Source organism: Promicromonospora kroppenstedtii (assembly GCF_044389675.1).
GTDB lineage: Bacteria > Actinomycetota > Actinomycetes > Actinomycetales > Cellulomonadaceae > Promicromonospora > Promicromonospora kroppenstedtii.
In genome coordinates this window covers 1-52768 of record NZ_JBIRYI010000023.1, presented here as the reverse complement: position 1 = coordinate 52768, position 52768 = coordinate 1, and the positions used below count along the sequence as shown (strand labels likewise).

60 protein-coding genes, 1 tRNA gene, 1 other RNA gene, 1 pseudogene and 1 riboswitch (1 of these 64 cut by a window edge) are annotated in these 52768 nt (G+C 71.1%); of the genes and pseudogenes, 27 read left to right on the top strand and 36 right to left on the bottom strand.

Features of this window, described 5'->3' with window-relative positions; genetic code table 11:
- On the bottom strand, positions 1-378 hold the 5' portion of the coding sequence (locus tag ACH47X_RS25650; protein WP_397408093.1) for a MarR family transcriptional regulator. 78 nt of this gene lie to the left of the window's left edge; 378 of the gene's 456 nt are visible here — the first part of the coding sequence; it begins with the start codon at positions 376-378; its stop codon lies beyond the left edge, outside the window.
- Between the two features lie 69 nt (positions 379-447).
- Between ACH47X_RS25650 and ACH47X_RS25645 the strand changes: the two genes are divergently transcribed.
- Complete coding sequence (locus ACH47X_RS25645) at positions 448-954, top strand: hypothetical protein (RefSeq protein WP_397408091.1); 507 nt, start codon at positions 448-450, stop codon at positions 952-954.
- Here the strand turns inward: ACH47X_RS25645 and ACH47X_RS25640 are convergent.
- Both ACH47X_RS25640 and ACH47X_RS25635 read right to left on the bottom strand, forming a co-directional pair.
- Entirely contained in the window at positions 947-1339 is a 393-nt protein-coding gene (locus ACH47X_RS25640) for a VOC family protein (protein ID WP_397408089.1), read from the bottom strand. The genes ACH47X_RS25645 and ACH47X_RS25640 overlap by 8 nt on opposite strands.
- Entirely contained in the window at positions 1336-1800 is a 465-nt protein-coding gene (locus ACH47X_RS25635) for a MarR family winged helix-turn-helix transcriptional regulator (RefSeq protein WP_397408087.1), read from the bottom strand. Before ACH47X_RS25635 ends, ACH47X_RS25640 begins: the two co-directional genes overlap by 4 nt.
- A 93-nt stretch (positions 1801-1893) precedes the next feature.
- Between ACH47X_RS25635 and ACH47X_RS25630 the strand changes: the two genes are divergently transcribed.
- On the top strand, positions 1894-2070 hold the full coding sequence (locus ACH47X_RS25630; RefSeq protein WP_020017856.1) for a hypothetical protein: 177 nt from the start codon (positions 1894-1896) through the stop codon (positions 2068-2070).
- A 9-nt stretch (positions 2071-2079) separates the two neighbouring features.
- On the opposite strand, the gene ACH47X_RS25625 is transcribed toward ACH47X_RS25630, so the two are convergent.
- The 7 genes from ACH47X_RS25625 to ffs form a co-directional block, all read right to left on the bottom strand.
- Positions 2080-2517: an NUDIX domain-containing protein gene (locus ACH47X_RS25625; RefSeq protein WP_397408085.1), complete on the bottom strand. Its 438-nt coding sequence runs from the start codon at positions 2515-2517 to the stop codon at positions 2080-2082.
- Positions 2514-5183, bottom strand: coding sequence for a DNA polymerase III subunit gamma and tau (locus ACH47X_RS25620; RefSeq protein ID WP_397408083.1), 2670 nt, complete (start codon positions 5181-5183; stop codon positions 2514-2516). Before ACH47X_RS25620 ends, ACH47X_RS25625 begins: the two co-directional genes overlap by 4 nt.
- Before the next feature lie 72 nt (positions 5184-5255).
- Positions 5256-5585, bottom strand: coding sequence for a hypothetical protein (locus ACH47X_RS25615; RefSeq protein WP_397408080.1), 330 nt, complete (start codon positions 5583-5585; stop codon positions 5256-5258).
- A gap of 18 nt (positions 5586-5603) precedes the next feature.
- Positions 5604-6260, bottom strand: coding sequence for a methionine ABC transporter permease (locus ACH47X_RS25610; protein ID WP_397408078.1), 657 nt, complete (start codon positions 6258-6260; stop codon positions 5604-5606).
- Positions 6257-7453 (bottom strand): methionine ABC transporter ATP-binding protein, encoded by a 1197-nt coding sequence (locus ACH47X_RS25605; protein ID WP_397408076.1) that lies wholly within the window; start codon positions 7451-7453, stop codon positions 6257-6259. Before ACH47X_RS25605 ends, ACH47X_RS25610 begins: the two co-directional genes overlap by 4 nt.
- A complete protein-coding gene (locus ACH47X_RS25600; protein WP_397408074.1) occupies positions 7453-8340 on the bottom strand; it encodes a MetQ/NlpA family ABC transporter substrate-binding protein in 888 nt (295 codons plus the stop codon). The genes ACH47X_RS25605 and ACH47X_RS25600 overlap by 1 nt, the downstream gene beginning before the upstream one ends.
- 380 nt (positions 8341-8720) lie before the next feature.
- Positions 8721-8817, bottom strand: an RNA gene (gene ffs / locus ACH47X_RS25595) — signal recognition particle sRNA small type.
- Between the two features lie 175 nt (positions 8818-8992).
- On the opposite strand from ffs, the gene ACH47X_RS25590 reads away from it, so the two are divergent.
- Positions 8993-9077: transfer RNA gene (locus tag ACH47X_RS25590), tRNA-Ser, on the top strand.
- Positions 9078-9135: 58 nt separating this feature from the next.
- Here ACH47X_RS25590 and ACH47X_RS25585 read toward each other — a convergent pair.
- Positions 9136-9648 (bottom strand): MarR family winged helix-turn-helix transcriptional regulator, encoded by a 513-nt coding sequence (locus tag ACH47X_RS25585; RefSeq protein ID WP_397408072.1) that lies wholly within the window; start codon positions 9646-9648, stop codon positions 9136-9138.
- Positions 9649-9794: 146 nt separating this feature from the next.
- On the opposite strand from ACH47X_RS25585, the gene ACH47X_RS25580 reads away from it, so the two are divergent.
- Both ACH47X_RS25580 and ACH47X_RS25575 read left to right on the top strand, forming a co-directional pair.
- Positions 9795-10226: a DoxX family protein gene (locus tag ACH47X_RS25580; protein ID WP_397408071.1), complete on the top strand. Its 432-nt coding sequence runs from the start codon at positions 9795-9797 to the stop codon at positions 10224-10226.
- Between the two features lie 120 nt (positions 10227-10346).
- Complete coding sequence (locus ACH47X_RS25575) at positions 10347-11294, top strand: endonuclease/exonuclease/phosphatase family protein (protein WP_397408069.1); 948 nt, start codon at positions 10347-10349, stop codon at positions 11292-11294.
- A gap of 3 nt (positions 11295-11297) precedes the next feature.
- Here the strand turns inward: ACH47X_RS25575 and ACH47X_RS25570 are convergent, their stop codons facing one another.
- The 13 genes from ACH47X_RS25570 to ACH47X_RS25510 form a co-directional block, all read right to left on the bottom strand.
- Positions 11298-12029, bottom strand: coding sequence for a hypothetical protein (locus ACH47X_RS25570; protein ID WP_397408067.1), 732 nt, complete (start codon positions 12027-12029; stop codon positions 11298-11300).
- A gap of 69 nt (positions 12030-12098) precedes the next feature.
- Positions 12099-12866, bottom strand: coding sequence for a TetR/AcrR family transcriptional regulator (locus tag ACH47X_RS25565; protein WP_397408065.1), 768 nt, complete (start codon positions 12864-12866; stop codon positions 12099-12101).
- 23 nt (positions 12867-12889) lie between these two features.
- Positions 12890-13609 (bottom strand): YcnI family protein, encoded by a 720-nt coding sequence (locus ACH47X_RS25560; RefSeq protein ID WP_397408063.1) that lies wholly within the window; start codon positions 13607-13609, stop codon positions 12890-12892.
- A 66-nt stretch (positions 13610-13675) separates the two neighbouring features.
- Positions 13676-14296 (bottom strand): hypothetical protein, encoded by a 621-nt coding sequence (locus ACH47X_RS25555; protein WP_397408061.1) that lies wholly within the window; start codon positions 14294-14296, stop codon positions 13676-13678.
- Between the two features lie 10 nt (positions 14297-14306).
- Positions 14307-14969 (bottom strand): LytR C-terminal domain-containing protein, encoded by a 663-nt coding sequence (locus ACH47X_RS25550; protein ID WP_397408059.1) that lies wholly within the window; start codon positions 14967-14969, stop codon positions 14307-14309.
- A gap of 19 nt (positions 14970-14988) precedes the next feature.
- A complete protein-coding gene (locus ACH47X_RS25545; RefSeq protein WP_020017838.1) occupies positions 14989-15285 on the bottom strand; it encodes a type II toxin-antitoxin system VapB family antitoxin in 297 nt (98 codons plus the stop codon).
- A gap of 146 nt (positions 15286-15431) precedes the next feature.
- On the bottom strand, positions 15432-17087 hold the full coding sequence (locus tag ACH47X_RS25540; RefSeq protein ID WP_397408057.1) for an ABC transporter permease: 1656 nt from the start codon (positions 17085-17087) through the stop codon (positions 15432-15434).
- Entirely contained in the window at positions 17084-18025 is a 942-nt protein-coding gene (locus ACH47X_RS25535) for an ABC transporter ATP-binding protein (RefSeq protein ID WP_142040763.1), read from the bottom strand. The genes ACH47X_RS25540 and ACH47X_RS25535 overlap by 4 nt, the downstream gene beginning before the upstream one ends.
- A 70-nt stretch (positions 18026-18095) precedes the next feature.
- The gene (locus tag ACH47X_RS25530) at positions 18096-18773 is read right to left on the bottom strand and encodes a TetR/AcrR family transcriptional regulator (protein WP_397408056.1); all 678 of its coding nucleotides are present in this window, start codon (positions 18771-18773) and stop codon (positions 18096-18098) included.
- Positions 18774-18813: 40 nt separating this feature from the next.
- The gene (locus ACH47X_RS25525; protein WP_397408054.1) at positions 18814-20103 is read right to left on the bottom strand and encodes a uracil-xanthine permease family protein; all 1290 of its coding nucleotides are present in this window, start codon (positions 20101-20103) and stop codon (positions 18814-18816) included.
- A gap of 66 nt (positions 20104-20169) precedes the next feature.
- Positions 20170-21027 carry a poly(ethylene terephthalate) hydrolase family protein gene (locus tag ACH47X_RS25520; RefSeq protein ID WP_397408052.1) on the bottom strand — a complete coding sequence of 286 codons (858 nt, stop codon included), beginning with the start codon at positions 21025-21027 and terminating at the stop codon, positions 20170-20172.
- A gap of 129 nt (positions 21028-21156) precedes the next feature.
- Complete coding sequence (locus tag ACH47X_RS25515; protein ID WP_036960968.1) at positions 21157-22086, bottom strand: LLM class F420-dependent oxidoreductase; 930 nt, start codon at positions 22084-22086, stop codon at positions 21157-21159.
- A 21-nt stretch (positions 22087-22107) separates the two neighbouring features.
- Positions 22108-22725, bottom strand: coding sequence for a DsbA family protein (locus ACH47X_RS25510; protein ID WP_397408050.1), 618 nt, complete (start codon positions 22723-22725; stop codon positions 22108-22110).
- Between the two features lie 24 nt (positions 22726-22749).
- On the opposite strand from ACH47X_RS25510, the gene ACH47X_RS25505 reads away from it, so the two are divergent.
- The 8 genes from ACH47X_RS25505 to ACH47X_RS25470 all read left to right on the top strand — a co-directional run bounded on the left by ACH47X_RS25505 (position 22750) and on the right by ACH47X_RS25470 (position 30272).
- The gene (locus tag ACH47X_RS25505) at positions 22750-23007 is read left to right on the top strand and encodes a hypothetical protein (RefSeq protein WP_142040780.1); all 258 of its coding nucleotides are present in this window, start codon (positions 22750-22752) and stop codon (positions 23005-23007) included.
- 10 nt (positions 23008-23017) lie between these two features.
- Complete coding sequence (locus tag ACH47X_RS25500) at positions 23018-23767, top strand: helix-turn-helix domain-containing protein (RefSeq protein WP_397408047.1); 750 nt, start codon at positions 23018-23020, stop codon at positions 23765-23767.
- Positions 23768-23835: 68 nt separating this feature from the next.
- Positions 23836-23973: riboswitch (FMN riboswitch) on the top strand.
- 113 nt (positions 23974-24086) lie between these two features.
- Complete coding sequence (gene pnuC / locus ACH47X_RS25495; protein WP_397408045.1) at positions 24087-24773, top strand: nicotinamide riboside transporter PnuC; 687 nt, start codon at positions 24087-24089, stop codon at positions 24771-24773.
- Positions 24774-24804: 31 nt separating this feature from the next.
- On the top strand, positions 24805-25956 hold the full coding sequence (locus tag ACH47X_RS25490) for a Gfo/Idh/MocA family protein (RefSeq protein ID WP_397408043.1): 1152 nt from the start codon (positions 24805-24807) through the stop codon (positions 25954-25956).
- A gap of 50 nt (positions 25957-26006) precedes the next feature.
- The gene (locus ACH47X_RS25485) at positions 26007-27227 is read left to right on the top strand and encodes an acyl-CoA dehydrogenase family protein (protein ID WP_397408041.1); all 1221 of its coding nucleotides are present in this window, start codon (positions 26007-26009) and stop codon (positions 27225-27227) included.
- Positions 27228-27313: 86 nt separating this feature from the next.
- A complete protein-coding gene (locus ACH47X_RS25480; protein WP_397408039.1) occupies positions 27314-28711 on the top strand; it encodes a sensor histidine kinase in 1398 nt (465 codons plus the stop codon).
- Complete coding sequence (locus ACH47X_RS25475; RefSeq protein ID WP_036960957.1) at positions 28699-29358, top strand: LuxR C-terminal-related transcriptional regulator; 660 nt, start codon at positions 28699-28701, stop codon at positions 29356-29358. The genes ACH47X_RS25480 and ACH47X_RS25475 overlap by 13 nt, the downstream gene beginning before the upstream one ends.
- Positions 29358-30272 (top strand): DUF4097 family beta strand repeat-containing protein, encoded by a 915-nt coding sequence (locus ACH47X_RS25470; RefSeq protein WP_397408036.1) that lies wholly within the window; start codon positions 29358-29360, stop codon positions 30270-30272. The genes ACH47X_RS25475 and ACH47X_RS25470 overlap by 1 nt, the downstream gene beginning before the upstream one ends.
- On the opposite strand, the gene ACH47X_RS25465 is transcribed toward ACH47X_RS25470, so the two are convergent.
- Positions 30262-31491, bottom strand: coding sequence for an Nramp family divalent metal transporter (locus ACH47X_RS25465; protein ID WP_397408034.1), 1230 nt, complete (start codon positions 31489-31491; stop codon positions 30262-30264). The genes ACH47X_RS25470 and ACH47X_RS25465 overlap by 11 nt on opposite strands.
- 101 nt (positions 31492-31592) lie before the next feature.
- Between ACH47X_RS25465 and ACH47X_RS25460 the strand changes: the two genes are divergently transcribed.
- From ACH47X_RS25460 to ACH47X_RS25445, 4 genes are all read left to right on the top strand, one after another.
- The gene (locus ACH47X_RS25460) at positions 31593-32903 is read left to right on the top strand and encodes a hypothetical protein (RefSeq protein ID WP_397408032.1); all 1311 of its coding nucleotides are present in this window, start codon (positions 31593-31595) and stop codon (positions 32901-32903) included.
- A gap of 199 nt (positions 32904-33102) precedes the next feature.
- Positions 33103-34209, top strand: coding sequence for a glycosyltransferase family 4 protein (locus tag ACH47X_RS25455; protein ID WP_397408030.1), 1107 nt, complete (start codon positions 33103-33105; stop codon positions 34207-34209).
- A 1-nt stretch (position 34210) separates the two neighbouring features.
- Entirely contained in the window at positions 34211-35416 is a 1206-nt protein-coding gene (locus ACH47X_RS25450) for a glycosyltransferase (protein ID WP_397408028.1), read from the top strand.
- Position 35417: 1 nt separating this feature from the next.
- On the top strand, positions 35418-36362 hold the full coding sequence (locus tag ACH47X_RS25445; protein WP_397408026.1) for an SGNH/GDSL hydrolase family protein: 945 nt from the start codon (positions 35418-35420) through the stop codon (positions 36360-36362).
- A gap of 26 nt (positions 36363-36388) precedes the next feature.
- On the opposite strand, the gene ACH47X_RS25440 is transcribed toward ACH47X_RS25445, so the two are convergent.
- Positions 36389-37270 (bottom strand): NAD(P)-dependent oxidoreductase, encoded by an 882-nt coding sequence (locus ACH47X_RS25440; RefSeq protein WP_397408024.1) that lies wholly within the window; start codon positions 37268-37270, stop codon positions 36389-36391.
- A complete protein-coding gene (locus tag ACH47X_RS25435; protein WP_397408022.1) occupies positions 37267-38154 on the bottom strand; it encodes an NAD(P)-dependent oxidoreductase in 888 nt (295 codons plus the stop codon). Before ACH47X_RS25435 ends, ACH47X_RS25440 begins: the two co-directional genes overlap by 4 nt.
- A 126-nt stretch (positions 38155-38280) precedes the next feature.
- Here ACH47X_RS25435 and ACH47X_RS25430 point away from each other — a divergent pair, with 126 nt between their 5' ends.
- A complete protein-coding gene (locus tag ACH47X_RS25430) occupies positions 38281-38661 on the top strand; it encodes a winged helix-turn-helix transcriptional regulator (RefSeq protein ID WP_397408021.1) in 381 nt (126 codons plus the stop codon).
- Here ACH47X_RS25430 and ACH47X_RS25425 read toward each other — a convergent pair.
- Positions 38658-39548 carry a helix-turn-helix transcriptional regulator gene (locus tag ACH47X_RS25425; protein WP_397408020.1) on the bottom strand — a complete coding sequence of 297 codons (891 nt, stop codon included), beginning with the start codon at positions 39546-39548 and terminating at the stop codon, positions 38658-38660. The genes ACH47X_RS25430 and ACH47X_RS25425 overlap by 4 nt on opposite strands.
- 103 nt (positions 39549-39651) lie before the next feature.
- On the opposite strand from ACH47X_RS25425, the gene ACH47X_RS25420 reads away from it, so the two are divergent.
- Complete coding sequence (locus tag ACH47X_RS25420) at positions 39652-40572, top strand: oxidoreductase (protein WP_397408019.1); 921 nt, start codon at positions 39652-39654, stop codon at positions 40570-40572.
- Here the strand turns inward: ACH47X_RS25420 and ACH47X_RS25415 are convergent.
- Positions 40569-40994, bottom strand: a complete 426-nt coding sequence (locus ACH47X_RS25415; protein ID WP_036960941.1) for a carboxymuconolactone decarboxylase family protein — start codon at positions 40992-40994, stop codon at positions 40569-40571. The two genes, ACH47X_RS25420 and ACH47X_RS25415, sit on opposite strands and share 4 nt — an antisense overlap.
- Positions 40995-41251: 257 nt before the next feature.
- Here ACH47X_RS25415 and ACH47X_RS25410 point away from each other — a divergent pair, with 257 nt between their 5' ends.
- The 3 genes from ACH47X_RS25410 (at position 41252) to ACH47X_RS25400 (ending at position 42705) form a co-directional block, all read left to right on the top strand.
- A complete protein-coding gene (locus ACH47X_RS25410) occupies positions 41252-41704 on the top strand; it encodes a hypothetical protein (protein WP_036960940.1) in 453 nt (150 codons plus the stop codon).
- 231 nt (positions 41705-41935) lie between these two features.
- The gene (locus ACH47X_RS25405; protein WP_397408018.1) at positions 41936-42487 is read left to right on the top strand and encodes an AAA family ATPase; all 552 of its coding nucleotides are present in this window, start codon (positions 41936-41938) and stop codon (positions 42485-42487) included.
- Positions 42488-42513: 26 nt separating this feature from the next.
- Positions 42514-42705 carry a hypothetical protein gene (locus tag ACH47X_RS25400; RefSeq protein ID WP_397408016.1) on the top strand — a complete coding sequence of 64 codons (192 nt, stop codon included), beginning with the start codon at positions 42514-42516 and terminating at the stop codon, positions 42703-42705.
- Between the two features lie 16 nt (positions 42706-42721).
- Here the strand turns inward: ACH47X_RS25400 and ACH47X_RS25395 are convergent, their stop codons facing one another.
- Both ACH47X_RS25395 and ACH47X_RS25390 read right to left on the bottom strand, forming a co-directional pair.
- Positions 42722-43645, bottom strand: a complete 924-nt coding sequence (locus tag ACH47X_RS25395) for an LD-carboxypeptidase (RefSeq protein ID WP_397408014.1) — start codon at positions 43643-43645, stop codon at positions 42722-42724.
- 31 nt (positions 43646-43676) lie between these two features.
- Positions 43677-44123: a VOC family protein gene (locus ACH47X_RS25390; protein WP_397408012.1), complete on the bottom strand. Its 447-nt coding sequence runs from the start codon at positions 44121-44123 to the stop codon at positions 43677-43679.
- A gap of 604 nt (positions 44124-44727) precedes the next feature.
- Here ACH47X_RS25390 and ACH47X_RS25385 point away from each other — a divergent pair.
- On the top strand, positions 44728-45354 hold the full coding sequence (locus ACH47X_RS25385; RefSeq protein WP_397408010.1) for a hypothetical protein: 627 nt from the start codon (positions 44728-44730) through the stop codon (positions 45352-45354).
- 558 nt (positions 45355-45912) lie between these two features.
- Here ACH47X_RS25385 and ACH47X_RS25380 read toward each other — a convergent pair.
- From ACH47X_RS25380 to ACH47X_RS25365, 4 genes are all read right to left on the bottom strand, one after another.
- Positions 45913-46398 (bottom strand): HIT family protein, encoded by a 486-nt coding sequence (locus ACH47X_RS25380; protein WP_397408008.1) that lies wholly within the window; start codon positions 46396-46398, stop codon positions 45913-45915.
- A complete protein-coding gene (locus tag ACH47X_RS25375; RefSeq protein WP_397408006.1) occupies positions 46395-47135 on the bottom strand; it encodes a macro domain-containing protein in 741 nt (246 codons plus the stop codon). Before ACH47X_RS25375 ends, ACH47X_RS25380 begins: the two co-directional genes overlap by 4 nt.
- A gap of 98 nt (positions 47136-47233) precedes the next feature.
- The gene (locus ACH47X_RS25370; protein ID WP_397408004.1) at positions 47234-47746 is read right to left on the bottom strand and encodes a TIR domain-containing protein; all 513 of its coding nucleotides are present in this window, start codon (positions 47744-47746) and stop codon (positions 47234-47236) included.
- Positions 47747-47973: 227 nt separating this feature from the next.
- Positions 47974-48483 carry a GNAT family N-acetyltransferase gene (locus tag ACH47X_RS25365; protein WP_397408002.1) on the bottom strand — a complete coding sequence of 170 codons (510 nt, stop codon included), beginning with the start codon at positions 48481-48483 and terminating at the stop codon, positions 47974-47976.
- A 119-nt stretch (positions 48484-48602) separates the two neighbouring features.
- On the opposite strand from ACH47X_RS25365, the gene ACH47X_RS25360 reads away from it, so the two are divergent.
- The 4 genes from ACH47X_RS25360 to ACH47X_RS25345 all read left to right on the top strand — a co-directional run bounded on the left by ACH47X_RS25360 (position 48603) and on the right by ACH47X_RS25345 (position 52170).
- Complete coding sequence (locus tag ACH47X_RS25360) at positions 48603-49187, top strand: tyrosine recombinase XerC (protein WP_397408136.1); 585 nt, start codon at positions 48603-48605, stop codon at positions 49185-49187.
- A 70-nt stretch (positions 49188-49257) separates the two neighbouring features.
- The gene (locus tag ACH47X_RS25355) at positions 49258-49737 is read left to right on the top strand and encodes a DUF402 domain-containing protein (RefSeq protein ID WP_397408000.1); all 480 of its coding nucleotides are present in this window, start codon (positions 49258-49260) and stop codon (positions 49735-49737) included.
- A 585-nt stretch (positions 49738-50322) separates the two neighbouring features.
- On the top strand, positions 50323-50769 hold the full coding sequence (locus ACH47X_RS25350; RefSeq protein WP_397407998.1) for an SUKH-3 domain-containing protein: 447 nt from the start codon (positions 50323-50325) through the stop codon (positions 50767-50769).
- 282 nt (positions 50770-51051) lie between these two features.
- Positions 51052-52170, top strand: a complete 1119-nt coding sequence (locus tag ACH47X_RS25345; protein WP_397407996.1) for a DUF4062 domain-containing protein — start codon at positions 51052-51054, stop codon at positions 52168-52170.
- A 61-nt stretch (positions 52171-52231) separates the two neighbouring features.
- On the opposite strand, the pseudogene ACH47X_RS25340 reads toward ACH47X_RS25345, so the two are convergent.
- Positions 52232-52768 (bottom strand): annotated as a pseudogene (locus tag ACH47X_RS25340) (hypothetical protein); the annotation flags it as partial.

Sequence of the window (52768 nt, the reverse complement as noted above, 5' to 3'; positions counted from 1 at the left end):
CAGCAGCTCGTCCGGGGAGAACTGCTCGGTCACCCGGCCCATGGCCTGCGCCATCTCGGCCACAGCCTCGTTGACCTGAGGCGATGCCGGCGCGGTGGCCTCGATCACGAGCCGTCGCCGGTCCGTCTCGTGGCGGGTGCGCCGGGCGTAGCCGGCGTGCTCCAGCCGGTCCACGAGGCCGGTGACCGCCCCCGCGGTGAGCCCGGTCCGGTCGGCGAGCTCGCGCGCGGACATGGGGCCCTCGCGGCGGATGACGCCGAGCGCCTTGTTGTCCGCGGCGGAGAGACCCATCAGGGCGCCGAGCGCCTCGTGGAACATCACGACGGCGTCGCTCAGCTCGGCGCCAAGGCGGGCCCCGGGGTCGGCGGGTGTTGACATGAACCCATTGTGCACTCCACCATATGGTTTAGTTGACTAAATGATTCAGTCCAGCGAATGGAGCCCGTCATGCCCGGAGCACTCGCGATCCTCGCCGAGACCTGGCGGTTCTTCGCCCGCCACTACCCGGTCGTGCTCGCCTTCGGTGCGCTCGCCTCGGCGCAACGCTTCCTCTCGGTGAGCGGCACCGCCGACTGGGCAGGCGGTGCGGGCGGCGAGATCTTCACGGCGGTGGCCCGCATCGCCTTCATCGCGTGGGCGGCGGCCACCCTCCTGCGCGGCACCGCCTGGCAGGGCGCCGGGGCGCGGTGGTCGGCGTGGAACACGCGGAACTGGCCGACGGTCCTGGCGTCCATGGGCCTGCTGGCGCTGTTCCTCGTCATCTTCAAGGTGATCCCCGACGCGCTCGCCGGGCACGTCGGCGACATCGAGCGGGAGACCTGGCTGGCGTGGGAGCTCGCGATCAAGAACATCACGGTGATCCCGTTCACCATGCTGTGGATGATGGCGCTCCTGGCGGTCCACCCGCTCGCCTCCGCCGCCCCGGCCGAGCCGGCCGGCGAGCCGGTCAGCTAGCGACGACCTCGACCTCGTAGCCGTCCTCGTTCTCCAGGTAGGCCGCGTGGTGGTCGGGGCCGCCGGCGTGCGGGTGGCGGTCGGCGAACATGAGCGACCAGCCGTGCGCGGGCGCGGCCTCGGCGAGCCGGTCCACCTCGGCACGCGTGCCCCCGTGGAACGCGAGGTGATTCAGCCCCGGCGCGAGGCGGTCGTGCGCACCGGCCCCCATCGCGGGGCTCTGCTCGACGACCACGTAGGCGCCGTCGAGGATCCAGCTCACGCCGACCGACCAGCGCTGGTGCTCGGCGTAGCCGAGCGTCGTCAGGAGCCAGCCCCAGGACGCCTCGGCTCGCGCGAGGGACGGCACCCACAGCTCGACGTGGTGCAGGCGCCCGCGACTCACGGGGCGGCCGCCGCGATGACGCGGGTGAGGCTGCGGTGGAGCAGGCCGAGCTCCTCGGCGGACATGCCCAGGCGCTCCATGATCGCGGGCGGCACGCCCAGGGCCTGCTCGCGCAGCTCGCGACCCTCCTCGGTGAGCTCGACCGCCAAGGCGCGCTCGTCGCGCGGGTCGCGGCCCCGGGTCACGTAGCCGATCGCCTCGAGACGCTTGAGCAGCGGGGAGAGGGTGCCCGGATCGAGCTGCAGCAGCCCGCTGAGCTGCTTGACCGAGAGCGGCGACTGCTCCCACAGGGCGAGCATGACCAGGTACTGCGGGTGCGTGATGCCCATCGGCTCGAGCAACGGCCGGTAGAGCGCGATGACGCTGCGCGAGGCGACGGCGAGGGCGAAGCACACCTGACGGTCGAGGGCCAGGAGGTCCTCGGGGTCGGGCGCGACGCCGGGGTGGGACGTGGCGGTCATGCGGCTCCTCTCGGCTCGTGACCGGGCTCGTACTTGACCAGAGTAACAGTTGGTGTGCAAACTATTTGTACACCAACCAAATGGAGGCAGGGCATGCGCAACCGCGACGGTCTCACCCTGGGCTACCGCGTGCTGTGGCGGCTCAACTGGCTGCTGCTGCACGTGGCGGGGCCGGCCGAGCAGTCCGAGGACCGTGATCCGCGGCGCAGGCTCGAGCGCGAGCGTGCCGAGAAGGTCGCGCGGTATCGGGCACAGCAGGCCGAGGACTGACGGCAGAACTCAGTGGCCGGCTGCGGCCAGCAGGTCGCGCGACAGCGGCGCGAGCGGGTAGCTCGCGACCGGGTCCGCGGGGTCGATCCAGACGAGCTCCTCGAGCTCCGCCTGGACGGCGATCTGCTCGCCGTCGCGTAGCCGCACCCGGTAGGCGTGCGCGTCGACCACGTGGTCCGGCTCGTTCGCGGCGGGTGCGCCGAACCGCCCGATGCTCTCGATGTCGGCCGGGTCGAGCCGGACCCCGACCTCCTCCTCGAACTCCCGCAGCAGCGCCGCCAGCGGCTCCTCGCCGGGCTCGATCTTGCCACCCACCTGCATGAACGCCTGGGTTCCGCGCTTGCGGACGAGCAGGTGCCGCCCGTCGGCACGCTCCACGACCGCCGCGACGATCCGCAGCGTCGTCCGGCCGCCCGACCCGCCCGTGCTCTTCCCGTTCCCGCTCATGACTGCTCCACGATCTCGTCGATCACCGTGCCGCCCAGCACCTGCACCACGAGCGACACGCCCGCCAGACCACCGGTGACGATGTCCGGGTCGTCCTCGGACGGCTCGTCGTAGTAGTCCTGCCCGTCAGCCGACGCCGGCCCGCGGTCCGCGGGCTGCGCGGTGCGGGGGGCCGACTGCGCACCGCCGGCCGCTGCGGCACGGGCACGGCGCTCGGCCGCCTGCCGGAGCGCCTCCCGGGCGCTGCCGGCGCCGGTCACCGCGGCGGACCGGCCCGGAGGGGCGGACGGCGCCGAAGGTGCGTCGGCCGCGGGCCGGGCGGGGCGGCCGGCCGGGGCGGAGTCCTCGTAGACCGGCTCGGGCTCCGGCATGTCGTAGTCCGCGGGCGGCTCGGTCGCGCTGGCGCCCGCGAGCCAGGCCTGGTCGGCCGCGCTGGCCGCGGACGGCGAGCGGGTCGGCTCGGGACGCCCCGCCTCGGGGCCGGACGGCGCGGGGCGCGAAGGCTCGGGACGGGACGGCTCGGACCGGGACGGCTGGGGCCGCTCGGCGACCGCGACGCTCCCCTGTGCCACGACCGCTCCTGGAGCCGAGGCGTTCGCCGCGGAGACGGTGGCGGTCGTGGGCGCCGAGACCGTGACGGCACCGCCACCCGGCGCGGGTACGTCGGGCCAGTCCGGCTCGGGAGCCGCGGCGGGAGCCGGGGCCGTGACCGGGGCCTCGCCGCGCGGTTGGCCCGAGGACGGCGCGGGGCCCGCGCCACCGCCCGAGGGACCACCGCCGGACGGGCCGCCGCCACCCGACGGGCCCTCGTCGAGCGTCGCCTCGACACGCACCCGGATGCCGAGGGTCTGGTAGACCGCCTCCTCGACGGCGCTCGTGTGCCGTGCGTTGGAGAAGGCTCGGGCCAGGCCGGGCGCCCCGAAGCCGAGCTTGAGCGTGCCGCCCTCCAGGGCCGCGACCTGCGCGTTCGGGCCGACAAGCGACCATGTCACGCGGGCAGCGGCGAGGGCGCCGAGCACCTCCTGCCAGCGCCGGCGGACGGTCTCGGTGGTGACCTCAGGTTCGGTGCCGGACGGCGGCGTGACGGCCGCCGGGGCCGGGACCGTCGCCACGGGGACCGGTTCCGGCTCGGGTGTGGCCGGCTCGGGTGTGGCCGGCTCGGGTGTGGCCGGCTCGGGTGCTGCCGGCTCGGGTGCTGCCGGTTCGGGCGTCGCTGGCTCGGGTGCCGGCGTCGGCTCCTGAGCGGCGGGCTGCTCGGCCGGTGTGGGCGGGGTCGGTGTCGGCTCGGGGTCCGGCGTCGGGACCGGGGCCACCGGCTTCTCCGCAGGGCGGCTCGCACCGGACGGCTGCTCCGTGCGCTTCTTGCGAGCGTCCAGCACAGCCCGTGCGGCGGCAGCGCCGGCAAGACCGCTGGCCGGGGAGTCGTCGCCTCCAGCTGCGGCCGCGCCGCCACCGGGCGCGGCAGCAGCGGCACCGGCCGGCGCACCCGACGCCACGATGCCGCCCCGTTCGAGGCGGTCGATGCGGGCGGCGAGACCCGCGGCGCCGTCGTCGGCACCGGGCAGGAGCAGACGGGCGCACAGGAGCTCGAGGTGCAGGCGCGGCGAGGTGGCGCCCGTCATCTCGGTGAGCGCCGCGTTCACGAGGTCCGCCGCCCGGGAGAGCTCGGCCACGCCGAGCCGGCCGGCCTGGGCCCGCATCCGTTCGAGCTGGTCGCTGGGGATACCGCGCAGCACGGCGTCGGCCGCGTCGCCCGAGACCGCGATGACGATGAGGTCGCGCAGGCGTTCCAGGACGTCCTCGACGAACCGGCGCGGCTCGTGCCCCGTGGCGATGATCTGGTCCACGACCCGGAAGATCGAGCCGCCGTCGCGTGCGGCGAGCGCGTCGACGACGTCGTCCAGCAGGGTGGCGTGGGTGAAGCCGAGCAGGCCGACCGCGAGGTCGTAGTCCACGACTCCGCCCGTGGCGCCCGCGATGAGCTGGTCCATCACGGAGAGCGAGTCGCGCACCGAGCCGCCGCCCGCACGGGTGACGAGCGGGAGCACTCCCCCGCCCACCTCGATGCCCTCGGCGCCGCAGAGGTGCTCCAGGTAGGGCGACAGCACGTCCGGCGGCACCAGCCGGAACGGGTAGTGGTGAGTGCGCGACCGGATGGTGCCGATCACCTTGTCCGGCTCCGTGGTCGCGAAGATGAACTTGATGTGGGCCGGGGGCTCCTCGACGATCTTGAGCAGTGCGTTGAAGCCCTGTGGCGTCACCATGTGCGCCTCGTCGAGGATGAAGATCTTGTAGCGGTCGCGGGCCGGGGCGAACGTGGCGCGCTCGCGCAGGTCGCGTGCGTCGTCGACGCCGTTGTGGGAGGCGGCGTCGATCTCGACCACGTCGAGCGACCCGGGGCCGCCGCGCGCGAGCTCGACGCACGAGGGGCACTCGCCGCACGGGGTGTCGATGGGCGACTCGGGCGTGTTCTTCGCGCAGTTCAGCGTGCGCGCGAGGATCCGGGCCGACGTCGTCTTGCCGCAGCCGCGCGGGCCGCTGAACAGATAGGCGTGGTTCACCCGTCCGCTGCGCAGGGCCTGCATGAGGGGGCCCGTGACGTGGTCCTGGCCGATCACCTCGGCGAACGTCTCGGGCCGGTAGCGGCGGTAGAGGGCGGTGCTCACCCCCGCAACGATAGACGCCACCACCGACACTGACGACGTGGCCGTCCACAGGCGGACAGCCACGTCGTCAGGTCACGGCGCGGTGCCGCCGAGGGCCTGCGGCGTGCGGCGCACGCGCGCCCGCATGACCAGGCCGGGGATCCCGGCGCCAAGGAGGACCGGGAACACGGCGAAGACCGCGAACCAGAGGAAGATCGCGAGGTAGCCGTACGCGCCGGCGTCCGAGCTCGCGTTCGCCAGGCCGAGCAGCACGAAGCTCGCCACGGTCGCGACGACCACGAACGCCAGCAGGATCACCGCGATCCAGAGGAGGGCGGTGGCCCACTTCCGGTAGGCGGGACTGATCGGCCGCGGCGCGGGCGGCTGCTGGGCCGGGTACGGGGCTTGCGGCTGGTCCGACATGGGCCACACTCTCCCACGTCAGCGCCGCAGCGCCCGCCGCGCCAGGCCGTTGCCGAGCCACTGCACCGCCTGCACGATCACCACGATGATCACCACCACGACGGCGGTCACCGCCCAGTCGTACTGGCGGTAGCCCTGCACGATCGCGAAGTCACCGAGGCCGCCCGCACCCAGGTAGCCGCCGATCGCGGACATGTCGAGCACACCGACGAACAGGAAGGTGTAGCCGAGGATCAGTGGCGCGAGCGCCTCCGGGACCAGCACGGTCCGCACGATCCGCAGCGGCGAGGCGCCCATGGCCCGGGCCGCCTCGACCACGCCGGGGTCGATCGACACGAGGTTCTGCTCCACGAGCCGCGCGAAGACGAACGTGGCCATGAAGCACATCGCGAACGTGAACGCCTCGATGCCGATCGTCGAGCCGATGACGGCTCGGGTCAGCGGGCCGAGCGCCACCAGGAAGATGATGAACGGGATGGGCCGCACGATGTTCACCGCGAGGTTCAGCACGGCGAACACGAACCGGTGCTGCAGCAGGTTGCCCGGCCGCGTCAGGTACAGCCCGAGCCCGAGGGCCAGGCCCAGGAACCCGCCGATCAGCAGCGTGATCAGCACCATGTAGGCCGTTTGGCCCGCGGCCTCCCAGAGCAGCGGCGTCAAGTAGTCCCAGTTCACAGGTCAATCCCTCCCGTCAGCCACGTCTGCCCGCCGAACGGCCCGTTCCCGGGCAGACGTTCCCCGGGCGCGCCCGGGTCCGGCGGACCGACCGGGTCGGCGTCCGGGGCGTCCTGCTGCCCGACGCCGCGCACCTCGCGCGGGTCGGCCGCGGTGCCGTGATCGTCCACCCAGGTCACGGCGCGCAGCGCCGCGACGGCGGCCTCCACCGAGCCGCCGTCGCCGACGAGCTCCACCGTCAGCGACCCGTACGGCCGCTCCGCGACCTCCGTGATGCCGCCGAAGACGACCGTGCCGTCCACGCCGTGCTCGCGCAGCGTCCGCGTGAGCACTGCCGACGAGCCGGCCACCTCGTCCACGCCGACCGTGACGATGTGCCCGGTGTGCCGGGTCCGCAGGCGGGCCAGCACCTCGGGCGAGGGCCGGTCGCGCAGCGCCGTCGCGACGAACCGCCGCGTGGTGTCGTGCCGGGGCGAGCTGAAGACCTGGTAGGCCTCGCCCACCTCGACCACGCGGCCCCGCTCCATCACCGCGACGCGGTGACAGATCGAGCGCACCACATCCATCTCGTGCGTGATGACGACCACGGTGATCCCGAGCTCACGGTTGACGCGCTGGAGCAGGTCCAGCACGTCGCGCGTGGTCTCGGGGTCCAGGGCCGACGTCGCCTCGTCGGCCAGCAGGATGCGCGGGTTGGTGGCGAGCGCCCGGGCGATCCCGACGCGCTGCTTCTGCCCGCCGGACAGGGTGGACGGGTAGACCCCCGCCTTGTCCGCCAGGCCCACGAAGTCCAGCAGCTCGGCCACCCGGGCGTCCCGCTTGGCACGCGGCCAGCCGGCGACCTCCAGCGGGTAGGCGATGTTCCCCGAGACGGTCCGGGAGGACAGCAGGTTGAACTGCTGGAACACCATGCCGATCCCCGCCCGCACCGGGCGCAGGCGGGCCTCGCTCAGGGACCCGAGCGCGACGCCGTCGACGACCACGTCACCGCCAGTGGTGCGCTCCAGCGCGTTGATCAGCCGCACCAGCGTGGACTTGCCGGCGCCCGACTGACCGATGACGCCGAAGATCTCGCCCTCACGGATGTCGAGGGTCACCTCGTCGACGGCGCGCACCTCGGCGCCCTTCCCCCGGCCCGGGAACACCTTGGTGGCACCCTGGAACCGGATGATGCCGCTGGTCGCCGCAGGCATCAGGAGGCGTCCTCCTGGATGCCGGCCAGGATCTCCTGCAGCTCGGCCGCGGAGTTGTCCTTGATCACGCCCGTGCCGCCCGAGGCCTCGAGCACGCCCTCCTCGACCTCCGGGGAGTGGTAGATCTCGACGAGCTGCTGGAACACCTCGTTGTCGGCGTCGGCCCCGCGGGCCACCCACACGTTGATGTACGGCTCGGCGGCGGAGGAGTCCGGGTCGTCCGAGAAGATGGCGTCGTCGGAGGTCAGATCGGCGTCGCCCACGAAGTCGTTGTTGATGATCGAGGCGTCGACGTCCTGCAGTGCGAGCGCCGTCTGGGCGGCGTCGACCGGGGTCACGGTCACCTTGGACTCGTCCTCCAGAACGTCGGCAGGCGTGGAGAACGCGCTGCCGCCGTCGCGCAGGGCGACCAGGCCGGCCTCCTGCAGCACGAGCAGCGCGCGGGCCTGGTTCGTGTCGTCGTTCGGGATGGCGATCTCGCCGCCCTCCGGGATGTCCTCCACGCTGTCGTGCTTGAGCGAGTAGAGGCCGAGCGGGTACACGGCGGTGGCCGCGATCGGCGTGAGGTCCGAGCCGGTGGCGGTGTTGTAGTTGGCGAGGAACTGCAGGTGCTGGAACTGGTTCAGGTCCAGGTCCCCGTCGGTCAGCCCCTGGTTGGGGAGCTGGTAGTCGCTGAAGTTCACCAGCTCGACGCTGATTCCCTCCTCCTCGGCCAGGTCGGAGAAGGTGGTCCAGTAGTCGTCGCCGGAGTTGACGACGCCGATGCGGACCGGGTCCTCGGCGGAGCCCGTGGCGGGCGCAGCCTCGTCGGCGCCACCGCAGGCGCTCAGCGCGAGGACGGCGGTGACGGCGAGGCCGGTCGTCAGGACGGAGGTGAAACGAGACATGGGTGGTCCTCTCGGGCGCACGGGCGCGGGTATGCCTGTGCTCAGGATGCGGGGGGCCTGCGCCGGGCGCAGGCCGAGGGTGTGGGGAGACGGCGGGCCACGGCCATCAGCAACGTGGCGAGCTCGGGACGATGCGGGCGGTCCGGAAAGGGACCGCGGGAACGTGCGGCGCTGTCAGCGCTCGCGCATTCGCCCGCCGCGCACGCGGCCGCGACACATCGCGTCGCGACAGGTGCGCGACGTCGTTGCGGAGGTCCGGGTGCGGGTCATGCGGACATCGTGCGTCACCGGACGACGTCGAAGCCAATCCCTGCGGGGTAAATCCCATGATGCGGACCAAAAAGCGTCCACATCGTGGCGGACCCGCCAGATTCCGGGCAAGAAAGGACCCCTCGCACACCCACCAGAGCTCACTTACCCTTGCTGCCTTCCGGCCCTGGGGGAGTTCGGCGAGATGGTGCCGCACGAGGGGTCTGCCGCAAGCCTAACCGATCCGGACGCCCTAACCGAACCGGGCAGAACCCGCTGTTCGCCACCTCACATCGACCTACCCGGATTCCGATTCGTTGTCCGAGCACGGCGTCCGGTATCCTCGTCAGGCCGCGCCAGACTCCGGTCCGTGGTCGTGCGCCCGCCGTTGTGCAGCGCGCGAGGAGGATTCGCCTAGTGGCCTATGGCGCACGCTTGGAAAGCGTGTTGGGTTAACGCCCTCGGGGGTTCGAATCCCCCATCCTCCGCAGTAGTTCGATGACGCGAGACATCACCGATGTCTCGCGTCATCGTCGTTTCCGGGCCTTACTCCCCCGGGACTCCTGGCGCGTCATACCGCCGGTAGCCCGCGGCCATCGGACCAGGCGGGTCGATGCTCGCCAGCACGGCGTCGCTGATCGCGGCGAGCTGGTCCACCTGCTCCGGCGTCAGCACGTCGATGACGTGCCGCCGCACCGTGGCGACGTGGCCCGGCGCGGCCTTGCGCATCATGGCCCAGCCCTCCTCGGTGAGCCGCGCGTTGGTCACCCGCCGGCCCCCCGGTCCGGGGAACCGCTCGACGAGGCCGCGCTCCTCCAGCCGCTGCACCACGTGCGAGAGCCGCGACAGCGTCGCGTTCGTCGCGCCGGCCAGCTCGGCCATCCGCAGGGTGCGGCCGGGCGACTCGGAGAGCACCGCCATGACGAAGTAGTCGAAGTGCGTCACGCCGGAGTCGCGGCGCAGCTGGCTGTCGAAGACGCCAGGGAGCAGCTCCAGCACCGCGACGAAGCGAACCCAGGCCGCCATCTGACGACGGTCGAGCCACGGGGTGTCGGTCACGACGAAAGGCTCTCACGCGATGGTTGTCGCTTCAATTCACCCCGTGCTAGCGTGCCGCGAAAGTTGAAGCTACAACTTGATTCACCCCCTAGCCCCACGCCCACCTGCCAGAACACACCGGCCAGAACAAGCACAGGAGTTCTCTCATGACGTTTCCGTGGACCAGGGACCTCGCGACGCTCGTCGCCCGCATCGCCATCGGCGCGGTGCTCATCGCGCACGGCGCCCAGAAGTTCTTCACCTTCGGCATCTCGGGCACCATCGACTCCTTCGCCGGCATGGGCATCCCCGTGCCGCAGGCCGCCGCCGTCTTCGCGGCCGTGGTCGAGCTCGTCGGCGGCGCGGCGCTGATCCTCGGCGCCGCCACCCCCGTCGTCGGCCTGCTGGTGGTGCTGAACATGCTCGGGGCGCTCGTGCTCGTACACCTCGGCAACGGCGTCTTCGTCGACCAGGGCGGCTTCGAGCTGGTCGCGGCCCTCGGTGCCGGCGCGCTCGTGCTGGCGGCCACAGGCCCTGGCGCGTGGAGCGTCGACCACCTGGTGGGCCGCGCGCGAGCCGCCCGCACCCAGGTGGCCTGACCCGGCGCGCAGGCCACACAAGCCGCGCAATTCGCCCACGCGTCACACGGCGTTCTGGACATGCTCACTTTCACCTGGTCGGGTGGACCGGCACCAACCACCTGACCCGGAGGAGAGCGCATGTCCGTCATCCCTGGCGGCGCAGGAGTCTCGCGCCGCACCATGCTCACGGCCGCCGGCGCGGTCGGCGCCCTCGGCGTCTCGGCCGCGCTGGCGAGCCCGGCCGCGGCCCGGACCGCCCCGGGCGGCAAGCCGGTGATCGGCCCTGCCCGCGGCGACCTGCTGCACGCCATGAGCTTCAACGTCCGCTACGACCGGGTGGGTCAGACGCAGCCGGGCGAGCCCGACTACTGGCCGGAGCGGGCCCCGCTGGCCACCGCGTTCCTCCGGCTGGAACAGCCGACGGTCCTGGGCGTCCAGGAGGTGCTGTTCCACCAGCTCCCCGCCGTCGAGGCCGGGCTGGGCAAGCACTACCGGATGGTGGGCTTCGGGCGGGACGGTGGCGCCGGCGGCGAGTACTCCGGCATCTTCTACGACGCCCGCCGGCTGACCGTGAAATGGTGGGACCAGTTCTGGCTGTCCGACACCCCGGACCTGATCGGCTCCACCACCTGGGGCAACACCGTGACCCGGATCGTCACCTGGGCCGAGTTCCACGACGAGGCGACCGGCCGTGACTTCGTGCACATCAACTCACACTTCGACCACCAGGCCGAGAACGCCCGGGTGCGCAGCGCCCAGGTGGTGCGCGACCAGGTGGCCGAGGCGGGCCTGCCCGTCGTCTTCACCGCGGACTGCAACGCCGCCGCGGAGGCCTCGGCGCCGTACGACGTGCTGGTCACCGAGGGCGGGCTGCAGGACACCTGGCGCGCCGCCGACCGGCAGCTCACGCCGTACATGGGCACGTTCCCCAACTACGGGACGCCGAACCCGGAGGGCACCCGGATCGACTGGATCCTGGCCACCCCCGGTGTCGAGGTGCGCTCGGCCGCCATCAACACCTGGACCCGGGACGGCCGCTACCCGAGCGACCACGCGCCGGTCCAGGCCCTGCTCCGCATCGGCTGAGGCTCAGGCGGCCTCGGGCACCCCGACCAGGCGCACGGCCGGGCTCGGCACCAGGCCTACGAGCTCCAGGAGCGAGCGGTTGAGCTGGGCGATGGACTCGCCGAGCTCGCTCACGGGCGGGGCCTCGGGGTCGAACACGAGCATGCACAGGACGCCGAAGATCTGCCGCCAGCCGACCGTCATCAGGTACACGACCCCCAGCGGAAGGTCGCCGCCCATCCCGGGGTTGGCCCGCAGGAGCAGCCGCCGGTACACGTCGAGCTGCGGCGCCAGGTCGGCCGGGATGTCGCCGTCGGGCGGGCAGGGCGAGCCCGCGTGGCGGACCCGGTCGAACAGGGGCGCCCAGGCTCCGCCGAGCCGGGAGGCGACGCTCTGCCGCACCGACGCCCGGGCGCCGACGGCCTCGCGGAAGCCCGGACCCATCAGAAGGCCGAACTCGGCCCGGTGCGTGCCGCACCACACGATGATCGCGTGCGTGCCCGCCTCGACCTGGGCCGCGAGGTCGTCCGGGTCCTGCTGCGCCACCGCTGCACCGAGGAACTCCAGCAGGCGGCCCATCGTCGACTCGTACAGGGCCTCCAGCAGCCCGGCCCGGTCCCCGACAGCGCGCGCCACGTCGGCCTCGGGCAGCGCGAGGTGCTGGGCGACGGCGGGGACGGTGACCCCCCGGACGCCGTCGGCGGCCAGCAGGCGACGCGCCGCGGCGAGCGTGTCCGTCCGCGGATCGCGCTCCATCGGACCCCCTTCTGTGCCCCTGTACCGGCGCCGAACTCTATCCGGACAGCCGACTCCGGGGCCAGGAACTCAGGCCTCGACGAGCACCACCCGCGGGCTCGGCTCGAGCCCCAGCGACGCCAGGAGGCTCCGCATCATGTCGTCGAACATCGCGTCGAAGTTGCCGAAGGCGTAGTCGAGCTGGTCGTACGCGACCATGCACAGCAGGCCGTAGACCTGGCGCCAGAACACCATGATCGTGTGCACCACGCCCACGGGGACCTCCTCGGCCACACCGGGGCTGTCCTGCGTGAGCACCGTGCGGTACGCGTCGAGCTCCGGGGCGAGCCCCGGCGCGACGTCGGCGTCGCCCGGGAACGGGACCCCGGCGCGCCACAGGGCGGCGAAGGTCGGCACGAACACCGAGCCGAGCCGGTGCACGAAGTGCGGCCGGCCCGGGCCGGACGCCCCCACCGCGTGCTGTGCGTCGGCGCCGAGCAGCAGGTCGAACTCGTTCCGGTGGGAGCGGCACCACACGAACAGCGCGTGCGTCGCGGCGTGCAGCCGCGCGGCCTGGTCGTCGGCCGGCTGCCGCGCGACCGCCTGCTCCAGGTACGCGATCAGCTCGTCCAGCGTGTCGTCGTAGACGGCGGTGAGCAGGCCGGGGCGCCCCTCGAAGTACCGGTACATGCCCGGCCCGGCGATCCCGACCTCCTTGGCGACCGCGACCATCGTGACGCCGTCCGCCCCGTGCTCGGCGAGGAGCCGGCGGGCCGCCGCGCGCGCCTCACGCAGCAGCTCTGCGCGCAGTCGCTGCCTGCGGGTCGGGGTGGCGGCGGGCACGTTCCAGTCTTGCACGCGCGACCGCCACCCCGACGAGGTCAGGCGGCGCGGCGGCGCGTCACCAGGGCCGCGCCGATGCCGACGGCGCCGACCACGATCCCGGCGGCGCCCAGCCAGCGGCCAACGGGGTCGACGGCCGGCTCGTCGGTGGCCGCGGCGGCGCCGTCCGAGCCCGCCTCCGCGTGGGCCGCACCGCCGTGTCCGTCGCCCTCGGCGGCGGTCGTGGTGAACACCGGGGCGGGCGCCTCGGGCTCCTTGCCGTCGTCACCGGCCAGGTCGTCCCAGTCGACGACGCTGCCGTCGGTGTAGGTCTGGTGCGCGGGCAGCACCACGTCGGTGCCTTCGGCGGGCAGCGCGCCGACCCGGACGGCGAACTCCTGGTACTCGTGCGGCGGCACCTCGTTGCCCTTCTGAGCGGTCCAGGTCACGCGCACGGGCGCCTCGTCGACGGTCGCACCCTCGACCTCGAACGGCTCGTCGAGCTCGGCCACCTCGACCTCGACGTCCCAGCCGGGCAGGCTGCGCGGCGTGACGCTGAGGAACGGGGTGTCGGTGGGCAGGTCGACGACGAGCTTCTCGGTGGAGGCGGTGTCCGACTCCGTCGGCACGCGGAACGCGAGGCTCGCGTAGCTCTCGGCGGCGGTCGTGTCGGGGTTCACGGTCACGTGGGCGTAGGCCACGGTGGGCAGCAGCACCAGGACGGCGGTGGCGGGGATCGCCGCGAGGGCGCGGCGGGCGGGCAGGCTGAAGCGAGTCATGTGCTCGGTCCTTCGGTACGGAGTGGTCGGGAGGGCGGGCGGCGACGCGCCGCGCGCCCGACTCCGTCAGACCGCGAGACGCATCACCAGGACCGACGACGGCGGTCCCCGCCCCGGCGCCACGTGCACGTCCACGCGCGCCGGCAGCGCACGGAGCGCCGCCGGCACGAGGGCACGGCGCACGACGGGCAACCGCAGGGGCTCCACGGCGAGCGGCCGCACCAACCACGCCGCGAGCAGCCAGACCCCGCGCTCGACGCCCACGAGCAGCGCGACGGCGGCGACCGTGGCCAGCACGTGCCACGCGACCATCTCCGGGGCGAGCACCGCCGGCTCGGCCGCACCGGCGCACGACCCGTAGACCCCGGCCGCCGGGCCCGCCAGGTGGCCGTGCGCCACGCCGCCGTCGGGCAGCGGGGACGGGCAGGCGCCCGCGAACCAGGAGAAGGCCTGGTGCGCGGCGAGCTGGCCGAGGCCCGCCAGGGCGAGGCCGCCCGGCCAGCGGATCTGCCGCCGGACGGCGCCCGCGGCGACGGCGAGCAGCAGCGCGCCCAGCAGGGCGATCGCCGCCACGGGCGGCACGTGGCCGCCCGCCTCCGAGTGCGCGGTCAGGGCAAGCCCGAGCACGACCGACGCCCACAGGAGCGCGCGGCCGAGGCCCACAGCTCCCGAGGATGGCGTCAGCACGGCACAGACCCTACTTCGCGGGCTGGTCCTCGTCGTCGGTCGCGCTCGGCTCGATGCGCTTCTCGGGCTCGATGTCCCCGGACGGCACGCAGTCCTCGGCGTTGCGCAGCGGCTGGTCGGCGGTCAGCTCGACGTCCTCCACGTCGAGCGGCGCCTCGAACTCCTCGCCGATGAGCAGGTCGATCTTGCGGTCCTTGCGGTCGTCGAGGACCAGGCGGATCTCGGGGAACTGCGCGGCCAGCGTGTAGGCCTGCACGATCCCCTTGCGGCCAAACCGGATCTCCGACTCCTGGAGCTGCACCGGCACGTTGCCCTTGGCAATGATGCTGAACCCGCGGTCGGCGAGCACCGTCTCGTGCGCGCTGGCCAGCCCGATCTCCTCCGAGGCGTTCAGCAGGCGGACCTGAACGTCGGAGTAGCTGGCCGGCAGGGCACCGTCGGGCTGCCCCTTGACCTTGGGCAGGCAGGGCACCGGGTAGGTCTTCTGCTCCGCCGCGCCCACCGTGGTGAACGGGCGGTTGAAGGGCGAGCTGATGGCGCCCGAGTAGACCGCGAGCGCGAAGATACCGCACACGGCGAGGAACGCGATGAGCACGCCGAAGACCACGGCCTGGCGCTCGTGTTCTCGACGTCGGCGCTCGACGCGCGCCTGGTCGTACCCGGGGGATGTCACGCGATGAACCTACCTGAGCTCAGCGGATGGTGAGCACGCGAGCGTGCAGGACTGGACGTTGCTGAAGGGCTGCCCGCACGGCGCGGTGCAGGCCGTCCTCCAGGTAGAGCGTGCCCTCGTACTCCACGACGTGGGCGAACAGGTCGCCGTAGAACGTGGAGTCCTCGGCCAGGAGCTGGTCGAGGTCGAGCGTGCGCTTGGTGGTCACGAGCTCGTCGAGGCGTACCTGCCGTGGGGGCACGTCGACCCAGTCGCGTGTGCGCGACCGCCCGTGCTCGGGGTACGGGCGGCCGTCTCCTACGGCCTTGAAGATCATCGGTCCGTCCTCACTGGACTCGGCGGGGCACGTCCGGGAGCGGCTGTCGAACCTGCCTGCTGACACCGGACGGCGTCCCGAACCCTACCGGAACGCGAGTGTCGACAACAGTTGGACTGACGCCGGCCCAGTAGGGCCGGCGCCGGTCAGACGATCGGGACGTCGCGGCGCCGGAACCCGGCGAACGCGAGCGCGAGCAGCACCACGGCGACACCGGACAGGCCCCAGAGGCGGGCCGCCTCGACGTCCGCCAGCGCGGGGTTGCCGACCCACCAGAACGGCGAGATCTTGCGCGCCCATTCCGGCAGGTCGAACAGGTCGGCGAACATGCCGACGAGGAAGACGTACCCGATCATCACCCACGCCAGGCCGGTCGCCCTGGGCAGCCAGGCGTAGAGCGCCGCCGCGAGGCCCACGAGCACCGCGAGCGCGGGCAGGTAGGCGAGTCCCAGCTCCAGGTACTCCCCGAACGCCAGCTCGTCGTACCCGGTCGACGCAGCACCCAGCCAGAGCGCGAGCGCACCGGTGATCTGCACCACCACGGTGCCCAGGAACGCGACCAGGAGCGGGGCGGCGAGCCATCGCCCGCGAGAGACCGGTGCGGCCAGCACGATCTCGGTGCGCCCGGACTCCTCCTCACCCTTGACCCGGAGCGTCGCCGCGATCCCGTACGCCGCGGCGCCCGCGGCGATGTACAGGCCGAAGATGCCGAGGAAGGTCCGGACCATGTCCTCGCCGCTGCCGAGCAGGGCGGCGTACATCGGGTTGCCCTGCACGGCGTCGAGCATGTTGGGCACCTCCCTGATGATGGTGCCGGACCCGAGCCACATCACGCCCAGGCCGGCCGTGGTCCACAGCAGGGCGCCCCGCTGCTGCACCCAGGCCAGCGCCGCCGGCCCGGCCAGCGTCGGCTCGGCATCCGCACGCCCGCTGCGCACGGCCACCAGGCCCGCCCCGAAGTCGCGGCGTGACCCCAGGAGCGCTGCCAGGACGAGGAGCAGGACGATCGCCGCGACGCACAAACCGAGGGGCCACCACCGCAGGTCGACGAAGACGCGCGTCTGCTGGACCCAGGCGATCGGCGAGAGCCAGGACAGGGCACTGCCGTGCTCGCCCTGCACGTCGCCGAGCGCACGGAGCAGGAACGCGGCGCCGAGCGCTGCCAGCGACAGCCCGACAGCGCCCCTGCCGTGCTCGTAGGCCTGCGCCGCGACGAGCGCCACGGCGCCGAAGACCAGCGCCCCGAGCGCGATCGCGAACGTCATCGCGAAGGACTGTGCGACGTCGAAGTCCTGCGCGGCGACCGCTACCGCGCTCGTCAGGGCGATGATCACGTTCATGATCAGGACGAGGAGCAGGGCGGCCACCGACGGCGCATGCCGGCCCACCACGCCGGCACGGACGAGCTCGGACCTGCTGCTCTCCTCCTCCGAGCGGGTGTGCCGCACGACCTGCAGGATGCTCATCACGGCGAGGGTGAGCACCAGCCAGAGGATGAACTCGTTCGCGACGGCGGCCCCGGGCGTGTAGTGGTCGAGGCCGTAGCCGGGCCCCGTCATCGAGATCATCGCCGGGGAGGACACGAGCACCGACCTCGCCTCGCTCGCCGCGGGGTCGTCGAGCAGCACGTACTCGCCGAGTCCCCCCGCATAGAGCAGGGTGACGCCGAGGGCCCACCAGAAGATGCGCATCCGGTCCCGACGGAGCATGAACCGCAGCAGCTTGCCGGTCCCGGCCAGCGTGGAGCCGAACACCGGACCGGCGAGCTCCCGGGCCGAGGGCGTCGCCACGGCCGCGCTCATCGCGCGCCTGCCGCTTCGGCCTCGAGCACGTCGCCGTAGTGGCGCATGAACAGCTCCTCGAGCGACGGCGGGGTCGCCGTGAGGCTGCGCACCCCGAGCGAGGTGAGCGTGGACAGGACGGCGCCGATCTGCGCGTTGTCGGCGTCGAACGTGACGCGCGTGCCGCCGTCGGACGGCGTGGAGGCCAGGTCGTGCACACCGGGCAGGGCGCCGACGACCGCCGGGTCGCCGTTCACGACGGCGGTCACGCTGGTGCGGGTGAGGTGGCGCAGCTCGTCGAGCGTGCCGGACTCGACGTCGGTGCCGTTGCGGATGATCGTGACGGTGTCGCACACCTTCTCGACCTCGGACAGGATGTGGCTGCTGAGCAGCACCGACCGGCCGGCGGCCCTGGCCTCACGCACGTACTCGGTGAACACGGCCTCCATGAGGGGGTCGAGACCGGAGGTCGGCTCGTCGAGCACGTACAGCTCCGCGTCGGTGAGGAACGCCGCGACCAGGGCGACCTTCTGCCGGTTCCCCTTGGAGTAGGTGCGTGCCTTCTTCCTCGGGTCCAGCTCGAACCGCTCCAGCAGCTCGGCCTTGCGGGCCCTGAGCCGGGCGCGGTCGGTACGGCCGCTGAGCCGGGCGAGGTAGTCGATGCACTCGCCACCGGACAGGTTCGGCCAGAGGCTCACGTCCCCGGGCACGTAGGTGATGCGCTTGTGGAGCTCGACGGCGTCACGCCAGACGTCGCCGCCGAACAGTCGGGCGGAGCCCGAGTCCGCACGCAACAGGCCGAGCAGGACGCGGATGGTGGTCGACTTGCCGGCCCCGTTGGGGCCCAGGAAGCCGCGGATCTCGCCCGGCCGGACGGTCAGGTCCAGGCCGTCGAGCGCCTGCACGGCGCCGAAGGACTTGTGCAGGTCGTGGATCTCGATCGCGGGTGTGGCGGTCATGGCTCGTTCGCTCTCTGACGTCGGGGTGGGGACGTGACAGGGCGGCGCCAGGGTCGGCCGGCAGGTCCGGTCAGCCGGCGGCGGGCGCCAGCCCGTCCTGTGCCGGCGGGTCCGGGACGTACATCAGGTAGTCGTCAAGCATGCGCCGGGAGGTCAGGTACCCCTCGGTGAACAGCTCCATCATCGGCAGGTAGCTGTTGGTCAGGTACCCGCGGACGATACCGGCGAGGTCGGCGGGGTTCTCCGGCGGGTCGAGCGTCACCTCGAGCAGCAGGGCACCGAGGGCGGAGAGCGTGAGGTAGCGGGCGCGGGCGGCCTCGTCCCGGCTGGGCACGATGACGCCGGCGGCGACCCCCTCCCGGGTGTAGCCGACGGCGTCGGTGACCATGTGGTCGATGAACTGCCGGGCCAGCGGGCCGCCGTCCTGCATGGACCGCAGGATGTAGCCGACGAGGCTCGCGTTCTCCTCCGCGGCCGCGAACTTGGAGAAGAAGCTCTGGTTCGCTGCGGCGTCGGCGACGTTCTCCCGCTTGAGCCGCCCGATCGTGGCCAGCACCTGCGCGTCGCACTCGGCGCGCAGCTTGTCCTTGGACCCGAAGTGGTGCATCACGAGGCCGGCGCTCACGCCGGCGTCGGCAGCGATGGTGCGGATCGAGGCTCCGAAGCCCTCCACCGCGAACCGGCTGACCGCCGTGTCCCGGATCTTGGCGCGGGACGTGAGGTCCTCGACGCCGTCGACTGAACGCATGTTCAAGATGCTAACCACGCGTTCAGCCGACTGTCCAGGGTCAGCCCGTGGCGGTCCCCCGCCAGCGGCCGATCGCGCGCATGACGTGGTAGATGACCAGGGCAGCGGCGGTGCCCAGCGCGATGCCGCCGAACTCGAGGTCGCCGGCCGCCCACGTGAAGTTCGCGATGCCGATGATCAGCGGCACGGCCGCCGTGGTCAGGTTCACCGAGTCGGAGAAGTCGACCTTGGCCTGCACCCAGATCCGGGCGCCGAGGATGCCGATCATCCCGTACAGCATGGTGGTGACGCCGCCGAGCACGCCCTGCGGCACGGTGTTGATCAGCGCGCCGAACTTGGGCGACATGCTGAGCACCAGCGCGCCGAACGCGGCCACCCAGTAGGCGGCCGTCGAGTACACGCGGGAGGCAGCCATGACGCCGATGTTCTCCGCGTACGTGGTGGTGCCGGAGCCGCCGCCGAGACCGGCGAGGGTGGTCGCGAGGCCGTCGGCGAACAGGGCGCGGCCGGTGAGCTTGTCGTAGTCGCGACCGGTCATCGCGGCCACCGACTTCACGTGGCCCACGTTCTCCGCGATGAGCACCAGGACCACCGGGAGGAACAGGCCGAGCACGGCCGGGTCGAACGACGGCGCGGTGAAGTGCGGCAGGCCGAACCAGTCGGCCTTCGTCACCGGGGAGAAGTCCACCTCGCCGCGCACGCTCGCGAACGCGTAGCCGATCACCACGCCGAGCAGGATCGCCAGGCGGCCGATGATCCCCCGGAACAGCACCTGGATCAGGATGATCGAGGCAAGGGTGACCACGGCCGTGACCGGCGAGGCCTGGAAGCCGGTGCAGTTGCCGTCCGCGTCGCACGACCCCCACGCCACCGGCGCCAGGTTGAGCCCGATGAGGGCCACGATCACACCGGTGACGACGGGCGGCATGGCAGCCTGGATCCAGCGTGGCCCCGCGAAGTGCACCACCACGCCCACCAGCGCCAGGAGCAGGCCGGTGGCGAGGATGCCGCCGATCGCGGCGGACTGCCCGGCCGACGCCGTGGCCGCGAGGATCGGTGCGATGAACGCGAAGCTCGACCCCAGGTAGCTCGGGAGCTTGTTGCCCGTGATGAGCAGGAACCCGATGGTGCCGATCGCCGAGAAGAAGAGCGTCGTCGCCGGGTCGAAGCCGGTGAGGATGGGCACCAGGAAGGTGGCACCGAACATCGCGACGATGTGCTGCAGACCGATCCCCACGGTCCGCGGCCAGCTCAGCCGCTCGTGCGGGGCGACCACCTCACCGGGGGCGATGCGGGCCCCGTCACCGTGCAGCTTCCAGCCGAGTCCCATTGTGTTGTCCTTGATCTCGCAACGAAAGTGTCGCGCGGATCTTAGCGGTCAGCGGGTACGGACCGGTCAACAGGTGCTGCGGTACTCGCTGATCTGCTCGTCCGGCTCCGGCGCGGGGCAGAGGAACCGCGCGTAGCGCTCGTCGTCGTCCACGTAAAGCTTGAGCCAGGAGATGCCGTACCGGGCGATGGTCGTGCCCGGCAGGCTGGGCGCGTCGTGCGCCGCGCCGCGCAGCTCCAGGTACGCCTTGTCGCCGTCCGCCGGGAGCGACTCGTACATCGGCTCGGCGTGCAGTCGCACCCGGGCCACCGTGTCGTTCTCGGCACCCACGACCAGCGTCGGCGCGCCCACCTCCGGGAACGTCTTGTCCACGCTCCACGGCGTGAGGGGCACGACGGCGCGCAGGGCCGGGCGGTCCTTGGCCGCCTCCAGGCTGCCGCCGCCGCCCATCGAGTGGCCCATCACGGCCTGCCGGGTGTGGTCGACCCGGTCCGCGACCGCGGTGTCCCGGAGCTGGTCGAGCGCGGCGAGGAGCTGGTCGCCGCGCTGCGCGGGTGAGTCGGCCGGGGAGTTCGTGTCGATCGTCACGACGACGAAGCCCTGCGAGGCGATCCGCGGCCCGAGCCAGGCGATGCTCGCCTGGGTGCCCGTGTAGCCGGGCGAGACGGCGACCGCCCCGAACGTGCCCTCGGACGTGTCGGCCGGGTAGTAGACGGTGGCGCCGCCGTATCCCTCTGCGGCGGTGCGCGGGATCACGAGCTGCTCCACGGCGAACGGGCCCAGCGGCGCCTCGATGCTCGCCTCGGTGGGGTCGGGGCCGCGCCGGAGGCTGTCGGCGGAAGCGGCGGCCGGCCCGACGAGCGTCCCGGCGGCCAGCACCGCCACGGCCAGAGAAGCACGGGCAACACGAGACATGCTCTGCATGGACTTCTCCCGGGGTCTGTCGCGAGGAGCGGCTGGGAAGACCCTAAGGAACATTCACCGCGACGGCCTGCGGAAGCGCACGGGCCGCCCCGTCAGGTAACGGGGCGGCCCGGGCGCGGCCGGGAGACGTCAGCCGAGCTGCGGGCGCACCTCGCGCGCGACCAGGTCGAGGTGGTCGAGGTCGGCCAGGTCGAGCACCTGGAGGTAGACGCGCTGGACGCCGTCGGCCTCGAGGGCCTTGAGCCGGTCCACGGCCTCGGCGACGGTGCCGGCGATGCCGTGCTCGCGCAGTTCCGCCGGCTCGCGGCCGATCGCCGCAGCACGCCGCGTGAACTCGGCCTCGTCCTTGCCGATCGCGGCGACGAGCGCCACCGACTGGACGATCGAACCGGGGTCGCGCCCGGCATCCGAGAGCGCCTTCTCGATGACCTTGATCCGGGGGCCGATCTCGCTGATCTCCGGGAAGGACTGGTTGTACTCGTCGCCGTACCGCGCCGCCAGGGCGGGCGTGCGGCGCGGGCCGCCTCCTCCGACCAGCACGGGGATCTTGGACTGCGCGGGCTTGGGCAGCGCGGGCGAGTCGGTGATCTGGTAGTGCTCGCCCGAGAACGAGAACTTCTCGCCGACGGGCGTGCCCCACAGGCCGGTGACGACGGCGAGCTGCTCCTCGAGGATGCCGAACCGCTTGTCGGGGAACGGGATGCCGTAGGCGGCGTGCTCGGCGGCGAACCAGCCGGTACCGAGCCCCAGCTCCACGCGGCCGCCGGACATCTGGTCCACCTGCGCCACCTGGATGGCGAGCACGCCGGGGTGCCGGAACGTCGCCGAGGAGACGAGCGTGCCCAGCCGCACGGTCGAGGTCTCACGGGCCAGGCCGGCGAGCGTGATCCAGGAGTCGGTGGGCCCGGGCAGGCCGTCCCGGTCACCCATGGCGAGGTAGTGGTCGGAACGGAAGAAGGCGCTGAACCCCAGCCGTTCGGTCGCCTGGGCGACGGCGAGCTGGTCGTCGTACGTCGCGCCCTGCTGGGGCTCGACGAAGATGCGGAGGTCGAGAGTCATGTTTCCTCTGGTGCCGGTCGGTCAGTCGAACTGGGGGTCGGTCGTGCGCGACCGCTTGATCTCGTAGAAGTACGGGTACCGCGCCAGGGCCACGGAGGCGTCGAACAGCGCGCCGGCCTCCTCACCGCGCGGGATGCGCGTGAGCACGGGACCGAAGAAGGCCACGCCGTCGACGTGGATGGTGGGCGTGCCGACGTCGTCCCCGACGGGCTTCATGCCGGCCTCGTGGGAGGCCGCGAGCTCCTCGTCGTAGTCCTCGGACGTCGCCACGCGCGCGAGCTCGGCGGGCAGGCCGGCCTCCGCGAGCGCCGCGACGGCCACGTCGTCGAACGCCTTGTCCTGCTGGTTGTGGATGCGCGTGCCGGCGGCGGTGTAGAAGGCGGAGAACGCCTCCGGTCCGTGGTCGGTCTGCACGGCCGCGGCGACACGACCGATGCCGCGCGAGCTCTCGATGCGGGCCCGGTAGTCGTCCGGGATGTCGCGGTCCTTGTTGAGCAGGTAGAGGCTCATGAGCTTGAAGGTGAGCTCGACGTCGCGGATCCGGGCCACCTCGAGGGCCCAGCGCGACGTGATCCAGGCAAAGGGGCACAGGGGGTCGACGTAGACGTCGACGACAGGACGGTCAGCGGTCTCGGTCACGCGCAGCAGACTACGCTCACCTGCGTGACCGGGATCCGTTGGGGAAGCCTCGCCACCGTCGTCGCCGGCGGGGTGATCTTTCTGGTGTGCCTGGTGGGCGTGATCCTCGGTCACCCGTGGGCCGCGGTGCCCGGTGTCCTCGGCCTGCTGACGGCCGTGCGCGAGGTGCGCTACCTGCGCAGGCTGCAGTCAGGGAAGATCTCCGGCAAACGGGAAAATTCGCATCATGAACCCCATTCCTCGCTCAAAGACTCTTCACGGCGCCCGGGGGGCACGCGGTAGCCTGCCTGGCATGACCGCCGTCCGGACCCACACGCACGCGCAGGCAGTTGACGCCGCGGTGGACCTGTTCACCCGGCAGGGGTACGAGGGAACCACCGTCGAGGAGATCGCCGACGCCGCGAAGGTGAGCCGCGCGACGTTCTTCCGCCGGTTCCGCTCCAAGGAGGACGTGGTCTTCGCCGACCACGAGCTGCTGCTCGAGGAGGTCGTGGTCATGCTCGCCGCGACCCGCCCCGACGCTCGGGCGAGCGAGGAGTCCGGCCACGACCTGGGCCGCGGCTGGGACCCGGACGTCGACCCGTACCTCGAGGTGTGCCGCGCGGCGCGCATGGTGTTCGACCATCACGTGGGCCAGCGTGAGACGTCGCTCGCCCGGTACGCACTGCTGCAGCAGGTGCCGGCGCTGCGCGACCGGGAGCTCATCACGACGCACCGCTACGAGCGGGCGTTCACCCACTACCTGCGCGACACCCTGCCGCCCGAGCGGTCCACCTCCACGGCGTCGATCGCCTTCGCGGCCTCGGTGGTCGCGGTGCACAACGCGATCCTGCGGCGCTGGCTCCGCACACCCTCGCTGGAGCTGCGGCCCGAGCTGGAGGAGGCGTTCGCCGACCTGCGCCGCGCCGCCGTCCTGGGCACGGCCGCGGGCCCCGCGGCCGACGACGGCACGCCGGTCACCCGCCGCGTCGTCGTGACGGTCGTCGAGGGGGCGGCCGGGCCCGACGAGGTGGCGCGCGCGGTCCGCGAGGCACTGGTCTGACACGGGCGGTCCCGGCGGGAATGCCGCCGTGGCATCCTGTGTTCCGCTAGACATCGTGCAGCAGTTGCACACGTGCTCCGGGGTCGGTGAAATTCCGAGCCGGCGGTGACAGTCCGCGACCCGGGCGACTCCTTCGGGAGAAGCCCGGTTGACCTGGTGGAACTCCAGGACCGACGGTGAAAGTCCGGATGGGAGGAAGCACGTGCGACGCGCGCCGTCCACCCCTTGGGGCGCCGGCACCGCGTCGTCGTCGGCGCCGTCCTGGCGCGCCGGCCCTCACCCCGGAGTCCCCGTGTGCGGACCTGGAGAGGGAAGAGAAATGGACTGGTTCCGCGCCGCCTACGACGCGACGTTCCTGGTCGGCGACCAGCAGATCTACTGGCGCGAGGTCATCGGCAACCTGTTCGGCCTGGCCTCCGCCCTGGGCGGCCTGCGCCGCAAGGTGTGGGCCTGGCCGGTGGGCATCGTCGGCAACATCCTGCTCTTCACCGTCTTCATGGGCTCCTGGTTCGGCGAGACCGGCCGTGCCGACATGCTCGGCCAGGCCGCCCGCCAGATCATGTTCATCGCCGTGTCGATCTACGGCTGGTACCGCTGGCGGCAGACCCAGCGCGCGGGCGGCGCCGGCACGGTCGCGGTGCACCCGCGCTGGGCCTCGTGGCGGGTCCGCATCGGCCTGGTGACCGGGATGTTCGCCGGGACCCTGCTCCTGACCCCCCTCTTCCGGACCCTCGGCTCGTACGAGCCGGTCTGGGCCGACGCCTGGATCTTCACCGGCTCGGTGCTCGCCACCTACGGCATGGCCAAGGGCTGGGTCGAGTTCTGGCTGATCTGGGTGGCCGTCGACCTGGTGGGCGTGCCGCTCCTGTTCTCCGCCGGGTACTGGGCCACCGCGCTCATGTACGTGGTCTACGGCGCGTTCACGCTGTTCGGCTTCTTCGCGTGGTGGCGCATCAGCCGCCGGGAGAACGCCGGCCCGGACCAGGTGGCGGTCGCGGCCGCCTGACCGCCCGGCCGGTCGCGTAGCGTCGGCGCTCGTGAACGCACAGGAGCGCACGGCCAGGATCGGGATCGTCGGCTCGGGCTTCCGCGCCCGCACCATGCTGCGGGTGCTGCACGCCCTGCCGGACCGGTTCGAGGTGGCCGGCGTGGCCACCCGCAACGCGGCGGACCGGGAGGCGCTGGCGACCCGCGGTCTGCTCGCGGCGGGCCTGCCGGGGCTCCCTGCCCCAGCCTTCGCCTCGGTGTCCGAGCTGCTCGCCGCGGGCCTGCCCGACGTCGTGCTGGTCACGCTGCCGGCCGGTGCGGCCCAGCCTGTGATCCGCGAACTCGCCGCCGCCGGCGTCCCCGTGCTCACGGAGACGCCGGCGGCCGGCACGGTCGAGGAGCTCGCCGCGCTGCAGCGGCTCGTGGACGACGGCGCCTGCGTGCACGTCGCCGAGCAGTACCACCTGGAGCCGCTGGTCAGCGCGCAGCTCATGGTCGTGGCGTCCGGCCGGCTCGGCAGGGTGACCGACGCGCACGTGGCGGTGGCGCACGACTACCACGGGATCAGCGTGCTGCGCCGGGCCCTGGGCGCCGGTTTCGAGGACGCCGAGATCACGGCCCGTCGCGACGCGCGCCGGGTGCTGCCGAGCCCCAGCCGGGCGGCCGACCCCGACGACCTCGACCTGGTCGACACGGTGCACGCCACGGCGTGGCTCGACTTCGGCGACCGGCTCGGCACCTACGAGTTCGACGACGTCCAGTACCGCTCCTGGGTGCGCTCCCCCGCCCTGCTCGTGCGCGGCGAGCGGGGCGAGCTGCGCGACGACGTCGCCCGCACGGTCGGTGCCGACGGGCAGCCCCGTCGGTCGGCGCTGGAGCGGGTGGCCGCGGGCGGCGCCGGCAGCCACGAGGGCCTGTTCCTGCGGGGCTACACGCTCGACGGCGAGTGGGTGCACCGCAGCGAGTTCCGCCCGGCCCGCCTGGCCGACGACGAGCTGTCGATCGCGCGCATCGTGGCCGACATGGCCGACCACGTGCTGCACGGGGCGGCGGCGCCGTACTCCGTGGCCGAGGCGGCCCAGGACCAGTACCTGCAGCTCGAGGTGCGGCGTGCCGCGGCGTCGGGAGAACGGGTCCGGACCCGGCCTCAGGCCTGGGCGCACGGGCGTTCCTGCCGGCACGGCGCGGCATCGACCGAGTGAGACGTAGTATCGCTTGACCTGAGATCCGGTACCGGCGCACCATGGGGAGCATGACTCAGACCCCAGGGGTGACGGCGCCCGACTACGACCTCACGCAGCCGCTCGACATCGACTTCGCCGGCGTGTTCGCCGACATCACGGAGGAGGAGCGGGCCCAGCAGCTCGCCGTCCGCCGGTTCGTGCAGGACGAGGTCCTCCCCGTCATCGACGGCTACTGGGAGCGGTACGAGGTACCGATGGACCTGGTCAAGCGCATGGCCGAGCTGGACTTCCTGCGCGACGGCGTGGACGTGCCCGGCTTCCCGAAGATCTCGAAGATGGCCGAGGGCCTGTCCGCGATGGAGATGTCGCGCGGCGACGGCTCCGTGACCACGATCTGCGGCGTGCAGGGCGGCCTCGCGCTGCGCTCGATCGTCATGCTCGGCTCGGACGAGCAGATCGAGAAGTACGCCGGCCCGATGGCCCGTGGCGAGATCCTGGGCGCGTTCGCGCTGACCGAGCCCACGCACGGCTCGGACTCCGTGGGCCTGGAGACCTCCGCCGTGAAGGAGACGCGCGACGGCGTCGAGGGGTACGTCATCAACGGCGAGAAGAAGTGGATCGGCTTCGGCTCGATCGGCGACATCTCCGTGGTCTGGGCGCGCGGCGAGGACGGCCAGGTGCACGGCTACATCGTCCCGCAGGACACCCCCGGGTACGGGGCCACGACGATCGAGGGCAAGCTCTCGCTGCGCGCCATCCACCAGGCCCACATCGTGCTGGACGACGTGTTCGTCCCGGCCGACAGCCTGCTGCCGAAGTCGCGCTCGTTCAAGGACACCGGCCGCGTCCTGTTCGCCACGCGCCTCGGGGTCGCCTGGGGCGCCGTCGGGCAGGCCATCGCCTGCTACGAGACCGCCGTGGCCTACTCCAAGCAGCGGGTGCAGTTCGGCCGGCCGCTGGCCGCCAGCCAGATGGTCCAGGAGCGCCTCACGAAGATGCTGTCGATCCTCACGCAGATGCAGCTCCTCGTGAAGCAGATGACGCGGCTCGACGAGGCGGAGCAGCTCACCGGCCCGCAGGCGTCGCTCGCCAAGTACACCTGCACGCGCGGCGCCCGGGAGATCGCGGCGATCGCCCGAGACCTGCTCGGCGGCAACGGCATCCTGCTGGAGAACCGCGTGGCGCGGCACTTCGCCGACATCGAGGCCCTGCACACGTACGAGGGCACCGAGAGCATGCAGGCCCTCATCATCGGCCGCGAGATCACGGGTACCAGCGCCTTCGCCTGAGCAGTACCGGGGTAGGGACAACCCCACCCGCACCCGGTGGGGTCACTCAATGTCCCCGGGGCGCCGGGCCGCCTAGGGTCATGACCATGACCAGCGATGACGGCCCGGTGCCCCCGCCCCGCACCCTCGCGGAGCACGTCGCGCCCGCACTGACCTCGGGCGCGGGCTTCTTCCGGGCGCCCTTCCACCCGGCCACCCGGCGCGCCGTCGCCGCGCTGGCCGTGGGGTGGGTGTGGCACCTGACCGCGGGCCTCATCGTCTGGATCCTCGTCCTGGTCTCGGCCGGGCTGGTCCCCGCGCTCGGCGTCGGGGTGCCGATGCTCGCCTTCTGCCTCGTCGTCGCCCGCCGGTTCGGCACCGCCGAGCGCGCTCGCGTCGCCCGCCAGACCGGCGTCCGGGTCCCCGCGCCCCGCCCGGCCCCCGCGCCGCACCGCCGCGGCGTGTGGTCCCGGCTGTGGGCACGTGTGCGTGACGACCGCGCCTGGGCGGCCGCGCTCCATGCCTTCCTCGGCATGCTCACGACCTGCCTGTTCTTCTCCGTCGTCACCGCCCTGGCCGCGGCGGCGGTCGCGGCGGTGATCTTCACGTTCGTCGGCCGCGACACCGCGCTCGCCGGGTGGCCGGGCCTGCCGTGGCCCGCGACGGTGGCCGGCGCGTTCGCGGGCGCCGTCGTGCTCGTCTGGGCGGCGGCCGCCCTCGCGCAGTACGGGTCGTACCTCATGGTGCGCCTCGCCGGTGCCCTGCTCGGCCCGTCCGCGACCGAGCTCGCCCGCGCCCGCGCCGCCGCCGCCGAGCGGGAGACCCGCGTCGCGGAGGCCGCCGCGCACACGGCCCGCGAGCGCGCGGCCGTCCTCACCGAGTCGCGCACCGCCGCGGTGTCCGCCGCCGACACCGAGCGCCGCCGCATCGAGCGTGACCTGCACGACGGCGCCCAGCAACGCCTGGTCGCCCTCGGCGTCGAGCTCGGCGTGGCCCGCAGGCTGGCCGACAAGGACCCCGAGCACGCGGTCGCCGCCCTGGAGCTCGCGCACCGCGAGATCAAGGAGACCCTGGCCGAGCTGCGCGACCTGGTGCGCGGCATCCACCCCGCCGTGCTCTCCGACCGCGGGCTCGACGCCGCGCTGTCCGCGCTGGCGGGCCGCAGCCCGGTCCCGGTCCGCGTGGAGGTCGTCGGCGACCTCACGCCGGCCAGCCCGGCGGCCCAGGCCGCCGCCTACTTCGTGGTCGCCGAGGCCCTGACCAACGTGGCCAAGCACGCCGCGGCCGACCTGGTGCGGGTGCACGCGAGCCTCGTGCCCGACGACCACCCGGCGCGCCTGCGCGTCGCGGTGTCCGACGACGGCCGCGGTGGTGCGGAGCTGTCCCCCGGCAGCGGGCTCGCGGGCCTGCGCGGCAGGGTCGCGGCCCTGGACGGCACCTTCGAGCTCGACAGCCCGCCCGGCGCGGGCACCCGCCTGACCGTGGAGGTCCCGTGCGCATCGTGATCGCGGAGGACTCCGTCCTCCTCCTGGACGGCCTGACCCGCCTGCTGGTGGCCGAAGGGCACGAGGTGACGGGGTACGGCACGGCCGACCACCTGGTCCTCGCGCTGTCGACGCCGGACGCCGAGCTGCCCGACCTGCTGGTCACCGACGTGCGGATGCCGCCGTCGCACACCGACGAGGGCCTGCGGGCCGCGGTGCACCTGCGCAGCCTGCATCCCCGGCTGCCCGTCCTGGTGCTCTCGCAGTACGTGGAGCAGAGCTACGCGAGCGAGCTGTTCGCGCGGGGCGCGCGCGGCCTGGGATATGTGCTCAAGGACCGCGTGGCCGACGTCGACGAGTTCCTCGACGCCGTCGCCCGGGTGTCGGAGGGCGGCACCGTCGTGGATCCCGAGGTCGTCACGCAGATCATCGCGCGCCACCCCGGCTCGGACCTCGACGTCCTGACCAGGCGCGAGCGCGAGGTCCTGGCGCTGATGGCCGAGGGCCGCTCCAACGCCGCCATCGCGGACCGCCTCGTCGTGGGGCTGGCCGCCGTCGAGAAGCACGTCACCAACATCCTGACCAAGCTCGGCCTCCCGCCGGCCGCCGACGACCACCGCCGGGTGCTCGCCGTGCTGCGCTGGCTCGACCAGAACGGATCCCGCTGATGACCCAGCCACCTCCCGAGAGCTACCCCCAGGACGCCGGGTACGCGCCCGGCCCCCCGCAGCGCGGCGCGACCGCCCGCGTGCTGACGACGCTCGGCGTGGTGCTCGGCGTCGTCGTCGTGGGCTTCGGCGCGCTGTTCCTGGTCGACCTGATGGTGTCTGAGACGTCCACCACCCACCGGTCCTACGACGCCGTGGACACGGTGGTGCTGGTCACCGACGGCGACGTCACCGTCACTGCCGCCGAGGGCGACGTCGAGGTCGACGCCATCGCGCACAGTGGCCTCCGCAGCCCCCGGTACTCCGCGAACGAGTCGCCGAACCGGCTCGAGGTCACGCACCGCTGCGGCTGGTCGATCTTCCTGCCCCGGTGCTCCGGCGAGCTCGACGTGACTCTGCCCGCCGACACGGAGGTGGTGGTCCGCACCGAGAACGGCGACGTCGTGGCGAGCGGAGTGGCCGGTGAGGTCGACGTGCGCACGAGCAACGGCCGGGTCGAGGCCACCGACGTGGGCGGCTTCTTGTCCGCCCGGTCGAGCAACGGCGACATCACCGTCGCGAATGCCGGCTCCGACGTGAAGGTCTCGACCTCCAACGGCGAGATCTCCGTCGGCGACGTGGACGGCACCGTCACCGGCAACACCAGCAACGGGCGGATCACGCTCGACGCGGTCGCGGGCGACGCGTCGGCCCGCACCAGCAACGGCTCCGTGGAGATCTCGGCGGTGGGCGGCGACGTCTACGCCGAGACCAGCAACGGCCGCATCACGGTGCACGGCGGCGAGGAGCCGGTGGCCCTGACGATCCAGACGTCGAACGGCGACGAGATCATCGAGGGGCCCACCGACCCGGATGCCGCGCGTACCGTCGAGATGCGCAGCTCGAACGGGGACGTCGCCTACCTCAGCCGGTGAACGTCAGCCACAGCAGCGTGACGTTCAGTGCCACGATGACGCCTGCGACCACCCAGGCCAGCACCTGGGTGGTCAGGGCGTTGCGGTGCTCGCCCAGCAGCGTGCGGTCCTGGGTGAGCTTCACCAGCGGGATCATCGCGAACGGGATACCGAAGCTGAGCACCACCTGGCTCACCACCAGCAGCCAGGTGGGCGAGATCCCGGTCATGAGCAGCAGGATGGCCGGCAGCAGCGTCACCACGCGCCGGGTCAGCAGCGACACGCGCACCTTCAGCAGGCCAGACATGATCTCGGCCCCCGCGTAGGCACCGACCGACGTGGACGCGAGCCCCGAGGCCAGGAGCCCCACGGCGAACAGCACGCCCACGACCGGCCCGAGCGTGCCGGCGATGGCGGCGTGCGCGCCCTCGATGGTGTCCGTGCCCTCCCGCCCGGCGAGGTTCGCGGCCGCCAGCAGCAGCATGGCGATGTTCACGCTCCCGGCCAGGATCAGCGCGAGAACCACGTCCACCCGCGTGGCGCGCAGGATGCGCGGCACCGACGTCGACGGCGCGTGCAGGTGGTCGCGAGCGAGCGAGGAGTGCAGGTAGATCGCGTGCGGCATCACGGTGGCGCCGAGCATCGAGGCCGCCAGCAGCACGGAGTCCGCGCCCTCCAGGCGGGGCACGAGGCCGGCCAGCATGGCGGCCGGGTCGGGCGGGGAGAAGAACAGCCCGGCACAGAAGCCGACCGTGAGCACGGCGAGCATCGACGTGACGACCCCTTCGAACGCCCGCTGCCCGCGGCGCTGCTGCACCCCCAGCACCAGCAGGGACACCACCCCGGTGATGACGCCGCCCAGCACCAGCGGCACGCCGAACAGCAGGTTCAGGGCGATGGCACCGCCGATCACCTCGGCGAGGTCGGTCGCGGCGGCGACCACCTCGGCCTGCACCCAGTAGGCGAGCCGGGCGCGGCGGGGCAGGCGCTCCCCCAGCACCTCGGGCAGGGACCGGCCGGTCACCACGCCGAGCTTGGCCGACAGGTACTGCACCAGCACCGCCATCGCGTTGGCCGCCACGAGCACCCAGACCAGCAGGTACCCGAACCGGGCTCCCGCGGTGAGGTTCGCGGCCACGTTGCCGGGATCCACGTAGGCGATGGCCGCGACGAAGGCGGGTCCCAGCAGGACGAAGAGGCGGGCGCGACCGGTGCGTGGCCCAGCGGCGGTGCGAGTCATCGGGTCTCCAGAAAGTTCGGGTATCCGAACTCTAACTCGCGAATCGCCGAACTTGTACCCGTATCGACCGATCGCCGATCCGATCGCCGATCAGTGCAAGGATGTGGCCCGTGCCGAGCCCGTCAGACCTGTCGACAACGCCCAAGGCCGTGGACCTCCTGCGGTCCGCCACCCGTGTGTTCTCCTCCTGGCCGGCCCTGTGGGTCGGCTTCGTGCTGGCCCACGCCTGGATCATCTTTCAGGCCTGGGTCTTCGGGGGGCAGATCCTCGGGGACGTGAACCTGTACGAGTGGTGGGTTCGCAACGGCATGAACACGGGCTCGTGGCCCGTGCTCGACTACGCCTGGGTCTACCCGCTGGGCGCGCTGGGGCCGATGACGATCCCCGCGCTGTTCACCGAGAGCACCGTCGGCTACGACTGGTGGTGGATGGGCATGGTGACCGCCGCCAACGCCGGCGCCGTCGCGCTGCTCGGCCGGGCCAAGCCGCACGGCCGCGCCGCCTCCTGGTACTGGCTGTTCTTCCTCGTCATGCTCGGGCCCATCTGGATCGGCCGGCTCGACGGCCTGCTCGCGCCGATCATCCTCGTGGCGCTGCTGATCGCGGTCCCGCGGCCGGCCCTCGCGATGGCGCTGGCGACCGTGGGCGCCTGGATCAAGATCGCCCCGGGCGCGGTGGCCCTGGCACTGGCCGCCACGGCGTCGAACCTCAGGGCGTTCGTGCGGAACGTGGTGCTGCCGGGCGCGGCGGTGTGCGCCGTCGTCGTCGGTCTCGCCTTCGCGGGCGGCGGGCAGGCGAACGTGCTGGACGTGTTCGGTGAGCAGGGCGACCGGCAGCTCCAGGTCGAGGCCGTCGCCGCCACGCCGTTCACGGTGGCCCGGATCTGGGACCCCTCGATCAAGGTCGAGTACGACGACGTCATCTACACCTATGAGGTGCTCGGCGGCGGCGCCGACCTCACCGCGCAGATGCTCGACGTGGCCCTGCCCGTCGCCGCGCTCCTGATCGCCGCGCTGATCTGGTGGGCCGCCCGGCGCCGCCCCGAGCGCGTGGGCGACATCCTGCTGGTCGGCGCGGCCGCGGAGCTGCTGGCCCTGATCGTCTTCAACAAGGTGGGCTCGCCGCAGTTCATCGCGTGGATCGGCCCGCCCGTCGCGGCCGCCATCGCGCTGGGCAGCCGCAGCCAGGGCACCAAGCGCACGTGGTTCGTGCCCGCCGTCGGCACGCTGATCGTGGCCCGCCTGACCATGGAGCTCTACCCGCTGCGGTACGGCGAGTTCCTGGGCGGCTGGTGGTTCGCCACGAGCGTCGGCGCCCTGCGCAACGCGCTGCTCGTGGCCCTCCTGGCCGGCGCGCTCGTCCGGCTCTCCCAGCTCGCCTTTGCCCGCAGGGTGCCGACTGTGACGAGTTGAGGGTCACTTCAGGGGTGTTCCCCATGCCATGGGCACGGTGGCTCCGCTACGGTCAGGATCGTGACATCGTGTGTAGCGGTTACCGTCTCGACGCCACCCGTTCCCCGACTCGCCGCACGAAAGTCTTCGTCCGGACACCGGCGACCGGCAGGTTCGTAGCGTGCGAGTAGCCATCGTTGCGGAGAGTTTCCTCCCGCAGGTGAACGGGGTCACCAACTCCGTCCTGCGGGTCCTCGAGCACCTCCACGAGCGGGGGGACCAGGCCATGGTCCTCGCGCCCGACGCCGATGCGTCGATCGGCCACGTGCCGCCCTTCGTGAGCGGCGCCCCCGTCGTCGAGCTCGGCTCCATCGGCTTCCCCGGGTATCCGGACGTCCGGCTCGTGGTTGGCAAGAAGTGGCGCACCGAGCGCACGCTGGCCACGTTCGCCCCCGACGTCGTCCACCTCGCGTCTCCCTTCATCCTCGGCTGGCGCGGCATCCTCGCGGCGGAGCGGCTGGGGCTGCCGAGCGTCGCGGTCTACCAGACCGAGGTGCCTGGCTACGCGGCGCGGTACGGCCTGGGCCACTTCGAGCCCCTGCTGTGGAAGCGGGTCAAGGACATCCACGAACGCGCGACGATGACGCTCGCCCCGTCCACCGCGACCATGCGACAGCTGGAGAACCACGGCATCCCCAACCTGCGGCTCTGGGGCCGGGGGGTGGACACGCGGGCGTTCCACCCGCGGTACCGCGACGAGGCCTGGCGGCGCAAGGTCGGCGCCGGGCGCGAGATCCTCGTGGGCTACGTGGGTCGGCTGGCCGCCGAGAAGCAGGTCGAGGCGCTGCGCGTGGTGCAGGACCTGCCGAACGTCCGCCTCGTGATCGTGGGCGACGGCCCCGAGCGGGACGAGCTGCGCCAGATCCTGCCCGCCGCCCACTTCACGGGGCTGCTGCGGGGCGCCGAGCTGTCGCGCGCGATGGCGAGCCTCGACGTGTTCGTGCACCCCGGCGAGCTGGAGACCTTCGGCCAGACGCTGCAGGAGGCGCACGCGAGCGGCGTCCCCGTCGTGGCACCCGCGGCGGGCGGCCCGCTGGACATCGTCCGGCACTCCCACGACGGCTGGCTGTACCCTCCAGGTGACCACGAGGCGCTCCGGGCCCGCGTCGTCGACCTGGTGGGCGACGAGCGCAAGCGGCGGGCCTTCGGTGCCGCGGCCCGGATGAGGGCCGAGGGCCGTACGTGGCACGACATCTGCTCCGAGCTCATGGGGCACTACGACGACGCGATCCGGGTGCACGCGAGAGCCGGCTCAGCGGAGGTATAACTTGCGAATCGTCCACGTCGCGAACTTCTACAGCCCTCGTTCCGGGGGCATCCGCACCGCGATGCACGCCATGGCCGGGCAGTACCTGTCCCGGGGGCACGAACCCGTGCTCGTCGTGCCGGACAAGCGGGACGGGGTCTCGACCGTGGACGGGGTCAAGGTGGTCAGCCTGGCGGCCCCCCGCGTGCCCTTCTCCGGCGGCTACCGCGCCGTGGTGCGGCCCGGGAAGATGCGCGGTCTGCTCGAGACGCTCGCGCCGGACCGGCTCGAGGTGAGCGACCGCACCACGCTGGCCGGCCTGGGCGACTGGGCCCGCGAGGCCGGCGTCCCGTCGCTGATGATGCTGCACGAGCGGGTCGACGGCGTGCTGCGATCCTGGATCCCCGGCGGCGCCGAGGGTGGCTACGCGGCCTCGTTCGGCGCGACGGCGACCCCGGCACTGGCCGACCGCTACAACCTCGCCACGCTCACCCGGTTCGACCGGCTCGTGGCCACCACCCACTTCGCCGGGGCCGAGGTGGAGCGCCTCGCCGAACGTGTGCGGGGCGCCAAGCTCCCGCCCCTGTACCGCGTGCCGCTCGGCGTCGACCTGGAACGGTTCCGGCCCGACCGGTACTCGGCCGCGGCACGTGCGGAGTACGCGCCGCCCGGCACCGCGCTCATCGTGCTCGCGAGCCGCCAGTCCACCGAGAAGCGGCCCGACCTCGCGATCGACGCCGCCGCCCAGCTCATGCGCGACGGCCGCCCCGTGCGGCTCGTCGTCGCGGGCGCCGGACCGCTGCTGCCGAAGATGCGCAAGCGGGCCGAGGCCGCCGGGCTGCCGCACCGGTTCCTCTCGTTCATCCCCGACCGCGACCGGCTCGCGACCCTGCTGACCTGCGCCGACGCCGTCATCGCCCCCGGACCCATCGAGACCTTCGGCCTCGCGGCCCTCGAAGCCCTGGCCTCGGGTACGCCGGTGGTCTGCAGCTCGTCGAGCGCGCTGCCCGAGGTGGTGGGCACCGCGGGCGCGGCCGCCCCGCCGGAACCGTCCGCCCTCGCTCTCGCACTGCACGAGGTGCTCGACCGCGACGTCGACCGACGGCGCAAGGAGGCCCGCGCCCGCGCGGAGCTCTTCCCCTGGAGCGCCACCGGGGACGCGATGATGGACCTGCACTCGCGCCGGGCCTTCGACCTGGCCGACGCCGGCACCGCGGGGCGACGGTGAGATGACGGGGCCGGCGGGACGCGAGAGCTTCCGGCTGGTCGCACTCGGTGACTCGATCACCGTGGGCGTGGGCGACACCGTCGGCCCGGACGCCGTTCACGGCCCGGGCTGGGCCGCGCACCTCGCCGCCGTGCTCGGCGTGGACGAGTTCACGAACCTCGCCACCAACGGTGCCCGCTCCCGCGACGTGGCGGACACCCAGCTCGACGCCGCCCTCGCCCTGCGGCCCCGGCTCGCGACCGTGCTCGTGGGCGGCAACGACGTGCTGCGCAGCGACTTCGACGCCCGGTTCACGCTTGCCGACCTGCACCGCTGCGTGGGCGAGCTGTGCCGGGCGGGCACGGACGTGGTGCTGGTGCGGCTCCCCGTGATCGGCCTCTTCGAGCTCGCCCCGCGGCTGGTCCGGCGCGTGATGCGCCGCCGCGTCGCGGCTGTCAACGCGGCGGTGGACGAGGTCGCCGGAGCGTCCACCTCGAGTTCGGTCGGTCGCACTGAGACCGGTCCATCAACCGACCGGTCTCAAGGCAACCGACCGAGCTCAATCCATCCCGGCCCTGGCCGGGTGGTGGTGGTCGACGCCGTGGGGGCCATCGCGCCCGCCGGGAAGAAGGCCTGGCACGTGGACCGGGTGCACCCCTCGCCGGCGGGACACCGGCGGCTGGCCCTCGGGGTCGCGGGCGAGCTGGCCGGGCTGGACCCGGCCTACGCCCCCGACGCCGCCCGGCTGCCCGACGCGCCCGACCCGCCGTCGGCGCGGCAGCGGCTGGTCTGGCTCGTACGTGCCGGGCTGCCGTGGTGCGTGCGCCGAGGGCGCGACTTCGTGCCCGGGCTGCTCCGCTCCGTGGTGCAGGACCTGCGGGCGGAGCGCGCGTTCACCCCGGGCGGCATGGTCACCAGCCTTGCCGACTCGGGGCTGGACCCGCGCCGGCGGATCGGGCGGGGCTGATCAGGCGGGCTGATCGGGCGGGCTGATCAGGCCTTCGCCCGAGGCCGCATCGCGTCGATGATCCGGGTCCAGTTGTCGCCGCCGTGGCCGTGCTCGCGGGCCCAGGTGTAGTACGCCTGGACGGCGGCCGGCAGACCGGTGTCGACGCCCACCGCCTCGCTGGCCGCGACCACGTGGTCGGCGGTGGCGCCCATCATCGTGACCGTGCTCAGGTGGCCCGGGTGCTCGCCCGCCTCGAGCTGCGCCGCCGTGTCCTCGCCCGCGTCCAGCATCTCCGGGATGCCGGTCAGGGTCTGCAGCAGCTCCGGGAGCGCCGCCGCCGGCCGCACACCGGCCGGCTCCAGCAGCGCGGTGGCGTGCATCAGCCCGGCGAGCGCGGTGAGGAACACGTCGAGGTTGGCCTGGTACATGAGCTGCGCGAGCCCGGCGTCCTCCCCCAGGTAGCGCGGCGCACCGATGATGGTCAGCGCGTCGCGGTGCGCGTCCAGCACGTCGGCCGGACCGCTGTAGTACACGTACGCCGCGTCGGTGCCGACCATCGGCGCAGGGTTCATCACACCGCCCGTCAGGAAGCGCGCGCCGTGCTTCGCGGCCCAGGCGGCGCCCTCGCGGGTCCGGTCCGGCGAGTCGGAGCTGAGGTTCACGAGCGTGCGGCCCGCGAGCGCGGCCGTCGCGGTTCCGAGGATGTCGTACATCGCCTGGTAGTCGGTGAGGCTCAGGATCACCAGGTCGCTCGCGGCGAGGGCGTCCACAGGTGTGGGTGCGAGCCGCGCCCCGGCCGCGACGACGTCGGCGGCCCTGGCGGGGGTCCGGTTCCAGACGGTGACGGGGTGGCCCGCGGTGAGCAGGGCGTGGGCCATGGCCCGGCCCATGGGGCCCAGGCCGACGAGGGTGACGGGGGTGGTCATCGGGCGACCTCCGCGTCGGCCCGCAGGCTCTCGTAGATCCTGGCGAAGCCCTCGGCGCCGTACCCCTGGGCGATCTGCCCGCTGATCAGCTCCTGCACGGCCGCGACCGGTCCGGGGGCGACGCCCTGCTCCTCACTCGCGCGGACGATGTGGCTCAGGTCCGAGAAGTCCAGGCTCTGCTGGCCGGGGACCGTGTAGTCGCCGCCGTCGACCACGGCGGCGTCGTGCGCGAAGCCCGCCGTCATGGCGCTGAGGAAGGGCGTGGCGCGCGCGGCGAACTCGGTGGCGGTCATGCCGGCGGAGCCGGCCATCGCGGCTCCGTGCAGGAACCCCGCGAACATCGTGTACATGCCCGAGAGCAGCGCGAGATCGAACAGCGAGGCCAGGCCGGGGTCGGCGCCGTCGTAGGTGCTGGTGCCCCAACGGTCGAGGACGGGGCGGACGCCGTCGAACACCTCCCGGGGGCCGCTGTACAGGATCGAGGCCTCGGTGGTGCCGATCATGGGCGGGGTCGCCATGATCGCACCGTCGAGGTAGTCGACGCCGTGCTCTGCCGCCCAGGCAGCGAGCTCGCGGGCCTCGTTCGGCGTGGTGGTCGTGAGGTTCACCAGGGTGCCGCCCCGCATGGTGCCGATCACGGCATCGAGGCTCTGGTGCACGGAGGCGTGGTCCAGCAGGCAGGCGATCACCAGGGGGTGGGCCGTCACGGCCTCCGCGATGTCCGACGGCGCCGCGGCGCCCCGGGCGGCCAGGTCGGCGGCGCGGGCGGGGGTGCGGTTCCAGACGGTCGTGGCGTGGCCGGCGTCGAGCAGCGCGGAGGCGAGGGCGCTGCCCATGGCACCCAGTCCGAGCACCGTGACGCCGGTGCTCTCGGTGGTGGTCATGGTGTTTCTCCTCAGGTCGATGGGGACCTGACCATGCTCACCGCGGGACGTACGATCACGGAAGTACCCACTAATTTCTGGGGTACTTACCTTCTGGTAAGCACCCCTGGTCAGAAGGAGCACCCGATGGCGAAGGCACCCCGGAACGGCCCCTACATCTGCGGCATCGACGCCGCCCTCGACGTGGTGAGCGGCAAGTGGAAGGGCCTGATCCTCTGGGAGCTCGACGAGCACGGCGTGCGGCGGTTCGCCGAGCTGCGCCGCGGGCTGCCGGGCGTGAGCGAGAAGATGCTGACCCAGCACCTGCGCGAGATGGAGGCTGACGGACTCCTGACCCGCCGCGTGCACGCCGAGGTGCCGCCCCGCGTCGAGTACTCGCTCACCGAGCACGGCGCGGCGCTCAACGCGGCGCTCGCCCCGCTCGGCGCCTGGGGCGTGGACCGGATCCGCCGCGAGCGGTCGGAGCTGGTCGAGCACCACGACGCGGCGGCGCTGCCACGGCCCTAGCAGGTCTGCGCCGAGCCCGGCCGAGCAGGTGGTGCGGGGGTCGCGTCCAACCCCGCGAGCGAGGCGAGCAGCCGGAGCTGATCGTCGGCGGCGCCAGGCTGCGGGGTGAACACGACCATGACCGGCCCCGGGTTGCCGGGCAGCGGGTACGCGTCCCACTCCAGCGCGATGTCGCCCACTCGCGGATGGTGGATCACCTTGGCCCCGTGCACGCTCTCGCGTACGTCGTGCCGCGCCCACAGGCGGCGGAACTCGGGGCTGCGGATGCTCAGCTCGCCCACGACCGCGACCGCCCGGGGGTGGTCCGGGTCCGCGGCGACGGCGGCGCGCAGCATCCCGATGTAGTCGAGCGCCGTCGTCTCCCAGTCCGCGCAGCGCAGCCTGTTCCCGTCCTCGTCGAACAACGCGGTCAGGAAGTTGCGGCGCTCGGGCGGGTAGGCCGCCGGGTCGCCGAGCAGCTCGGCGGCGAGGTCGTTCCAGGCGAGGACGTCGAGATGACGGCCCAGCACGACGGCGGGCACCCCCAGGTGGGTCAGCAGGCGCGCCGTGCTCTGGGGCACCCGCTCGGGCCTGCGGCGGACGGGCGGCGCGGGCTGCCGGGTGGCCCGCGCGAGCATGAGCATGTGCCGCCGCTCGATCTCGTCCAGCTCCAGCGCGTCGGCGAGCGAGTCGAGCACCGCGTCGGACGGGCGCACGTTCCGGCCCTGCTCCAGGCGCTGGTAGTAGTCGGTGCTGAGCCCCGCGAGCATCGCGACCTCCTCACGACGCAGGCCGTCGACCTTGCGGCGCGGGCCAGGCTCCAGCCCCAGGTCCTCGGGCGTGGTGCGCTCGCGCCGAGACCGCAGGAAGTCGCCGAGCTCGCGCGCGTAGGTCTGCTCCGCCGTCATGCTTCCCAGTGTGCGCCGCCGTCCCCCGGCCAGGGTGGTCCTGCCAGACCGAGGGAGGCGAGGACGCGTGGGGCCAGGCCGGAGCGGCCTAGCGTCGCCGACCATGAACCCGTGGAACACCTCCGACATCCCTGACCAGACCGGCCGGCTCGCGATCGTGACCGGGGCGAACTCCGGCCTCGGCCGCGTGACGGCGACCGAGCTCGCCCGCCACGGCGCCGACGTCGTCCTCGCCGTCCGGAACGTAGCGGCAGGTGAGGACGCCGCACGCGACATCGCCTCCGCCGTGCCGGGCGCCAAGCCGCGCGTGCGGCGGCTGGACCTGGCGTCACTCGCGTCGGTGCGGGAGTTCGCCGACGGCGTCGCCGAGGAGCTCGGGCGGGTCGACCTCCTCGTGAACAACGCGGGCCTGGTGGTCCTGGGGCCGCGCCGGACGACGTCCGACGGCTTCGAGCTGCACCTCGGCACCAACCTGCTGGGCCATTTCGTGCTGACCGGGCGCCTGCTCCCGCTGCTCACCCGTGGCGAGGCGCCGCGCGTGGTCTCCCTCAGCTCCATCACGCACAAGACCGCCCACCTCGACTTCGACGACCTCATGTCCGAGCGCGACTACCGCGCCGCGCCCGCCTACGGGGCCTCCAAGCTCGCGACCACCGTGTTCGGCCTCGAGCTCGACCGGCGGCTGCGGGCCGCAGGGTCGCCCGTGCTCAGCGCACTCGCGCACCCCGGTATCTCCGGCACCAACCTGACTCCGCGCGCCTGGGCGGACCGAGGCCGGGCCGGCCGCTGGATCGCGCGCCTCGGTCTGCTCGCGACACAGCCGGTCGAGCAGGGCGCGCTGCCGCAGCTCCGGGCGGCCACTGCTCCCGGGGTGCGTGGCGGCCAGTTCTTCGGCCCCGGCGGGTTCCGCGAGATGCGCGGCCGCGTCGTCGAGGCACCGGCATCCGCGGAGGCGGCCGACCCCGCCGTCGGGCAGCGGCTGTGGAGCGTGGCGCAGGAGCTGACCGGGGTGACGTACCTCTAGGCTCCGGGGGCCTCGCCGGCCAGCGGCATCAGGCCGCGCTCGGCGAACACCCTCTTGGCGACGGCGACGGCGTTCAGCGCCCGCGGGAACCCGCAGTAGACCGAGCTGTGCAGAAAGACCTCGACGATCTGCTGCGGCGTGAGCCCGACCTTCAGCGACGCGCCGATGTGCACCTCGAGCTGCGGTTCGCTGCCCCCCATCGCGGTGAGGATCCCGAGGGTCACGAGCTGCCGCTCCCGCGGGTCCAGCTCGGGCCGGGACAGGATGTCGCCGTAGCCCCACGCGACGATCTGGTGACCGAGCTCGGGAGCGATGTCGGCCAGCGACTCGATCACCCCGTGGCCCGCGCCGTCGTGGAACGCGTCGAGGGCCGCCTTGCCGGATGCGAATCTCTCCGCCCGCGACGTCTCGTTCTCGGTCATCGTCTTCCCCTCCTGGACTGCCTGCGTGGGTGATGTGGGCTCGATCGGTTGCCACCGGGGCAAACGCCTGTAGGCGTGAGGCCCAGTCCAGCCCATCGGCGGCGGGCGACGCAAGATCTCGCGGGTGATATATGCCCAGGTCAACCTTTGTTTCGAGGCCTTGGCCGGGGGTCGGCACCCCGCACAGGCCCGCGGCGGCAGAACCGGGCATCTCAGAACATCTCGACACAGGACGGGGCGCGCAGAAGAATCACCCCATGGACGCGAGGTTGCGGACGACGGCGGAGCGGGCGCTGGAGCGAGCGCTGGGGCACCAGCGATGGCGCGTCGACGGGGAGAAGGTCATCGCCACGTTCGCCTTCGGTGGCTCGCTGGCGATCAACGCGACAGCGTGGGAGGCGGGTGCCACGACGGGCCTCTGGCCGGTCGTCGGCGCGGCGATCCTCGCCCTGGCCGCGATCGCGACGCTCGCGCTGTACCTGGCCGACCGCATCAGGGAGCCGGAGGTCACCGCGATCCTCGCCCGGTCCCGGCGCGAGCAGTGGGACGCCGACCGGACCGACTTCGAGTTCTTCCGCGCCCTGTACGTGCGGGTCGCCTTCAACGAACACGTCCTGCGCACGACGTACGCCCTGACCTGGACGTGCGTCGCGCTGTCGGTGCTCGCGCTCGTCTCCGGGTCGCTGGCGATGCTCACGCTGCCGGGGTGACGATGCGGAAGAAGGATCTCCATGGAGCAGGGTGGGGCCCGCTGCGCTGGCCCTCCGAACGTCGCTGGATCCGGAGGGCCGAGGCCCTGGTGGACCGGGAGCTCGCGCGATGGATCGACGCGCCTGCGGCAGCAGACCCTGCGACGTCGGACCCGGAGACGCCCGAACCGGAACCCGCGCCCGACGAGAAATCCTGACGACCGGGCCCTCTCGTTCGGCTAACTTCTTCCGGTGCACAGGGTGTCGGTGGTCGGAGCGTCCGGGTCGGGCAAGTCCACGTTCGCGCGCCGGCTGGCCGCCCACCTCGCCATCCGGCACGTCGAGCTGGACGCCCTCTACTGGGGGCCGGGGTGGACGCCGCGCCCGCACGAGGACTTCATGGGCGACGCCGGGACCGCCATGGCCGGCGACACCTGGGTGATCGACGGCAACTACTCCGCGCTGCAGCCCGCGATCTGGAAGCGTGCCGACACCGTCGTCTGGATCGATCCGCCGACGCCGCTCGTGCTCGCCCGGGTGTACCGCCGGACGCTGCTGCGCGCGATCGACCAGGCCGAGCTCTGGCCGGGCACGGGCCTCCGCCAGCCCTGGACCGACGCGCTCGCGCCCTGGAAGCGGGACTCGATCGTCCGGTGGTCGTTGCAGCAGCGCAGGAGCCATCCACGACGCTACGGGGACGCGATGAGCGCCCCCGAGAACGCCCACCTGACGTTCCACCGGCTGCGGTCCCGGCGCGATGTGGAGGTGTTCCTCGGCGGAACCGTGCGAGCTCAGCCGGCGTGAACCGGACGCACCAGTACGATCCCCCCATGTCTGCAGACGACGCGAAGCCCAAGGGCGAGCTCATCCGGCCTTCCGATGCCCGGCCCCCGGCCTCGTGGGCGGGACATCAGGTCAACGTGTTCTGGACGCAGCTCGGGCAGTTCCGCTATCTGGCCGCCGACGTGCGCAAGGTCGGACGCTGGCTGACGGGCAAGCTGACGGGACGCCCCGGCGCCTGACCTCCCCCGGCCCGGGTCAGGCGCTCAGCGGCGCGACGGTCAGGGTGCCCGCGTCGGCGTCGAGCTCGCACCGGACGCCGAGCGGCACGGAGACCGGGTTCTCGATGTGCCCGAGCGGCAGCCCGGCGAGGATCGGCACGCCGAGAGAGCCGAGCCGGTCCCGGAGCACGTCCAGGACGTTCCAGCCCCGGTCCTCGTAGCCGTCGAAGCCTTCGAGCGAGCCCACCGCGACACCCGTGATGCCCGCGAGCGCCCCCGACAGGATGAGCTGGGTCAGCGGCCGGTCGACCATCCCCAGGCCGACCGTCCGGTTGAGCTCCAGCAGCAGGATGTGGCCCGCGAGGTCGTTGTCGACGATGCCGACGCTGCGGGCCAGCATCTCGAGGTTGCCGCCGACCAGGGGGCCCGAGGCCGTGCCCGACGTCGTGAGGTACGCGCCGTACTGGTCCGTGTCGCTCCGGACGGGCTCGCCGGGCTCGCCGCGCAGGAGGTTCAGCACGGTCGTGGCCCGCGTCCCGGCCACCGCGCCGTGGACCGACGGGACGCCCGCCCGGTGCCAGACCTGGTGCAGCGCGGTGATGTCGCTGAACCCGATGAGCGGCTTGGGGTCGGCCCGGAGTGCGTCGGTGTCGACGTCCGCTAGCAGGCGCAGGCTGCCGCAGCCGCCCCGCAGGGTCAGGATCGCGCGGACCTCCGGGTCGCGGATGGCGTCGTTGAGGTCCGCGGCGCGCTCGGCGTCGCCGCCGGCGAGGTAGCCGAGCCGGTCGTCGGCGTGCTTGCCGAGCCGCGCCTCGAACCCCCATGACTCGACGGTCGCGATGCTCTCGTCGACCCACGACTCGTCGCTCCAGCTGGCGGGCGAGACGAGGGCAACGGCGTCGCCTGGCTCCAGCCTCTTGACGGGTGAGACGGCAGTTCGGGGATGTGCGACGCGCGACATGGCCCGGACGTTACCCGCTCGGCGAGCGGTCTCACGCCCTGCCCTGGTCTGCGGTGATGCCGTGCAGCAGGCCGGTGGTCTGCCCGATCTCGATGAGGTACCCGTCCGGGTCGCTCAGGTAGCAGCGCAGCTCCGCACCGCGGTCCTGCGGCTCGGTGAGGAAGTGCGCGCCTTTCGCCCGCGCGTCGGCGTAGAACGCCGCGATGTCGGCGACCCGGACGTTGAGGAACGCGGAGACCGGGTCGCCAGGCTCGGGCGGCCGCAGGACGACGTCCGGCTTGTCGGGTGTGGGGCCGCCTCCGGGATTCATGATGATCCACGTGTTGGCGACTCGAACCGTCGCCGGGTTCTCCGCCCGGATCACCTGCCCGCCGAAGATCGCGGCGTAGAACTCCCGCGACACCTCGACGTCTCGCACGGTCAGGAAGTGGGTCACGACAAGCCCTTCCGAGGGGGCCGGAAAGTCGTCGACGGTCATCGCTGCTCCTCCTGTCCTTCGTGGCTCTCCGCACGGCCACACCGGTCGACAACCTGACCGGGCGTGGGCCGCATCTGTGACCGTGAGGCCCAGCCATCGACCATGCACCTGCTGCCAGATCCGGAGTCGGACTGGCAGCAGGTGCATGGTCGGCACATCGGGGGGAGGGCCGGGCCGCCATAGCGCGCTGGGCATGACGAAGGCCCCCAGATCCGCAGAGTTCCGCGGTTGGGGGCCTTCAGGGTGCGGTAGCGGTGGGGTTGGAGAGGGCACTTGCACGGCGTTGCACGTGGAACGACAAAACCCCACTGAGCTGCGTAGATACCGTGATCGCGTCCCGACCGGCTTGGACACGTTGGCACCGATGCGGACCGCAAACCGGAGCGAAAGCGGAGCCGTCCTACTCTGATCTACGACATCTGACAGTCGGTCCCTCGTGACCTGCTGAGATGCCTCGAAACGGCGGCTGACCTGCACTTTCGTCTCGCGACGTTGTGCAGCGTTAGCCGCCGTTTCTCGTGCTCCCGTGTAACTCGTGTGTAACTCGTCGTCCGAGTCGGCGGGGGTGATGGGACCGCTCGTCGGCCGGAGGGACACTGGAGGCATGGACGCGAATGCTTGGATAGCTACGGTTGCCGCCCTTATCGCTGCCGTCGCTCTGTTCTTCACAGGTATGGCTGCGCTGGCGACCAAAGCACAAGCAGCGTCGACGAAGGCCCAAGCAGCTTCGTCGAAGGCTCAGGCAGATGCAGCGATCGAGCAGACGAAGATTCAGCAGCAACTCCGGCTCGACGCTGTCCAGCCATACGTCTGGGCAGACCTTCGACCAGACGCAAAGCAATCGCAGCTGCTGGTCGCCGTTGTCGGCAACTCTGGCCCGACGATTGCCACCAACGTCCGAGTGACGTTCGACCCGCCTTTGGAATCGACGGTTCTTGCTGAGACTGGCAGAACCGTCTCAGAACTACTACTTGCCGGGTTGCCATCACTCCCGCCCGGGCGTCAGATGGTTTGGTTTCTCGGCCTGGGCTCGAAGGTCATGTCTGCGGACGCCGCACTGCGATTCACCATCACGGTGGATGCGGACGGGCCTCATGGCCCCCTGCCGCAGCTCCGGTACGTTGTGGATGTGGTCGTCCACGGTGAGTCGATCGACAGTCCTGATGGCAGCCTCCACCTGGTCCGAAAGGCCATCGAGGACGTCGCTAGCGCGGTCAAGAACCACAAGTAGGGAACCTGGGGCTCCCCAGCGGGTCTGTGACCCTGCCATAGTCCTGCTTCGGGGTCCCTGTTCCTCCGTCATCCGTTGGCGCGGGGCACGTCTCGGACATCGGTTCTGCCGGCAGTGCAATAGGTCCCGCCCGTCACGGTCTGGTGCGGTGGTGCTGGGTGTCGGCGGGACCTATTGCACTGCCGGTGGGTTCGGTGTCAGGGTCCCGGTGAAGCCAATGGATGACGGAGGAACAGGGGCACCGCGGCTCCCTCGATCCTCTTGATTCCCGGGTGCCCGCCGGAGGCACCGGACTGCTTATCGGACGTGGGGGTTCAAGTCCCCCTCCGGACATCGCACCTGATCAGGCGTGATGGACCATCTGGATTAGTTCGGTCCCCACGCCCAGTCCCCACGCGCGGCACGCATCGAAGCATCATGCGCATGGCCCGCGTGGCGGTGGGGTGCGATGGGGGTGCGCAGAGGGCGCGTAGCGCCCGGCGCGCGGGGGTCCCCATCGCGGGGCCCCGCCGCAGGCGCGGGCCAGCGCGCCGCAGGCGCGCCTTGATCTCATAGAGGTCAATTCGGCAGCGCCGGCTTGGAAGGTAGGTCGCAGATAGGGGAAGGAGCGCCCGCACGAATCCGATCGGCGATCTCGTCGGTCTCAGCCACCGAGAGCTCCGGGACATCATCGAAATCCGTGCCGCCCCCGGGCAGCGTCCCGGCGACGTGGAAGTGCAAGTGGGGAATCGCCTGGTGCGCCGCTGTGCCGTTGTTCTGCCATACGGCGATACCTGGCCTGCCGAAAACGACATCTATAGCACTTGCAACTCGCGCTACGGTGTCGATTATGGCGTGCAGTTCGTCCTGCTTGGCTTCCAAGAGTGTAGGGACATGACGAACAGGAATTACCAAGACATGCCCCACACCACGCTGCTCCCGAGTAACAAGAGCTGCGACCTGTTCGTTTCGACAAAGGACCGTGTATAGACGTGCACCACTCAGATAATCACAAAACGAGCACCGATTTTCCGTCGGAATGTCCAACCCCTCGCTCTCCTTCATGCGGAGGCCAGCGAGGTCAGGAATGCTTGAAATTCCAACGGGTCCACCTTTTCTGCTTCGCTGGGATGTACGACCACTCGGAGCTCACTCGCGAAGCGGTGGCGCCTCGTGCGTAGAAGGAATGAGAAAGCGATCAACCTAACCGAGACCTCAGGCGTCAGTTCGGGGATGCGTGATTGTCCCTGACCTAGGAGCGGAACACAGATCGGAGCGCCGTTACCGTGCTTGTCGACGGAATCCCACAAACTGTCGAGACCGTCCAGCACGCTTCGAATCGAACCGAGCGCCCGATTCTCTGAGTCCATGCTCGTATACGCCACGCAGTAGTAGTTGACCCCCTTCGCGCTTCGAATTGTGGCAACGGTCCCCATAGGGTAGACAACTGTCTTTCCCGGCTTAGCGATAGCTGCAACGGGAGCAACGTTAGCCAAGGCCGACTTGAGGTCTCGATCGAGAGTTGATGTCGAATTACTGTAGACACTTCTCAGAAATGCTGCCTGAACGCTCGTTGGGGCTATTACGTTCGGAACATCCGTGTCGAACGTAGTTGTCATTCCCACCATGGTCGAGGCGTTCTGCTCAAAGAGGTCGCCCACGACCAACCGCATGGTTACACCTTCAGGAAATTTCTGCAACGGGTCATGGTCACGAAGCCTGAACAATGCCCAGAACACGGCGAGCACCAGGCTCGCCAAGATGACCCACCACTGCCCCTCTAGCCACTCGGGCCAGAACACCGCAATTGCACTGACCAATGTGCCGAGGACGCCCAACGCCTCAAGAGCGCTCCGTGTAAACCTGGCCCAGTAGCGTCGAGTAAAGCGGATTCGACGCATCAGAGACCAAGTTGCTCGTAAACCGAAGCCTTGTAGTAGTACGGGCCAGTCTTGTCGGTGTTCGACTGGAAGAGCGGCACGTACTTGTCTAGCGCGTGCGCGATGATAGTGGGCTGGAATGACACCGACATCGTATAGGTGTCTGCATCCGTTAGCGGGGCCGGGTAGTTGGAATGGTTCACGGTTCGACTACCGTCGATGTTCGCAACAACGACCGGGACACCCAGCTCAATGATTTTCTTGACCTCGTACCCAAGAAATGAAGTGACGTCGCCGCCCTTCTTCTTCGCCGCTGGACTGCCGAGTAGAACCACCTGCTTGGTGTTCATCAGCCGCTCGCGGAGCCGGCGCCGGATCGTCTCATCGGTGCTCGTGTCGCGGGCCGTGTTGAGGTCGTGCGCATCGAAGAAATCGAAATCGATTCCCTCGTTCTTGTGCCACGCCTGCATCAGACGGTACAAGTGAATGTCTTCGCTTGCGAATGCAACGTAGGTCTTGTTTCGGTAACTCATAACCACCCTCTGTGGACTCAGGCACCAGTGATTGGCCAGACGTCGGAGACCGACGATTGTTCGCTGATGAGCGTACCGAGGAACGGGCGCTTGCCAAGGGTGAAGCCGCACCTTCAGTGGGTGAACTGGGGACGCCAGCAGTGAATCCTATGCAATATCATAGAACCACATTTAACCCGGGTGATTCTCGCGCGGTCGAAATCACGCGTTTGATTCGACCGGCAGGCTTACTGATGCATGACGAAGACTGTTGCTGGCTCGGTGAGGCCGTCGCCGTAGTGGTGCGTGAGATTGGCGATCTGCTGGGCTCCAAGGCGCCCATACAGGCGGATCGCTGCTTGGTCCTTGAGCATGACGTCGAACGCGATAGCGAGTCCCCGAGTCCTTGCGAACTCGAACGCCGCTTCCATGAGGAGCCGGCCGGCTCCGGTACCCCGGTGGTCAGGATGCACGAACAGTCGCACAGGGATGGCCAAGCGGTTGACGTCGCCGCCAATGTGGTCGAGCCAGACTCGTGCAGCGTCATCGTCTGACGTGGCGCGGGTGAGGGCGGCCTGCCCGATGGGGAGACCGTCTTCCACGGCCGTCCAGCTTTGCAGCTCGCGGTCGTGGCGTAGCCAGCCTTCGGGATCCGCGACGCCTTCGACGGGGTAGCCGTCCTGCGCGTGCACTCGGACCAGTGCGGCGGCGAGAGCGGGCAAGTCTTCGTCCCGGCGGGGGCGGATCGTGAGCGCCATTAGTAGTCCACGGGCATGTCGTAGTCGAGTGCGGAGTAGTCGGCGCGCATGCAGAAGTTCGTTACCTCAAACGGCTGCTTGTCGGCGGTCATGCCGGTATGCCACAGATCGTGGACACGATGATCGGCACGGGGCTGCGGATCGGTGAGTGCCTGGCGCTGCGACAAACGGATCTCGACCTGGACGCCGAGGTGCCGACGCTCACCGTGACCGGCACCGTGGTCCGGGTCGAGGAGACAACGCCGGCGGGCGTCGTCAAGGGCCGGCTGGCACGACAGTCCAAGCCGAAGTCGGACACCTCGCGACGCACGATCACGCTTCCCGACTTCGTGGTCACGGCGCTCCGAGAGGCAATCGGCCTGGGCTTCGACGGTGGGCCGGACAAACTCGTGTTCCCCTCGACGGAGGGCACGCCCCGCTCCCCCGGCCGTGTTCGTGAGCAGCTGCGCCAGGCTCGCGAAGGGACGGGTATCACCGTGACGCCGCACGACTTCCGCCGAACGATCGCAACGCGGGTCGCGAATGAGACGACCATTGCGAACGCGACGGCGCTACTCGGTCACGCCGACGAAGGAACCACCGTGCGGCACTATGTGAGGCGGACGCACATCGCCCCGGACCTGCGAACGGTCATCGATCAACTGATCACGCAGACGTCGGTTGACGAGCTGTCCACTTCCGCGGGCCGACCGCAACCTCAGTAGCTGCATCCCGAACCGACGGTAGAAGGACGGACTGGACTCCACTTTGAGGATGTCTAAAGAGAAGATGTCTGTGGTCGACGGGACCTGCACGGAGCGGTTCAGCTGGCCGGTCGAACACCTCGGCCAGGATGAGTACGGCACATGGCTGGGCGCCCGGCGCGGGAACCCGGTCCGCCAGCCCGACGGCCGCCGCGAAGAAGTCCAGGAACACGACGCAGTCTGGCTTGTCGCGGACGGTGCGTGGTGGCTTCCTGCCTTCTGGTTCAACGACACGACCGACCTCACCATCGACATCTGCACACCGCCTCGGCTCGATGAAGATGTGTGGTCCTTCGTCGACCTGGAGTTGGACCTGTTTCGCAGCGCCGATGGTCGCGCTGGCATCGTCGACCAGGACGAGTTCGACGAGCTGGCGCGGTCCGGGCACCTCACCGACAGCCAAGTAGCGATCGCAACCGAGGTCGCGCAATCGTTGCTGCCCCTCGTGCAGATGGAGGCAGAACCCTTCGGCGGAGCAGCGAGAGCATGGCTGCGGTCCCTGCGCTCGTAGGGGTTCTCGCCAGCCCCACCGGGCTGACGGCGACAGGCGAACCGGAGTGAAAACGGAGTGCCCGGCATGACGAAGGCCCCCAGATCCGCAGAGTTCCGCGGTTGGGGGCCTTCAGGGTGCGGTAGCGGTGGGCTCAGCACAGCGATTTGTTCCACGTGATGCGCACTTGGACCACTACCGGGCTGACCTGCATGTTTACCCGTCGAACCTTGTACCGTGTCGGCCGTGGTTGGCCGGGATCGGACCTCAAAGTGATGTGTAAATCATGGCTCGCCGTGCGGGTCTGTGACCCACCATGCTCCTGCTTCGGGGTCCCTGTTCCTCCGTCATCCGTTGGCGCGGGGCACGTCTCGGACATCGGTTCTGTCGTCAGGGCAATAGGTCCCGCTCATCGGGTGTCGGTGCGGTGGTCTGCTCGGGTGGCGGGACCTGTTGCGCTGGCGGCGGGTTCGGTGTCAGGGTCCCGGTCAAGCCAATGGATGACGGAGGAACAGGGGCACCGCGGCTCCCCTGCTCCTCTTGATTCCCGGGTGCCCGCCGGAGGCATCGCCTTGGGACTGAGGTTGAGACGGGAGGCTGTAGCCGATGTTTGACGAATTCACTGCTGCGACGCTGACGAAATCCGGCTGGTTTCCTGGCCGTGCGGTTGACGTCGATCGTTGGGCCGGGCTGCTTCAGGACGAGGGGATCGAGCTGCACGCTGCCGCCGTTGCGTTCCTCCGTGAGTTCGGCGGCTTGGTCGTTGACGAGTCCGGCCCTGGCATCTCACGGGCTAGGGAGCCGTTCATCCTGGATCCGGCTGCGTGTGACGGCGAGGGCGACAGATTCCTGGAGTGGTCCGAGGAACTTGGTCGGCGGATCGTTCCCGTGGGCGAACTGGATCAAGGACGCTTCCTCCTCGGTCTGGATGAGACGTCAGAGCTCTACCTGGTCGAGACGTTCGTAGCGACCTTCGGGCGGATGCCTGCCGGGCTGGAACGGCTGGTGCGAGGTGTCATGCCTGCGGCTCCGGGCACGGCGTTCGGGCCGTGACCCCAGCGTGCAGTTGGGAACCGAATCGGTCTCACGGCGAACAAGACGGTCCTGGTTCTGAAACCAGGACCGTCTTTGTCATGCTCGGGGCCGGTAGGCCGTCGGGGTGCGGTGGGGTGCGCGCAGGGCGCGAAGCGCCCGGAGCGCGGGGCCCCATCGCGGGCCCCCGCCGGCCGAACGGCCCAGCGCCGCGCAGCGGCGCCTTGAGCCAGTAAAGAAAGTCCTCACGGCCAGGCGAAATCACCCGGCAGTGAGGTAGCCATGTCCAGTAGTGTCCTGGCTGTGGAAGCAGACAAGCGCTACCAAGTTTTTGTGAGCTCGACCTACCTCGATCTTAGAGAAGCGCGAGCCGCAGTCGTTTCAGCACTCTTAAATCTCGATGCCTTTCCCGCTGGAATGGAACTATTCCCCGCCACGGACGATGACGCCTGGACATTGATCGAGGATGTTATCGCGGACTCGGACTACTATCTGCTGATCGTCGGAGGCAAATACGGCTCCCTAGATCCCGAGCTTGAGATTAGTTTTACAGAACGTGAGTACGACACGGCGGTCCGGCTTAAGAAGCCCGTAATGGCATTCCTTCACGGCGAGCCGGGGAAACTGCTTGCCGAGCAGACGGAGGAGTCGGACGAGCGCCGCAACAAACTGAAGTCATTCAGGGAAAAAATTCAGACAGCAAAGCATGTGAAGTACTGGAGTTCACCGGAGGATCTTGCCGGGAAAGTTGCACTAACTTGGAACACCTTCCGGAGGCGCTACCCAGCGACCGGATGGATTAAGGCGGACCAGCAAACGAGCAGCGAGTCACTGGCAGCTCTAGCCAAGGCGCAAGCTGAGGTCGGCAGACTGAAGGCGCAGCTCGAAGCGGTTCGCACCGAGGCTCCGCCGGGAGCCGAACTTCTTGCGGGCGGTCAGGCAAAGTTCCGTTTTCCGGGACTGGCGACTGGGACATGGCGACCGTATGGCCGGCCCTCTCAGGATGTGTCTACGTGGGTGCCTGTTGAGATGACGTGGGACAGGCTGTTCGGCTACATGGGGCTGCGAATGATGCAGGAAGCGGATGAGCCCACACTAAAAGAAGACCTCGGTACGGTAATGGTTGAAGATAAGCACGATGTTTTCGAGGTGGCCTTCGCCGAGAAGGTTAAGGAGATGGCCGCCGCGGCTAATCTGGCAGTCGGATCCTACGAAATGTTGGATATCGCCCCTCATGACGAAGATTTCCAGACGATTCTCTTACAATTTGACGCGCTTGGGTTAATTCAGCATTCAAAACGCGCTCGTTCCTTGAAGGATACGGCAAACTACTGGACACTCACTCCGTATGGCCACACGCGGCTCGTTCAAATCCGTGCATTGCAGGCTGGCGAGTCGGAAAACCAGTGGCCGGATGCCTAGGTTACGGGTGCCAATGATGGACAGACCTTCGGCGGAACGCGCTCGAAATTCACCTGGGGGACTAACAGCTGCTGGGTGAGCTTTCGAGCGCGATGGTGACCATCGTCTTGTCGTCGTGTGGCTTGGACCTGGGCCACCGTCGACCGTCGGGGTCCTCGTCTTCGGCCTCGTGGATTCGGCGGAGCACCACTTCAGGGCAACGCGCGTTGGCCTCATCGTGGAGGTCACGCCACGCAATAGCGTCGGGATGCCGTATGGGGTCCACACCATCGCTCGCGAGCAAAAGTGCGGAGACCGTCGCTCGTTCCTCGGTGGTTGTGATGCCATGCTGTGCGGCCCCCGGCTCAGCTCCGGCTATCCAGTAGCCTCCGGCACGGTTGACCCGCCGCGCCTGCTCCGCCTGGAGTCCGAGGAGAAGGGTCCGGTGCCCGTCGTCGTATCCGTGACCGTCAACGAGTCGCTTGTGGTACGCGCGCCGTTCTGCCGTTGCGACGCCGTCTAGCTGTACTGAGCCGTCAGGTTGGTGACACTCGGGCTGCGGGTGGGCGTCCGTGGCTGGAGTGGATGCGTTCAGTGTTGTAGTGCTCGATCCAGGGTG

What these genes read in the sequence shown, in the direction of transcription:
- ACH47X_RS25645 (WP_397408091.1), top strand. Translation starts at nt 448, where the DNA reads ATGCCCGGAGCACTCGCGATCCTCGCCGAGACCTGGCGGTTCTTCGCC.
- ACH47X_RS25635 (WP_397408087.1), bottom strand. Translation starts at nt 1,800, where the DNA reads ATGACCGCCACGTCCCACCCCGGCGTCGCGCCCGACCCCGAGGACCTC.
- ACH47X_RS25630 (WP_020017856.1), top strand. Translation starts at nt 1,894, where the DNA reads ATGCGCAACCGCGACGGTCTCACCCTGGGCTACCGCGTGCTGTGGCGG.
- ACH47X_RS25625 (WP_397408085.1), bottom strand. Translation starts at nt 2,517, where the DNA reads ATGAGCGGGAACGGGAAGAGCACGGGCGGGTCGGGCGGCCGGACGACG.
- ACH47X_RS25615 (WP_397408080.1), bottom strand. Translation starts at nt 5,585, where the DNA reads ATGTCGGACCAGCCGCAAGCCCCGTACCCGGCCCAGCAGCCGCCCGCG.
- ACH47X_RS25605 (WP_397408076.1), bottom strand. Translation starts at nt 7,453, where the DNA reads ATGCCTGCGGCGACCAGCGGCATCATCCGGTTCCAGGGTGCCACCAAG.
- ACH47X_RS25600 (WP_397408074.1), bottom strand. Translation starts at nt 8,340, where the DNA reads ATGTCTCGTTTCACCTCCGTCCTGACGACCGGCCTCGCCGTCACCGCC.
- ACH47X_RS25580 (WP_397408071.1), top strand. Translation starts at nt 9,795, where the DNA reads ATGACGTTTCCGTGGACCAGGGACCTCGCGACGCTCGTCGCCCGCATC.
- ACH47X_RS25575 (WP_397408069.1), top strand. Translation starts at nt 10,347, where the DNA reads ATGTCCGTCATCCCTGGCGGCGCAGGAGTCTCGCGCCGCACCATGCTC.
- ACH47X_RS25570 (WP_397408067.1), bottom strand. Translation starts at nt 12,029, where the DNA reads ATGGAGCGCGATCCGCGGACGGACACGCTCGCCGCGGCGCGTCGCCTG.
- ACH47X_RS25560 (WP_397408063.1), bottom strand. Translation starts at nt 13,609, where the DNA reads ATGACTCGCTTCAGCCTGCCCGCCCGCCGCGCCCTCGCGGCGATCCCC.
- ACH47X_RS25545 (WP_020017838.1), bottom strand. Translation starts at nt 15,285, where the DNA reads ATGATCTTCAAGGCCGTAGGAGACGGCCGCCCGTACCCCGAGCACGGG.
- ACH47X_RS25540 (WP_397408057.1), bottom strand. Translation starts at nt 17,087, where the DNA reads ATGAGCGCGGCCGTGGCGACGCCCTCGGCCCGGGAGCTCGCCGGTCCG.
- ACH47X_RS25535 (WP_142040763.1), bottom strand. Translation starts at nt 18,025, where the DNA reads ATGACCGCCACACCCGCGATCGAGATCCACGACCTGCACAAGTCCTTC.
- ACH47X_RS25530 (WP_397408056.1), bottom strand. Translation starts at nt 18,773, where the DNA reads ATGCGTTCAGTCGACGGCGTCGAGGACCTCACGTCCCGCGCCAAGATC.
- ACH47X_RS25525 (WP_397408054.1), bottom strand. Translation starts at nt 20,103, where the DNA reads ATGGGACTCGGCTGGAAGCTGCACGGTGACGGGGCCCGCATCGCCCCC.
- ACH47X_RS25520 (WP_397408052.1), bottom strand. Translation starts at nt 21,027, where the DNA reads ATGCAGAGCATGTCTCGTGTTGCCCGTGCTTCTCTGGCCGTGGCGGTG.
- ACH47X_RS25515 (WP_036960968.1), bottom strand. Translation starts at nt 22,086, where the DNA reads ATGACTCTCGACCTCCGCATCTTCGTCGAGCCCCAGCAGGGCGCGACG.
- ACH47X_RS25500 (WP_397408047.1), top strand. Translation starts at nt 23,018, where the DNA reads ATGACCGCCGTCCGGACCCACACGCACGCGCAGGCAGTTGACGCCGCG.
- pnuC (WP_397408045.1), top strand. Translation starts at nt 24,087, where the DNA reads ATGGACTGGTTCCGCGCCGCCTACGACGCGACGTTCCTGGTCGGCGAC.
- ACH47X_RS25485 (WP_397408041.1), top strand. Translation starts at nt 26,007, where the DNA reads ATGACTCAGACCCCAGGGGTGACGGCGCCCGACTACGACCTCACGCAG.
- ACH47X_RS25480 (WP_397408039.1), top strand. Translation starts at nt 27,314, where the DNA reads ATGACCAGCGATGACGGCCCGGTGCCCCCGCCCCGCACCCTCGCGGAG.
- ACH47X_RS25470 (WP_397408036.1), top strand. Translation starts at nt 29,358, where the DNA reads ATGACCCAGCCACCTCCCGAGAGCTACCCCCAGGACGCCGGGTACGCG.
- ACH47X_RS25465 (WP_397408034.1), bottom strand. Translation starts at nt 31,491, where the DNA reads ATGACTCGCACCGCCGCTGGGCCACGCACCGGTCGCGCCCGCCTCTTC.
- ACH47X_RS25460 (WP_397408032.1), top strand. Translation starts at nt 31,593, where the DNA reads ATGTGGCCCGTGCCGAGCCCGTCAGACCTGTCGACAACGCCCAAGGCC.
- ACH47X_RS25445 (WP_397408026.1), top strand. Translation starts at nt 35,418, where the DNA reads ATGACGGGGCCGGCGGGACGCGAGAGCTTCCGGCTGGTCGCACTCGGT.
- ACH47X_RS25440 (WP_397408024.1), bottom strand. Translation starts at nt 37,270, where the DNA reads ATGACCACCCCCGTCACCCTCGTCGGCCTGGGCCCCATGGGCCGGGCC.
- ACH47X_RS25435 (WP_397408022.1), bottom strand. Translation starts at nt 38,154, where the DNA reads ATGACCACCACCGAGAGCACCGGCGTCACGGTGCTCGGACTGGGTGCC.
- ACH47X_RS25430 (WP_397408021.1), top strand. Translation starts at nt 38,281, where the DNA reads ATGGCGAAGGCACCCCGGAACGGCCCCTACATCTGCGGCATCGACGCC.
- ACH47X_RS25425 (WP_397408020.1), bottom strand. Translation starts at nt 39,548, where the DNA reads ATGACGGCGGAGCAGACCTACGCGCGCGAGCTCGGCGACTTCCTGCGG.
- ACH47X_RS25420 (WP_397408019.1), top strand. Translation starts at nt 39,652, where the DNA reads ATGAACCCGTGGAACACCTCCGACATCCCTGACCAGACCGGCCGGCTC.
- ACH47X_RS25415 (WP_036960941.1), bottom strand. Translation starts at nt 40,994, where the DNA reads ATGACCGAGAACGAGACGTCGCGGGCGGAGAGATTCGCATCCGGCAAG.
- ACH47X_RS25410 (WP_036960940.1), top strand. Translation starts at nt 41,252, where the DNA reads ATGGACGCGAGGTTGCGGACGACGGCGGAGCGGGCGCTGGAGCGAGCG.
- ACH47X_RS25400 (WP_397408016.1), top strand. Translation starts at nt 42,514, where the DNA reads ATGTCTGCAGACGACGCGAAGCCCAAGGGCGAGCTCATCCGGCCTTCC.
- ACH47X_RS25395 (WP_397408014.1), bottom strand. Translation starts at nt 43,645, where the DNA reads ATGTCGCGCGTCGCACATCCCCGAACTGCCGTCTCACCCGTCAAGAGG.
- ACH47X_RS25390 (WP_397408012.1), bottom strand. Translation starts at nt 44,123, where the DNA reads ATGACCGTCGACGACTTTCCGGCCCCCTCGGAAGGGCTTGTCGTGACC.
- ACH47X_RS25385 (WP_397408010.1), top strand. Translation starts at nt 44,728, where the DNA reads ATGGACGCGAATGCTTGGATAGCTACGGTTGCCGCCCTTATCGCTGCC.
- ACH47X_RS25380 (WP_397408008.1), bottom strand. Translation starts at nt 46,398, where the DNA reads ATGAAGGAGAGCGAGGGGTTGGACATTCCGACGGAAAATCGGTGCTCG.
- ACH47X_RS25370 (WP_397408004.1), bottom strand. Translation starts at nt 47,746, where the DNA reads ATGAGTTACCGAAACAAGACCTACGTTGCATTCGCAAGCGAAGACATT.
- ACH47X_RS25365 (WP_397408002.1), bottom strand. Translation starts at nt 48,483, where the DNA reads ATGGCGCTCACGATCCGCCCCCGCCGGGACGAAGACTTGCCCGCTCTC.
- ACH47X_RS25360 (WP_397408136.1), top strand. Translation starts at nt 48,603, where the DNA reads ATGATCGGCACGGGGCTGCGGATCGGTGAGTGCCTGGCGCTGCGACAA.
- ACH47X_RS25350 (WP_397407998.1), top strand. Translation starts at nt 50,323, where the DNA reads ATGTTTGACGAATTCACTGCTGCGACGCTGACGAAATCCGGCTGGTTT.